Annotated in this window: 38 protein-coding genes and 1 pseudogene; 5 read left to right on the forward strand and 34 right to left on the reverse strand. The window is 49.7% G+C overall.

The annotated features are described in order from the left end of the window. Nucleotides 1–95 precede the first annotated feature (95 nt). From ACFPXP_RS15450 to ACFPXP_RS15460, 3 genes and pseudogenes are all read right to left on the reverse strand, one after another. A pseudogene (locus tag ACFPXP_RS15450) lies at nt 96–989 on the reverse strand (ABC transporter substrate-binding protein); the annotation flags it as partial. Nucleotides 990–1,086: 97 nt separating this feature from the next. After that, nucleotides 1,087–1,908 (reverse strand): carbohydrate ABC transporter permease, encoded by an 822-nt coding sequence (locus ACFPXP_RS15455; protein WP_379895224.1) that lies wholly within the window; start codon nt 1,906–1,908, stop codon nt 1,087–1,089. Continuing rightward, nucleotides 1,905–2,858 (reverse strand): carbohydrate ABC transporter permease, encoded by a 954-nt coding sequence (locus ACFPXP_RS15460; RefSeq protein WP_379895225.1) that lies wholly within the window; start codon nt 2,856–2,858, stop codon nt 1,905–1,907. The genes ACFPXP_RS15455 and ACFPXP_RS15460 overlap by 4 nt, the downstream gene beginning before the upstream one ends. 167 nt (nt 2,859–3,025) lie before the next feature. On the opposite strand from ACFPXP_RS15460, the gene ACFPXP_RS15465 reads away from it, so the two are divergent. After that, nucleotides 3,026–3,160 (forward strand): hypothetical protein, encoded by a 135-nt coding sequence (locus tag ACFPXP_RS15465; RefSeq protein ID WP_379895226.1) that lies wholly within the window; start codon nt 3,026–3,028, stop codon nt 3,158–3,160. Between the two features lie 29 nt (nt 3,161–3,189). Here the strand turns inward: ACFPXP_RS15465 and ACFPXP_RS15470 are convergent, their stop codons facing one another. From ACFPXP_RS15470 to ACFPXP_RS15500, 7 genes are all read right to left on the reverse strand, one after another. Then, entirely contained in the window at nt 3,190–3,510 is a 321-nt protein-coding gene (locus ACFPXP_RS15470; protein ID WP_379895227.1) for an L-rhamnose mutarotase, read from the reverse strand. Between the two features lie 30 nt (nt 3,511–3,540). Beyond that, a complete protein-coding gene (locus ACFPXP_RS15475) occupies nt 3,541–4,383 on the reverse strand; it encodes a carbohydrate ABC transporter permease (RefSeq protein WP_379895228.1) in 843 nt (280 codons plus the stop codon). After that, nucleotides 4,384–5,283: a carbohydrate ABC transporter permease gene (locus ACFPXP_RS15480; protein ID WP_379895229.1), complete on the reverse strand. Its 900-nt coding sequence runs from the start codon at nt 5,281–5,283 to the stop codon at nt 4,384–4,386. Between the two features lie 148 nt (nt 5,284–5,431). Beyond that, on the reverse strand, nt 5,432–6,745 hold the full coding sequence (locus ACFPXP_RS15485) for an ABC transporter substrate-binding protein (protein ID WP_379895230.1): 1,314 nt from the start codon (nt 6,743–6,745) through the stop codon (nt 5,432–5,434). Nucleotides 6,746–6,862: 117 nt separating this feature from the next. Beyond that, entirely contained in the window at nt 6,863–8,425 is a 1,563-nt protein-coding gene (locus ACFPXP_RS15490) for a response regulator transcription factor (protein ID WP_379895231.1), read from the reverse strand. Continuing rightward, entirely contained in the window at nt 8,400–10,169 is a 1,770-nt protein-coding gene (locus tag ACFPXP_RS15495) for a cache domain-containing sensor histidine kinase (protein ID WP_379895232.1), read from the reverse strand. Before ACFPXP_RS15495 ends, ACFPXP_RS15490 begins: the two co-directional genes overlap by 26 nt. Before the next feature lie 66 nt (nt 10,170–10,235). Beyond that, nucleotides 10,236–10,892, reverse strand: a complete 657-nt coding sequence (locus tag ACFPXP_RS15500) for a hypothetical protein (protein ID WP_379895233.1) — start codon at nt 10,890–10,892, stop codon at nt 10,236–10,238. A gap of 332 nt (nt 10,893–11,224) precedes the next feature. On the opposite strand from ACFPXP_RS15500, the gene ACFPXP_RS15505 reads away from it, so the two are divergent. Beyond that, nucleotides 11,225–12,967 (forward strand): stalk domain-containing protein, encoded by a 1,743-nt coding sequence (locus ACFPXP_RS15505; RefSeq protein ID WP_379895234.1) that lies wholly within the window; start codon nt 11,225–11,227, stop codon nt 12,965–12,967. A gap of 110 nt (nt 12,968–13,077) precedes the next feature. Here the strand turns inward: ACFPXP_RS15505 and ACFPXP_RS15510 are convergent, their stop codons facing one another. Then, nucleotides 13,078–13,503 carry an NUDIX hydrolase gene (locus ACFPXP_RS15510; protein WP_379895260.1) on the reverse strand — a complete coding sequence of 142 codons (426 nt, stop codon included), beginning with the start codon at nt 13,501–13,503 and terminating at the stop codon, nt 13,078–13,080. 249 nt (nt 13,504–13,752) lie between these two features. Here ACFPXP_RS15510 and ACFPXP_RS15515 point away from each other — a divergent pair, with 249 nt between their 5' ends. Next, the gene (locus ACFPXP_RS15515) at nt 13,753–15,237 is read left to right on the forward strand and encodes an N-acyl-D-glucosamine 2-epimerase (RefSeq protein WP_379895235.1); all 1,485 of its coding nucleotides are present in this window, start codon (nt 13,753–13,755) and stop codon (nt 15,235–15,237) included. Nucleotides 15,238–15,323: 86 nt separating this feature from the next. Here ACFPXP_RS15515 and ACFPXP_RS15520 read toward each other — a convergent pair whose 3' ends face one another. The 6 genes from ACFPXP_RS15520 to ACFPXP_RS15545 form a co-directional block, all read right to left on the reverse strand. Further along, nucleotides 15,324–16,166 carry a hypothetical protein gene (locus ACFPXP_RS15520; RefSeq protein WP_379895236.1) on the reverse strand — a complete coding sequence of 281 codons (843 nt, stop codon included), beginning with the start codon at nt 16,164–16,166 and terminating at the stop codon, nt 15,324–15,326. Continuing rightward, a complete protein-coding gene (locus ACFPXP_RS15525) occupies nt 16,163–17,242 on the reverse strand; it encodes a Gfo/Idh/MocA family protein (RefSeq protein WP_379895237.1) in 1,080 nt (359 codons plus the stop codon). The genes ACFPXP_RS15520 and ACFPXP_RS15525 overlap by 4 nt, the downstream gene beginning before the upstream one ends. Nucleotides 17,243–17,258: 16 nt before the next feature. Then, the gene (locus tag ACFPXP_RS15530) at nt 17,259–18,146 is read right to left on the reverse strand and encodes a carbohydrate ABC transporter permease (protein WP_379895261.1); all 888 of its coding nucleotides are present in this window, start codon (nt 18,144–18,146) and stop codon (nt 17,259–17,261) included. 7 nt (nt 18,147–18,153) lie between these two features. Continuing rightward, entirely contained in the window at nt 18,154–19,110 is a 957-nt protein-coding gene (locus tag ACFPXP_RS15535; RefSeq protein ID WP_379895238.1) for a carbohydrate ABC transporter permease, read from the reverse strand. 68 nt (nt 19,111–19,178) lie between these two features. After that, on the reverse strand, nt 19,179–20,486 hold the full coding sequence (locus tag ACFPXP_RS15540) for an ABC transporter substrate-binding protein (protein WP_379895239.1): 1,308 nt from the start codon (nt 20,484–20,486) through the stop codon (nt 19,179–19,181). Between the two features lie 249 nt (nt 20,487–20,735). After that, complete coding sequence (locus ACFPXP_RS15545) at nt 20,736–21,653, reverse strand: NAD(P)-dependent oxidoreductase (RefSeq protein WP_379895240.1); 918 nt, start codon at nt 21,651–21,653, stop codon at nt 20,736–20,738. A 210-nt stretch (nt 21,654–21,863) separates the two neighbouring features. Between ACFPXP_RS15545 and ACFPXP_RS15550 the strand changes: the two genes are divergently transcribed. Next, nucleotides 21,864–23,474, forward strand: coding sequence for a PucR family transcriptional regulator (locus ACFPXP_RS15550; protein ID WP_379895241.1), 1,611 nt, complete (start codon nt 21,864–21,866; stop codon nt 23,472–23,474). 16 nt (nt 23,475–23,490) lie between these two features. Here the strand turns inward: ACFPXP_RS15550 and ACFPXP_RS15555 are convergent, their stop codons facing one another. From ACFPXP_RS15555 to ACFPXP_RS15600, 10 genes are all read right to left on the reverse strand, one after another. Continuing rightward, nucleotides 23,491–23,706 (reverse strand): hypothetical protein, encoded by a 216-nt coding sequence (locus ACFPXP_RS15555; RefSeq protein ID WP_379895242.1) that lies wholly within the window; start codon nt 23,704–23,706, stop codon nt 23,491–23,493. Between the two features lie 103 nt (nt 23,707–23,809). Continuing rightward, entirely contained in the window at nt 23,810–25,108 is a 1,299-nt protein-coding gene (gene preA, locus ACFPXP_RS15560) for an NAD-dependent dihydropyrimidine dehydrogenase subunit PreA (RefSeq protein WP_379895243.1), read from the reverse strand. 17 nt (nt 25,109–25,125) lie between these two features. Next, entirely contained in the window at nt 25,126–26,472 is a 1,347-nt protein-coding gene (locus ACFPXP_RS15565) for an NAD(P)-dependent oxidoreductase (RefSeq protein ID WP_379895244.1), read from the reverse strand. Nucleotides 26,473–26,529: 57 nt separating this feature from the next. Next, nucleotides 26,530–27,411: a nitrilase-related carbon-nitrogen hydrolase gene (locus ACFPXP_RS15570; protein ID WP_379895245.1), complete on the reverse strand. Its 882-nt coding sequence runs from the start codon at nt 27,409–27,411 to the stop codon at nt 26,530–26,532. A gap of 36 nt (nt 27,412–27,447) precedes the next feature. Further along, nucleotides 27,448–28,860 carry an aspartate aminotransferase family protein gene (locus ACFPXP_RS15575; RefSeq protein WP_379895246.1) on the reverse strand — a complete coding sequence of 471 codons (1,413 nt, stop codon included), beginning with the start codon at nt 28,858–28,860 and terminating at the stop codon, nt 27,448–27,450. 92 nt (nt 28,861–28,952) lie between these two features. After that, on the reverse strand, nt 28,953–30,035 hold the full coding sequence (locus ACFPXP_RS15580; protein ID WP_379895247.1) for an ABC transporter substrate-binding protein: 1,083 nt from the start codon (nt 30,033–30,035) through the stop codon (nt 28,953–28,955). A 124-nt stretch (nt 30,036–30,159) separates the two neighbouring features. Then, nucleotides 30,160–31,023, reverse strand: coding sequence for an ABC transporter permease (locus ACFPXP_RS15585; RefSeq protein ID WP_379895248.1), 864 nt, complete (start codon nt 31,021–31,023; stop codon nt 30,160–30,162). Next, a complete protein-coding gene (locus ACFPXP_RS15590; RefSeq protein WP_379895249.1) occupies nt 31,024–31,836 on the reverse strand; it encodes an ABC transporter permease in 813 nt (270 codons plus the stop codon). Nucleotides 31,837–31,841: 5 nt separating this feature from the next. Beyond that, entirely contained in the window at nt 31,842–32,627 is a 786-nt protein-coding gene (locus ACFPXP_RS15595; protein WP_379895250.1) for an ABC transporter ATP-binding protein, read from the reverse strand. A 325-nt stretch (nt 32,628–32,952) separates the two neighbouring features. Next, a complete protein-coding gene (locus ACFPXP_RS15600; protein WP_379895251.1) occupies nt 32,953–35,235 on the reverse strand; it encodes a glycoside hydrolase family 3 C-terminal domain-containing protein in 2,283 nt (760 codons plus the stop codon). Nucleotides 35,236–35,405: 170 nt separating this feature from the next. Here ACFPXP_RS15600 and ACFPXP_RS15605 point away from each other — a divergent pair, with 170 nt between their 5' ends. Continuing rightward, on the forward strand, nt 35,406–36,650 hold the full coding sequence (locus tag ACFPXP_RS15605; RefSeq protein ID WP_379895252.1) for a helix-turn-helix domain-containing protein: 1,245 nt from the start codon (nt 35,406–35,408) through the stop codon (nt 36,648–36,650). A gap of 38 nt (nt 36,651–36,688) precedes the next feature. Here ACFPXP_RS15605 and ACFPXP_RS15610 read toward each other — a convergent pair whose 3' ends face one another. The 7 genes from ACFPXP_RS15610 to ACFPXP_RS15640 all read right to left on the reverse strand — a co-directional run bounded on the left by ACFPXP_RS15610 (nt 36,689) and on the right by ACFPXP_RS15640 (nt 56,172). Then, nucleotides 36,689–38,278, reverse strand: a complete 1,590-nt coding sequence (locus ACFPXP_RS15610) for an amidase (RefSeq protein ID WP_379895253.1) — start codon at nt 38,276–38,278, stop codon at nt 36,689–36,691. 306 nt (nt 38,279–38,584) lie between these two features. Further along, a complete protein-coding gene (locus ACFPXP_RS15615; RefSeq protein ID WP_379895254.1) occupies nt 38,585–39,547 on the reverse strand; it encodes an aldolase catalytic domain-containing protein in 963 nt (320 codons plus the stop codon). A 150-nt stretch (nt 39,548–39,697) separates the two neighbouring features. Continuing rightward, nucleotides 39,698–43,132: a glycoside hydrolase family 2 TIM barrel-domain containing protein gene (locus ACFPXP_RS15620; RefSeq protein ID WP_379895255.1), complete on the reverse strand. Its 3,435-nt coding sequence runs from the start codon at nt 43,130–43,132 to the stop codon at nt 39,698–39,700. 307 nt (nt 43,133–43,439) lie between these two features. Continuing rightward, nucleotides 43,440–47,567 (reverse strand): cadherin-like beta sandwich domain-containing protein, encoded by a 4,128-nt coding sequence (locus tag ACFPXP_RS15625; protein ID WP_379895256.1) that lies wholly within the window; start codon nt 47,565–47,567, stop codon nt 43,440–43,442. 327 nt (nt 47,568–47,894) lie between these two features. After that, the gene (locus ACFPXP_RS15630; protein ID WP_379895257.1) at nt 47,895–53,063 is read right to left on the reverse strand and encodes a rhamnogalacturonan lyase family protein; all 5,169 of its coding nucleotides are present in this window, start codon (nt 53,061–53,063) and stop codon (nt 47,895–47,897) included. Between the two features lie 226 nt (nt 53,064–53,289). Beyond that, nucleotides 53,290–54,363, reverse strand: coding sequence for a glycosyl hydrolase family 18 protein (locus ACFPXP_RS15635; RefSeq protein ID WP_379895258.1), 1,074 nt, complete (start codon nt 54,361–54,363; stop codon nt 53,290–53,292). Nucleotides 54,364–54,393: 30 nt separating this feature from the next. Beyond that, nucleotides 54,394–56,172 carry a polysaccharide deacetylase family protein gene (locus tag ACFPXP_RS15640; RefSeq protein WP_379895259.1) on the reverse strand — a complete coding sequence of 593 codons (1,779 nt, stop codon included), beginning with the start codon at nt 56,170–56,172 and terminating at the stop codon, nt 54,394–54,396. Nucleotides 56,173–56,327 lie beyond the last annotated feature (155 nt).

Below are 56,327 nucleotides of genomic sequence, written 5' to 3' on the forward strand. Positions count from 1 at the left end.
ACCAAAAAAAGCTGCGTACCTGTTCCGACAGCGGTTATTAGCAGTATTGGAGTTTAGTACTGGAATGAAACATAGCCCCTAGCTTTCATGCCGGGGATGTGGCGTAAAGCCATGATTGTTTTTGTATCGTCCGTTTTTCTGCCTACATTCAATGCGATCTTCTGATCGACCATGCCCTTCCACCAGTTCAGCGTTTTGATCCCAGCCTCGGTGTTCACCAGCGAAGCGGTCGCAGGTTCTGTACGACCGTTACCGTTATTCACGTATTCTGCGCCTTGATTCGCAAAGAACTGCTCCATAAACCATCCGTAAATGGCGAATGAAGCCCCATACTTGCCGTCCTTCGTCAACGCCTTGGCTGCTTCCTCTACTTCTTCGAAGGTCGTCGGCGGATTTTCTGGATCCAGTCCTGCTTCCCTGAACATATCCTTGTTGTAATACAAGATCGGATTCGAAGTATTGAACGGCATCGAATACAGCCGATCGTCAAACGTATAATAGCCTAATATATTTTCTTCTAAATCTGATATATCATAGTTTTCAGCGTCAATAAATTTTTGAATCGGCGTAATATTGCCGGAATCAATCATATAGCGGCTTCCGATCTCATACACCTGCATCAGGGCCGGTGCTTGATCCGTACCCTGCGAAGACTTCAGCTTATTCAGACTTTCATCATAACTGCCTTGAAAAATCGCTTCTACCACATAATCATCCTGCGAAGCATTAAAATCAGCAACAAGCTTGTCAACAGCTTTTCCGAGTTCATTGCCCATGGCATGCCACCAAATGACCTTCACCGGCTCGTCGTTTGTGTCGTTCTGTGTATTTTGCGTATTCTCCGTATTCTCGCCTGCAGCTTGTGCCCCCGTCGTATTCGCATGGTTCCCATTGCTGCTATTGCCGCCATTGTTTCCGCATGCCGCCGCAAATACCGTAAGCAGCAGCAAGACGACAAGGATGAACTTAGGTTGCGACCTTCTTTTCATCGTCTGTTTCCTCTCCCTTTCATGGTTCGTATAGTTTTATAGCAACCCGGGCGAAAAAAGCACTGCCTTCACACCCCGGTGATGCCCGTTCCTGAGTCTAGCCCTTAACGGCGCCAGCTGTGATTCCCCGCACGAGCTGCTTCAATCCAAGCAAGAGCAGCAGCAATGACGGAAGTAGAATAAGCGCCACTCCAGCCAGCACAAGGTTCCAAGACATGAATTCCTCCCACTGCAGCATGCTGATTCCAATCTGTACCGTGCGCATCGTCTCCGAATTCGTAATGAGCAGCGGCCATAAATAGCTGTTCCATGTGTTCAAAAACACATAGACGGCAAGTGTCGCCAGCGCAGGGCGCGCCAGCGGCAGTACAATCCACAGAAAGCTGCGGGCATGTCCGCATCCGTCCATTCTAGCTGCCTCGAACAATTCCTTAGGAATTTGCATAAAATATTGCCTCAGTAAGAACACCCCGAAGGCTGCCGCAAAGAACGGAACCGTTAAACCCTGATAGCTGTCCGTCCATCCCCATGCACGTACAGTCAAATAATTCGGGATAATCGTCACTTCCCAAGGGACCATCATCGTGGACAAGAAAATAGCAAACCAAACATTTCTCCCAACGAAGCTTATGTAGGTGAAGGCATAAGCCGCCATACTCGCCGTAATAAGCTGCCCAGCCATCACGATTGTCGAAACGATAAAGCTGTTCATTATGAAAGCGGCGATTGGCACCGTATCCACGACATCCGATATGTTGCCGAAATACATACTGCCCGGCCACAGCTTCGGCGGATACAATGCAGCTTCTTCTGGCGTCATGAAGGAGGATAAAAATACATAAATGATCGGATAGAGTACGATGAGCGCCATCACTATAAGAATGAAATAGAGAGGGATGAAGCGTATCGATTTGCTCATTGATAATGCACCTTCTTTTCCAGCACTTTGAACTGCAGCATCGTCAAAATGAGAATGATCGCGAATAAAACGAGTGCCTGTGCGCTCCCTTCGCCGAACCGATAGTTGACGAACGCATCCTGATAAATTTGGTATACGACGACATTGGTCATATTCATCGGGCCGCCCTTGGTCATGATGTGGATTTGAGCGAACGTCTGAAACGCACCGATCACAGAAACAACGAGCACGAAGAAAAGCGTCGGCGACAACAGCGGCAGCAGCAAACTCCAGAAGCTCCTTACGGGCCCTGCACCATCGATTTTGGCGCTGTCATAAATATCCTGAGGAATGCTTTGAAAGCCGCTGAGCAGTACGATGTAGTTAAACCCCAAATTCATCCAAACCGTGACGATTGAAACCGAGATCAGCGCCCATGCAGGATCAGACAACCAAAATACAGGGTCTATCCCGACTTTGGATAAGAAATAATTCAGCATTCCTGTCGTAGGGTGAAACAGCTGCGTCCAAATCACCGCCCCCGTACCTGCGGAAATGGCGATCGGCAGCGAGAAGATGAACTGAAACATGCTCATCCCCTTCAGCTTATGGTGTGTGAAGGCCGCGAGGATCAGCGCCCAGACGATCGCTGCGGGTACGGTGTAAAGTACAAACTGCATCGTCACCTTCAAATTGTTTAAAAACTTGTCCGTCGTAAACAATTGGGTAAAATTATCGAGTCCGACCCAGCCGGCAACTCTGCCCTGCGGATCTGTCATATGAAAGCTTAAATAGATTGATTGAAACAGCGGGTAGAATAAGAAGATACTAAAGATGACGAGGCATGGAAGCAAAAACAAATAACCGGTCATATTCTCTTTCCAATGAAACGATTTTGCACGTGCGGCTTTATTCTTCCCCGCTTCAGAAGACCATCTCTTCGGTACGGTGAGTTCATTCGGCCTTGTCATATGGCACCTCCCTGAGCATTGACCCGTTCAGTATAAAGGGAAAATATGAGGTGTATGTAAATGTTTGTAAATTATAGGTTAAAAAAAAATGAAGATTATATAAACTGCCATTAAAATAGAGCCCTTCAGCAAGGGCTCCAAGCATTGCACTATAAAGCAGGTTTCTCTTGATCAGACATCCAAACGGCGAAGATAAAGCGGATCTTAAAGCTCCATCACGATCCGATGCGGTTCGCCCAAAAAATGGTTTCATTCAAAATAAAAAAGCGGATACCTCCGATTTCGAAGATATCCGCCTTTAATCTAGGAAATAATTATATGTCGGTAAAAATTACTTCTGTCCCGCAACGAATCGATACATTTCTGGAATGACCTTGCTCGTGCTGCCGTTCTCCCAAAGCTTCAGCATATCCGCCATATACTCCTGCCACCTTTGATCGGCCGGATGACTGGCAATTCGGGACATCGCTTCTTCGAAGTTGTCGACCTCCATGTACGCGAACAATGTTCCTTCGTGAAAAAAGATATGGTACCGATGAATGCCAACCTCAGCGAACAGCTGTTCAAGCTCAGGATCCACCTGCTGATGCCTGCGCCAATACTCTTCTTTCTGAGCGGGATCAATGCTTAAAACGAATGCAACATGTTCCATAATAGATGCCTCCCTCTTTTTCCATCTCCATTATCCTTTCAACCCGCTTGTGCTAATTCCTTCCACAATATATTTCTGGAAGAAGAAAAACACTACAAACACCGGTAAAAGGGTCACAATCGACATCGCGAACATTGCTCCCCAATTGGATACCGTTTCGTTATCAAGGAACATTTTGAGCGCCATAGAGACCGGATATTTCCCTGGACTGTTCAAATACATCACCGGACCAAGCAGGTTTTCCCATCCCCAATAGAAGGAGAAAATCGAGGCCGTTGCGATGGCGGGAGCAATCAATGGAACGATCACTCGGTAAAACAACCGAAATTTGCCGCATCCGTCAATCGTCGCCGCTTCATCCAGCTCCTGCGGGATCGTGCGGATAAACTGAATCATAAGAAATATAAAGAACGCATGGCCAAAATAGCTTGGTACGACCAAAGGCTTAATCGAATTCAGCCAGCCGAGCTCGGAGAACAGGATGTACTGCGGAATCATGACGACCTCAAAAGGCAGCATTAACGTCAGCATCATAATCGCAAACCAAAACCCCTTGCCGAAAAACTGCAGCCGGGCAAAGCCGAAGGCAATCAGCGCGGAGGAAATGACATGTCCAACGGTCGACAATGCGACGATGACGAGTGAATTTTTAATAAAAACGAGAAAAGAATATCCTCCGATCCCTTCCCAGCCCTGCTTGTAATTATCCCAAATCCAAGTCTCCGGGATGAGCGAATCGGCTGTAACGAAGATCGTCTCGCTCGGCTTGAATGAACTCATCAGCAGCCAGATGACGGGATACAGCATCAGAAATGCGAAGCCTGCCAAAAATAGATGATACAGTGTACGTTTGACATACCGTTTCGTCGTCATTTAGCGGTCTCCTTTCGACTCATAATGCACCCAGAAACGGGAAGTGAGGAATAAAATCGCGGTCAAGATCGCGATAACAATCAGCATCGTCCAAGCCATTGCAGACGCGTAGCCCATCCGGAAATATTCAAAGCCTTGCTTGAACAGATACAGCGAGTAAAGCAGTGTCCCGCCGAGCGGATCGCCCGTTCCCTTGGAAATAATGAACGCGGGCACGAAGGTCATGAAGGCCGCGATCGTCTGCATAATCGTATTGAACAAAATAACCGGACTCAGCATCGGCAGGGTAATCTTGAAAAATTTCTGAACACCGTTTGCCCCGTCTACACTGGCCGCCTCATAATAGCTCGCCGGAATATTTTTTAATCCTGCTAGGAAAATGAGCATGGACGAGCCGAACTGCCATACCGATAAAAAAATGAGCATCCATAGTGCAGCCAGCGGGTCCCCGAACCAGCGCACGCTTTCCAGCCCAAGAAACGTGAGCAGCAGATTAATGATTCCTTCATCGCCAAAAATATTACGCCACATGATGCCTACAGCTACACTTCCGCCGATAATCGAAGGAAGATAGTACAGCGTCCGGTACAAGCCGATGGCACGGGAAGCGGTATTGAGCAGCATCGCCACGAATAAAGCGAACGCAAGACGCAGCGGCACCCCTGCGAATACGTAGATGAAGGTGACTTTGACGGACTGCCAGTAATTGCTGTCATTTAGAAACATTTCTTTGTAATTATCGATTCCAACCCAATCCGGTGATGTAAACATATCGTATCTTGTAAAAGACAAATAGAGTGAATAGGCCACGGGGATCAAAGTAAACAACAGAAAACCAACGATGAACGGGCTAATAAACGCATACCCGGTTAAATGCCTTCGCAACACTCTCGCTTTCATCGCTCCAACTCCCATTAAGGCATGATTTCCAAGCTCGTATTACAGTGCAGCCGGATGATCTCATATACAGTGAGACCATTCCGGCTGCCTTCTATCACTTCTTGTATCAAAATGAATTCCAATTTCCTGGTATTCCTGCTGCCCCGTGTTACTTATTGCGGGATAAGATATTATTCGCGTCTTTGCGGAACTTCGCAGCCGCATCCTCCGCGGAAATTTGCTCGTAATCCATTTGCTCCACCAAGTCTCCCAGCAGCGTCATGATTTCAGCTGCACCAACAGGATCCGGCGGATCCATCTGGCTGCTGTTTTGCTCAACCCAAGAGACATAATCAAATACCTGTACCTGCTGCTCCGACAGCAGCGGCTTGAGCGCTTCCTTCACCACGTTGGATCCAGGAACGCCGCGCTCTCCTAAGATCAATTTGTTCGCTTCCACATCATTCACGAAGAAGTTGATGAATTTCGCCGCTTCCTCTTTATGCTTGGAATTTTCGGAAACAGAAAAATACATGCTTGGTTTCAGGAACATGCCTTCTTTCAATCCCGGACCCGGCATCGGCTGCATCGCAAACGGGCGGTCGGCTACGGACTGCAGGCCGACGAATTGATTCGACCACTGCCAAATGCCAATCGCATTGCCCTTCACCACGGGATCATCCTCAATGCCCTTCACCTGTGCTACGTAATCTGGAGATGGTATCGCCCCTTCCTTCACCAGCTCCGTAAGCGGCTGGAAGAAGTCGATAAACAACCTGTCATCTTCATATCCGAGAGAAGTTCCGTCTGCGGCATAAAGCGTGCTGCCTTTCGTACGCAGGTAGTAAGCAAAGAACACTTCCGGTCTCATTCTCGTATCCATATAAACGCCCGCGTCCTTCGCTTTTCCAGCCAATTCATAATAATCGTCCCATGTCCAATCCTCCGGGATACTCTCAACGCCTGTCTTCTTCAGCAGCTCCGGATCATAGTGGAAACCGATCGCGTTCACACCGAGATTAAATCCGTACAGCTTATCGCCTAGTTTGCCGCCGGATACAACCGTATCGCTAATATCGCTGATGTCAATTTCTTTATTCAGATAAGGTGTCAAGTCTGCCAGCTGTCCTCGTCCACCGTATTGGGATATATACGAGAGATCCATCTGAATGATGTCCGGAAGCTCGTTCGCGGATGCTTGCGGCGCGAGCCGCTTCCAATAATCGTCCCAGCTTGCATATTCGGGTTCAATTTTGACATGCGGATTTTGTTCCTCATACATCTCAATAACCTTCAACGTATAGTCATGCCGCGGCTGACTTCCCCACCAAGCAATTCGCAGCGTGATTTCTTCCGGTTCACCAGAACCTTCCCCTCCATTATTTCCGTTGCTGCCTGATGCGATGTTATTCTCATTGCCTCCGCATGCAGCCAGTGACAATATGAGCGTTAGAGCTAACAACAAGATCCATGCTTTCTTCATTGAACACCCTCCCCTTTTTTACGCACCATTGTGATGCATCTGACATCATTTTAGAAATTTAAGCGCTTTCTTAAAAGGTAAATAACCGTTCCTTTTGTATAAAAAATAGAGGTTCCGTTACGGAGACCTCAAAAATTCTGTCGGTGAGCATCCCGTATATTTCTTAAAAACCTTGCTGAAATATTGCGGATTGCCTTCGAATCCTAGCCGATCTGCAATTTCAAACACCTTCAACTCCTGCTGCTTCATGAGCTCCACCGCGTGCTCCATCCGCAGTTTCATGACATACCCTGAGAACTTTTCACCCGTTTCCTTTTTGAACAGCTTGCCGAGATAATCCTCGTTCATGTACAGCATTTCACTTGCGACCCAGTGAAGGGAAAGTCTTGGATTGCCAAGGTTGCTGTGAATGATATCCAGCACTTTCTGAATAATGGAGGAATGCCTGCGTTTGTTTTGCTGATAATGACTCATGGTGATGCGTTCCGCTGCGGAAACGATAAAATCTCGCAGAGCCTGCAGCGTGTCCATTTGCTCCATCCGTGCGACTTCGTGCAGATCCTTCTGAATCGATTCCGAACCGCTTTGACGAATGATCGAGAGATACAGCTGAATCAAATACGACTTCGCCACGGTCGTCTCCAATCTCCACTCACTGAGAACATCAAATATATGCCGGAGCTCCTCTTCCACATCGTGCCATCTTCCGGCTTTGATCAGCAGTACAATCTTATCCTCATCGAACGGGAAGGTGATGGTTTCATTAGACGCAGGCTGCATCGGGTCCCCAATATCCTTTTTCGTAATCAGACCCCCTTCCCCCAAATAAAATCGATGATGAAGACATTCCAGCGTTTCCCGGTACATTCGACGGGCATGTGTTATGTTTCCCGCTTCACTAAGAGCGATGGTTGTTTCAATATGGTAAAATCCGGCGAACGTCTTTCGGATTTGTTCAATATGATGGAAAAGCAGCTCCGGCTCATACGCGTCTTTAATCAAAATCAGTACATGCTGACCAATCGTTGTACTTAAAAGCAGAATATCCTTCCCTAAAATATCCTCGGCAATATTTTGCAGTGCGAACATATGCTCATATTGGGTCGCTCCTTCCAGCTGAAACAGCATCAGGCGAACTTCCCCTTGATCCGCCGACAAGCCGAACAGCCGTCTGTAATTCTCCCAATCCCTTACGCCATATGTTTTGTTCGTGACCAGTTCCTTCAAAAACTGCTGCTTGGCATGCGGAAGCACCTTGTTCAGTTCCTGTTGTAAATGGCGGAGGAAATCCTTTCGGTTTTCCCGCTGCTTCAGGTCGAGGATCACTTCTCGCAGCACCTTTTGGATCGCCTGCTCACTGCAGGGCTTCAACAAATAGTGCTTGACTCCGAAGCGCATCGCTTGTCTCGCATAGTCAAATTCATTGAAGCCGGACAGAAGTATACATTCGATGCTTTCGTCATGCTCCTTGCATTTCTCTACGAGCTGGAGACCATCCATTCCAGGCATTCGAATATCTGTGATCACGATATCCGGCGTATGCTCACATATCCAATCCATCGCTTCGATCCCGTTGCGCGCTGTTCCGCTCAGCTCTGCACCTTCCGAAGCCCAATCCACCATACGGGAGATGCCCTCTAATATCATTCGTTCATCATCCACCAACAGCACTTTGTACATGTCCGATTCCCCTTTCGTACGGCAGCCTGATCTGCACCTGAGTTCCTTTGAATCTTTCGCTTTCAATATAAATGCCATATTCGTCGCCAAAGAGCATCTGTATGCGTTCCTGGATGTTGCGCAGGCCAATCCCCGTTCCTCTGGGTGCCGCATCGCCTTTGCGAAGCTTTTCTAAAAAAGCGTGCTCCATTCCGGGACCGTCATCGGACACTGTCACAAGCAGCTGATTCTGATGGACCACCGCCGAGATGCGAATCTCACAGCCATGAATTTGCTGTTCCACGCCGTAGCGAATCGCATTTTCCACCAGCGGCTGGAGCGTCATCTTCGGGATGGTACAGCTGTACAGTTCCGTAGGAATATCGTTATGAAAATTCAGCCTTTCCTCGAATCGGTATTTCTGAATCGTAATATAGCTGTCCAGAATTTTCAGCTCGTGCTCGAGCGAAACGATCGGTTCCTGAAAGCTGATCGAGTTGCGAAGCAGGTAGCCTAAACATTCCGCCATACGGGCTGTCTGCAGCTCGCCGCTCATTTTCGATGTCCAATGAATGGAATCGAGCGTATTATATAAGAAATGCGGATTGATCTGCGCCTGCAGCGCCTTGAATTCTGAGTCCTTCATGACGAGCTGGGATTCGTAATTTTCTTTGATCAGCTCATTGATCCGCTGCAGCATCATACGGAAGTTGCGATGCATCTGCCCAGATTCATCCATCGGCAGCCGCCGATCCTCCTCTTCCTCTTCTTCGGAATATTGAAAATTTCCAAGCTGAACCTTTTTCATTTTCATATTCAACCGTTCGATCGGGATCGTAATGCTCCGGGCAAAACGAAAGGCAATAAACATCACGATGATAAAAGATGCCGCCAATACCCCAAGCACCGCATTTCTTACAAGCACTATCGTTTGAAACAAATTGTCATAGGGAGTCAGAATCATATAAGTCCATTCCGTATGACCGGAGGGAGCATAAGTAACAAAATATCGGTCGCCTTCTATTTTTACGATTTGGTAGCCTTCGGAATGTTCCAAATTCATCCTCAGCGGCTTGGACGAAATCTTCTCGTCATGCGGATACAGCTGCTGCTCGCCATTCCAAATGAGAAAGCTCCCCCCTTCTTTCATCCCTCTGGAATAATCCGAGAAAATTTCCTCTAGATCCAGCCGTATCGTCAGCGTGCCGAGCCGCTCCAGCTCCAAATTCTCATAAGACCGGACGGCTCTGGCGGCAATTAATGCGCGGTCTGATCCATCCGGAAAGACCCAGCGGTTCCCTCCTTCCTCCAGCGAGGCCTCTGCCTTGATTTGCTCCATGCGCTCGCGCGAGATCTCGATCTGCTGATTCCCGATCGCAGATTCATTACCATGAACGTCGAACATATGCGCAGATAAAATATACTTATCCGTGCCCGCAATTTCGATCATTCTCTCCTTTAGGTTGGCACGCAACACGAATTGCTGATAAAGAGAAACGCTTTTTTGAATTTGCATCAAATACGATTGCACCATGGGGTCGGTGCTGATTCGGTAAGACAGCCGTTCCATCTTTCTAAGCTCATTTTCGATCCCGTTGGAGGATACGTTAAGGGCTTGGGCCGACTGCCTGTAGAACTCTTCGTTGTACACTTTAAAGGCATATTGAAGAATGGCGAGGCAGCCTCCACTGAATGCCAGCAAAACAAACGAAATAAGAATGAACAATTTGTGCTTGATTCGCAAATTCCGGTAAAGCGCTTTCATTTAATTCTGCACTTCCCTCCTATGGTTTCAATCAACGCCACAGCTTCCATTCCACTAGATTGTATCTTATTTGCTTCTTCCTGCCGTTCTCTTCTTATAGCACAGCCAAGTTTTGGCCAAAGACTCATGGTCCTCGTGCGTCGATATTTTATCGATAAAGAAAAAGTCTTCCGGGTGTATCTGAATTCTGCCTATCGGCTTCACCGGCACTGAACTCACCCATTCATCGAAACGAAGCTTGCCTTTTCCTGCCATAGTAAAAGACGCCTTCGGCAAAATATAGAGCATCCCGCACGTCCATGGACTGCTTCTCATCGTCGACGGGTTCAACGAATAAAAGTGATATCTCTTCTTCTTATGCACGAGGCAGCCGTTGCGAAAGCTTCCTTGAACCTTGGCACGATCGAGTACAGCATAGAACATCGGCCAAATCGGGTCCGTCGTGGCAAATACGGATTTCGTCCACTGCCCGTTATACAGCGTCTGCTCACGCGGTTCAAATCGTTCAATATCTATATGATTGGAGCCGTGAAACACGACGTCCAGCTGATGTGACAGGTAATGGAGAAAATGATGCTTTGGATAACGAAGCGTGGCGGTTATCGGCTTATGAGGATAAAGCCGCATGTGGTTCAACAGATTCTCAAAATACTGCTCCTGCTCAATATCCATTTCCACCGACGGAGAACGATAAAACAGCTTTTGCATCATGTAAGAAAGCATGAACCGTCGAACCTCCTCAATGAGCAATCTAGCAATGCCTTGTTACTAGATTTTAATGAATGGCATCATCCTGAAGCAAGAATATTATATCATAATCACCTCATATCCCCCTCATTTCATTTTCCTGCTCCCCAAAACGAAAGCAGCAGGCCTTTTGATTGATCACATGCATCCGAGGTACGACAAGGACATAGTGCATTCGGACCTTGCTGACTCCGTCGATATCTGTCGATTTAACAAGGAAATCTGAACCTATTAGCATCTTCACTTTCAAATTGTCTAGTTCCTATAATGAAATTTGGTTCACATATGACTAGGGGAGGGGAATTTATTTGAGAACGAATCGAAGCAGATGGATGAAAGCAGTATGGCTGGGTATCCTCGCGTTCATTTTAACGCTTGGCAGCTTTGCACCAACCGCCGAGGCTGCTGGACAAATGGAAATTATCAGCTCAGAGCACGAACTCGTAGACGGAAAAATGAAAGTCACCGTCGATGTACATAACGCAGGATCAGGTCAAAAAGGCGGTGTCGCCGTTGTTGGTCACGACGAGCAGGGTAATCCGATTGAGGTAAAAACGAACTACGATTATCTTACCAGCAACGAGACCGCCGTGTTCGAGGTATTTCTAGACAGCGGGGCGCTTGTCAAATCGGTTGAGGTGATCCCGACAGGAAATCAAAGCAAAATCTCCTTATTAGCCTTCGGAAGCCGAATGAGCGGCGGCTACCTTGAAGTGACTGGAGCTGTCGAAAACGGCGGGGCTGGGGAAGTTATCGGCTTGGTTGCTTCCGGATACGACAAGAACGGGAAACTGATTGAAGTTCGTGGCGCTGACAATTATTTAACATCCAATGAGCCCGGCACCTTCACTGTTCAGCTCAAGCATGCCGATCTGATCGATTCCGTACAAGTAGAGGTGACGGGTAACGCAAGCCATTTCGAGCTGATAAACTATGGAAGCGTTCTGAAGGATGGCGTACTCGAAGCCACTGCGAGTGTAGAAAACGGGGGCTCAGGACAAAATGTCGGAGTGGTGTTCGAAGGCTATGACAAGAACGGCGTCTTAATCGAGACCACATCGGCTGACCAATATTTAACCGGACATGAGGTAGGCAACTATGAAGTCACTTTTGATGCCGGGGCTCACATCGCGTCCGTCAAGGCTTTTGCCGCAGGCGACTCGATCGATCTGAAGCTGCTGTCCCACGGTTCCCGCATTCAGGATGGAAAGCGGATTGTCACCGCAGCCGTTGAGAACGGTTCTTCAGGCCAGACGGTCAGTGTCATTGTACACGGCTACGATGCCAAGGGACAATTAATTGAAGTGAGCGGCGGCTCCGGCTACTTCGTGGGCAAGGAAATCAGCACTTTCGAGACGGTGCTGAACGCCGGCTCGCAGGTCAAGTTTGTTCGTGTATACACGGAAGGTACAGAAGGCTACGCCAAGGGTTGGGGCTACGGCATATACCAAAAGGACGGTAGAAAAGTAATTACCGGTGCATTGACGAACGGAAACAAAGGCCAAAAGGTCACCGTTAAAATCGTGCCTTACAACTCGAAAGGCCAGCAAATGACAGTTCATACGGATGATGCATATTTCACGAGCGGTGAAGCGGGTATATATGAATTCATACTTACATCTGGAACAGCCCGAGCTTCCGTAGTGATTTACAATGAAGATGGCAGCCGCGTACCGATAGCCAGCTTCTCTGCCATTAACGTAGAAATCGATGGCGTTCTGCAGCAGTACGAGCAGCCGCCCGTGAATCACAACGGCAACATCTTGGTGCCGATGCGTGCCATCTTCGAAGCACTGGGCAGTGAAATCAAGTGGGATCAAGCGACGCAAACCGTCACTTCTGAGAAAGACGGCACTGTGGTGGTGCTGAGGATTGGTTCCAAGCAAGCGACGATGAGTGGCCAGAATGTTACATTGAACGCCGCACCTGCCGTCGTTAACCAAACGACGATGGTGCCGATCCGCTTCGTCAGCGAGGCGCTTGGCGCGGATGTAAAATGGGACAGCAGCACGCAAACGGTCATTATACAAACGACACCTGCTTCAGAGTAAAACAAACGATCCATTATCTTAATACATTCGTCAAAAAGGGAGCTTCCACGGCGATCATGATCCGATGGAGCTCCCTTTGCAATCGAGATCATCCTTCTAAAATCGATTGATTATACCGTCCCTTCATCGAAATAAATAATCTCCATTTTGCTGCGGACGATGCCGCTGATCCCTTCCTTATAGTACGGCATCCACTGATCTGCCTGCTGAAGGTCGACCCAGCGGATTTCTCCGATCTCATCCGGTCGGAAAATCTTCTCCTCTCCCCCAACGATCTCTGCCCTAAACGTCATAAACAGGGCATGTTCCTTGCTGCGCTCAAGGAAAGCCTCATTCACCGAAACAATGCCGTGTACTCTTACATCCAGTCCGGTTTCTTCCTTCGCTTCACGGATCATCGCCTTCTCCAGTGTTTCCCCTGCTTCCACGGCGCCTCCTGGCAGTGTCCAAGTTTCGTTGTCCTTATTGTTCACCATAAGGACGCGAGTTTTCGACTCATCTGTAATTAAGGCGTAAACAACATCCACTCTCTTCAGTTTTTTTCATCCTCTCTAAGCTCTAGGCTCGGCCAATTTGATAATGATGTCTACTTATCATGTTCAAGCATCGATGTGCAATCTACTGAATATTCTTCCATTCTAGCTTGAATCCCAATGCCTCTCAATAGAAATAAATTCGCTGCCTCCCGCTTGTCTCCATACATAATTCACTGCTCGTTCACATAGATTTAACCAATATCCTGTAACTGCCAAAATGATAGGGTCCACTATAAAGGAGGAGTGTTTATGCGTTCGACACGATTACCGCTGAGCGGCTCGCTGCACAAAATGGCTGTACTGTTCCTCGTGGCATCTCTGTTCATCGCCATTCCAGTCCTACATACCGATGCGAAGGAGGGTATCCCTTACGGGAAACGAAAAGAAGCAGCCCTGCAAGGCCCGACCATCCAGATTGATCCGGGTTTTCTGTACTATCAAGATCGATCGGTTGAATCCATTGCTGACGAAATGGTACAGAATGGATACCGATCGGTTCGCTATTTCGTCGTGAACGAAAACAACGTGAACCGCGAGCTTGTTGAAGCATTCCAAGAACGTGGGCTGGCCGTATGGGCGCTCGTGCTCGGCAATGGCTCATACTCCGTCCAAGGATTCCCTGAGGAATGGCCGCAGTGGCAGATGGAGCTGCTGACACCGGTGAATGATGGTTATTACCGCTTTTCTCCGCATAATGAAAACTATGTAAAATGGAAGAAGCAAAAATTAGCTGAAATCGTCTCCGAAATCCCCTTCGATGGCATCGAGATCGCCGAGCCTTATTTCCCCGAATGGAATGGCATCAGCCGCGGCGTATATGGGGATGTCGGTCCGAATGCGCAGGCTGCATTTGAAGAGCAGTATGGAAAATCAATTCCTAATTTCACAGATCCAAGCGACCCGGATTATTATTTGACGAACAAGGCGCTGTACGAAGATTGGGTTCAGTTTCGGGTGGACACCGTGAACGGATTTTTAGATGAAATCATCAACGGGGAGGGAGGCGTGCGGGATGCGCGAAAAGATATTCTCGTCGCGACCTGGTCTCTTGCGATTGATGCGGGGCCCGATTCTGTAGACGTGCTGCGGGAAATCCAAGGCTTAGATGCAGCTGCGATGATTTCCGCGGTAGAACCGGATATTCATTTCCTCCAGACGCATTGGCCGGATTGGATGAAATCTCAAGACGCGCTTCCGCCGCAGTACATTCACAGCTACCAGAACTTCGTTGATCAAATTAGGGCCGTTCATCCTGACCTTCCGTTAGGCGTTCAAGCCGATATCGGTTCAGGACTCTATATGGTGAAGGATCGTGACTGGTATGAATCATTGGGTGAAGCAGCACTAGGTATGGGCTTCAGCACGTGGACGGCGTATGAGTACCATCTCGGAAAATATATCTATGATGAAGCGCCCAGACCTGTCACCGTGACACGGCCCGATCACGATACGGCGGTCATTTCGTTCCAGAAGCGTGTAGATGAAGCATCCGCCAAGCTTCCAGGGAGCCTCATGATCGTGACAGGGACAGGAGAACAACCCGTCGCTCCGGACGATATTATCGTAGACGGCAATCGAATCATCATCTCTTCGAACGCACTGCCGAAGAAGTCATTCCAGCTGCGCATCGAGCACGTCACCGATACGCCTTCCTATTGGCTGTATAACAAGACAGCGCCAGCCAACAAGGTAGAAGATGGCACAATCGTAACCGTCGGCAAGAAAAACCATTAGACACGGCAGGGCCCGTCCCAAAAATTCATGCAATACACGAAAAAAAGGACTCCCGATTGCGAAGCAAACATCGGAAGTCCTTTTTTCTATGACTTAGGAAGCTCTATCCACGTATACGGTGTTTCCATCGCTTTCAATCCATACTCGATCAACGTTATAATCGCAACCGTATCGGACGGCGGCACCGACGGCTTTCCCGTTTCAAAGAATGCAATTAAATCTTGAATGAACAATTGGAAATAATCCGATTCCGGCTTTACGACCACACTGCTGCCGGATTCATATTTCACTGCTATCTGGAACGGGCACTCCCAGCCGAAATGATGGATGCTCGCCTGCCGTCCATCGGCGAATCCGATCAGCAGCGCAGGTGACCTTGATGTACCGGTATACATCACCCTCGCCGCATCACTCCCCATCAAAGCGATGATCGGTTCGATCTGGTGAATCGAGTAATTTTCATAGCTGCCCGGCCCCCAACTGGCGATCGTCTCAATGCCTTCCCGCTTCAATTCCGCGTACTCTGCGGCATAACGCAGTGCTGACGAGGAATAAAGCGGCGTAGCGCAGCGTTCCGCCCGCTCGAACAGGCGCTCTGCTGTCTTCCGATCCGGTGCGAACGTCTTATCGATGTAAGTCGGCTTCCCCGACTGCAGCGGCAGCTGAGCCAACGCTTCGTGCTGCTCGGGATGGTCAGGAGACAGCACAACGAGCAGATCGCTTTGCTCGACCACCGCCTCAATCGAATCCAGCAGCGCCACTCCCTGTTGCTCACACCATGCCCTGTTGCTCAGGCCTCGATCCGCATCCTTCAATCCGTACGCATAAGAGACGGCCATCTGTCCGCCTGAGGCCTTCCGAATCCATTCCGGGTATTGATTCGCATGCCATTCATCAAGGAAGTAATCGATAAAGCCGATCTTCTTCATTGCCGCGCCTCCTCCTGATCGAATGCGATTTCGGCACCTCGCTCTGAAGAATCATAAATTCCCTGAATGATTTTGGACGACAATATCACCGTATCGATATGCGAAGGCAATTTCTCTCCCGTTTTAATGCACTTCAAAAAGCTGTCAATCTCGTTTTGAAAATGATCGGTGGACTGAAAGGCCGGCGTCGCCTCCAGCAGTGCACCGTGCTTCGCGCTGTACAGCTTGAAGTCCTTCCCGTACTGCAGCCGAATGCCGGCTTGATCACCTAAAAAACCAATGTACATTTCCTCAACCCCGATATTCTGCGCCCAGGCTCCGTTGAGCGTGATCGTCGGTCCTTCGGTCCGAATCATCCCTGTGACAAAATCGTCAACGTCATATGTTCCGTTCAGCTTCGGCGGACCCGCCCACATATTCATGTACGTATACTGCTCCAGCTCTTTTCCCAGCTTGCAGTATGCCTGGCCCGTCACCGTCCTCGGCTGCGGATCCCCGGTACAGTACATTACAATATCCAGAAAATGCACACCCCAATCGATCAAGGCACCGCCTCCGGCTACCGCCTTCGTCGTAAAATCACCGCCAAGGCCCGGAATGGAGCGATGCGCTCGAAAACTGACATACACATGGTATAGCTCCCCGAGCTCTCCCCCATCGATCATGTTCTTGATGACATTGACGGCCGTATTGAAGCGATTGACGACCCCGATATTCAGCACCTTCCCTGTCTCATGCTGTACCTTTTGCATTTCCAGCGCTTCGGCATACGTTCTCGCTGCCGGCTTTTCACAAAGCACATGCTTCCCTGCACGCATCGCATCGATGGCAATCGACGCATGCATGTGGTTCGGGGTGCAGATCGATACCGCCTCCACCTCCGGATCAGCCAGCGCCATGCGGTAATCGGCGATCGCCTCGCCGCATCCGTATTTCTCCGCCGCCTGCTGCGCACGCTCCACTCGGATGTCGCAAAAGTATTTCATCTCTGCTTCTGCATTCGCCAAATAGGCCGGAATATGTGCGCTGTTTGCAATCGTACCGCACCCAATGACTGCCACTTTCGTTTTGACCATCCTTTGGTCCTCCTTCTTATTTAAACCCGGTTAGAGCTGAACCGGATTGCATGAAATATTTTTGTGCGAAGAAATACAACAAAATCATTGGTACCGCCATAATGGTGGCCGCCGCCATAAGCTGCTCCCACTGTGCCCCATGATCCTGCTGGAATCCCTGCAGACCGACGGTAATCGTCCATTTCGCCGAATCGTTCAAATAAATGAGCGGCCCCATAAAATCGACGTAGGACCAAATGAACGAGAAGAGAGCCACTGTCGCGAGCGCCGGCTTAAGCAGCGGCAAAATAATTTGCACATAAATACGCAGTTCCGATGCCCCGTCGATCTTAGCCGCCTCCGAAAGCTCCCTTGGAATGCCCAACAAAAACTGCCGAAGCAGAAAAATAAAGAACGGTGCGCCGAAGAATGCCCCGATCGTCAGCGGCACAATCGTATTGACCCAGCCAAGCTCCGTAAAAATGATATACTGCGGTATGAGCTGCACTTGCGAGGGCAGAATCATCGTCGCCACCACGATCGTGAAGATGATATTCCTTCCTTTCCAAGGAATCCGCGCAATGGAATAAGCGACGAGCGGTGCGGCAAACAGCTGCCCGATAATATTAATGAAGCAAATGATGAACGTATTCAGCATGTAGCGAAAGAACGGAATCGCTTCTACCGCTGCGGAATAATTCGACCATTGGAACTCCCTGGGGAAAATACGCGGCGGCAGTTCAAATATTTCATCCGGTGTTTTCAGTGAAGTTAAAAAAAGCCAAACAAACGGAAATAGAAAAATCACGGCGAAAAAGAGCAGCGCGATGTGCGGCAGTATGCTTGTGCGAAGCTTGTAGTTCAAGCCTCTTCTCGGGCCGGGGGTTCGTGCCGATCCCTTAGAAACCGAGCTGGATGCATCCATATTCATCCTACTCACCTCCATAATAGACCCAGCGAGCGGAGGTCTTAAAGACGATCAGGGTAATCAACAGCACAATGATAAACAAGATCCACGCAAGTGCCGATGCATAGCCCATATTCAGGAAAACGAAAGCTTCTTGATACAGATTGACGGCGTAAAACAACAAGGATTGATCCGGTCCGCCCAGCGAATTACCGCCGGCTACTTTGCCGCCTGCCAATATGTAGGATTCGGTGAATATTTGAAACGCCCCAATGAGACCCATAATGAGCTGAAATAGGATAATGGGCGAGAGCGCTGGAAGTGTAATGTGCCAAAACCGCCGCCAGCTTCCCGCTCCATCGACCTCAGCCGCCTCATAAAACTGTTTCGGCACGCCCTGAAGCGCCGCCAAGAAGATGAGCGCACCCGCACCGGAACCCCAAAGACTCATGAGGATCAGTGACGGCTTCGTAAAGTTCGGGTCCTGCAGCCAAGCTGGATCCGGCAATCCTAATGCGCGAAGCGTCATATTAATAAGGCCGAACTCGGGATTTAGCATCCATGTCCATAACAGTGCGCTGGCTACAATCGGAATCACCGATGGCAAATAAAAAATCGTCCGATAATAATTAATGCCTCTCACCTTGAAATTCAAAAGCAGCGCAATCAGCAGCGAACAAGTCAGCGTAATCGGAACGGAAATGAACGCCATAAAAAAGGTGTTGCCGAACGATTTATAGAAGCTGTCATCCTCGAAAATTTCTTGGTAGTTGTCCAGTCCGACCCATTTCGGCGGATTAAACAGATCATAGTCCGTTAGACTGAAGTACAGCGAACCAAAGAACGGATACACGGTAAAAGCAAGAAACCCGATGATCCAAGGAGATGCAAAAGCTAGACCGATCCAGAAATAGTGCCTCTCCTTCTTGGACCACGCCGTTCGTTTCACGGGCCGCACTGCAGCAGATACGTCAGCTTTCATAAGCTCTCCCTCCTTTGTATGCATTGGATCTAATCCACAGCAGCGGATTAGATCCAACACTTAAAGCCTTATTCCACCAAGGGCTGTATTTCTTCCTTCACTTTTTGCAGTCCTTCCTCAAGGCTTACTTTGCCGCGCAGGATGGCATCATACTGCACTCCGAATTCGGTCATGTATTCATTGGCAAAAGGCGTCGCCGGAAAAGACTGAAGGTTCGGGCTCGACGAATAATCGAGAAACTCCTTGAAGCCCGGAACGTCATTATAGAGCGGGTTACCGAACGCTGACGACCTTGTCGGCAGGTTGCCGAGTGCAGCGGTGAATTCGGCCATCTGTTCCGGCTCAATCAGCCACTTTAAAAACTGCCACGACGCATCCGGATTCTTCACGCCATCCGGAATGTAAAACACGCTGGTCGTCACGTTGCCTGCATTTTTCAATTCCGGATTGCTCTCGTCGTATGGAATCGGGGCAATGCCATAGTTTAAGTCGGGCGCATACTGCTTAATGAACGTCGGCAGCCATTCTCCGTCAATCGTCATCGCATATTTCCCGGAGAAAAATGGATTTTGTGCAGACGCATATTGACCAAGACCTGAGGAGAATCGATCCAAATTATCTGAACCAAATTGGTCCCATATCCCTTTAGCCAACTCGATGGCCGATTTAACACCGGGATGATCCGGAGTCACTTCTTTGGACGCTTCGTCATAAAACGAGCCGCCGTAAGCATACGTAAAGGTATATGCATCCATTCCTGGCCACAAGCCCAAACGCGTCAGACGTCCATCTTCCTCTACGCTCAGCGCCGTGATATACTCCTTCAGTTCACTAATCGTTTCTGGAGGTCCGTCATAGCCGGCTTCCGCCAAAATGTCCTTGTTGTAAAACAGCATCGAAACGTGCATCGCAATAGGCAGAGCGTACGTTACACCATCGGATTGAGAGGAACTCAGTGCGGCCGGTACAAAATCGTTCAAATCGACGCCGTCCCTGCTGATATATTCATCCAACGGCATCATGGCCCCCCGGTCCCCCCAAGGGACAACGTTTTGTCCGAATTGAGACGCGATATCCGGTGGATTGCCGCCTGTAATCGCGGTAAGCTGCTTCTGATAATCGCTCTGTGACAGCCCTTTGACTTGAATGTTTGGGTTTGCCTCATTCCATTTCGCAATCAGCTTCTCCAGCGCCTCCGCTTCCGGACCGGTCCAGCCGTACCAGAAGCTCAGCTCAACCTTTTCCGGCGCATCCCCGCCGTTATTCGAATCCGAATTGGCATTTCCGCCTTCCTGTTCATTATTGTTCGAGCATCCTGCTGCGATCGTGAATATGAGAATACAGACCAGACTCCAGCCAATCACCTTTTTCCTCATGCTCTCACTCCTCCTTCTGCTTGCTCATCTCCGCACCTAACAAGATCCAGACCCCGTTATTTCCGCAAACCACCCCCAACATGCCTTTCATGCTCACCTGCTGCTCTTGTCATATCGTGTGAAGGTTTCTTCCATTTGTCGATGGAATTCCCTCTGTTATCATGTGTATGAGCACCACATCTGGGTTATATGTCATCGTTAAAAAAATTTTAAAAATAAAAAAGGGGGCTATCCCCCTTTCTTACAGAGCTATATAGCTTCCACCGGACTTTTCTTTTCCGCTAAATCCACATCCACCACATCCTGATACAGCTTCGCAATGACTGAAAAATCAAGCTCCGCATTCCCCCCGCTTGCTCCTTCTGCCATTCGGAGAAGCTGCTTCGTTAACGCTCCTAGAAAGAGCGGCGTACCGGTCGAATGACCGAGCTGCATCGCTAAATCCACATCCTTCTGCATCAGCCGCAGAGTAAATCCCGGTGTGTATGCGCCTTGCAGTATGGTACGCGGTATCCAGTCCGCAAGGATTCGATTGCAGCCGGTCGATTGCAGTACAATTTCCCGGATCAGCTCGGCATCCGCACCTGCCTTGGCCCCCATGGCCAACACTTCTGCATTCGCAGTCATGATCATTGCCGCCAGCAAATTATTGCACAGCTTAATCACCTGTCCGGTGCCCACAGGACCGGTGTAGAAGATGTTCTCTCCGACAATGCTTAAGATGGGCAAATACCGCTCGTAAACCTGCCGCTGTCCACCAGCCATAACCGCCAGCGTTCCGGAGGCCGCTTTGGCCGTCCCTCCGCTTACAGGAGCATCCAGCACGTCAATCCCTTTTTCACCCAGCCTTTCGGCAACAGACTGGATCCCTTCGGGCGAGACGGTGCTCATATTAAGGAACAAGCTGCCTGATCGCAGCGCTTCAGACAAACCCTGATGAAACAACAGGTCTTCGATTTCCGGCAAATTCGGAAGCATGCAGAACACGATATCCGCATCGGTGCCCGCTTGAACCAGATCTTCAATCCGTGCTGCGCCTTCTGACACGAGTCGGTCTACCGGTTCAGCATTTCGATGCTGCAGCACAGCTATTTCATGGCCGGCACGAAGATACAGCCTCGCCATCGATTCACCCATCAAGCCCGGACCAAGCACTACGATCTTCATAGAACCTCGCTCCTCTTTACAACTGAATTATTGATAACATGCTTGTCATCTCGTATGAACAAAAAAAGTTGTAGCCACAGGACAAATTGATGTAATAAAATATAACAAACAACTTTGATTTTTCGTCTGAACGGACCTTAATATTGCTTTTTACTTCGTTTTTTATAAAATTACGATATTTTCGGCAATACATAAGGGAGGTTTTATGACATGGAAGGCAATGATCCCATCAAACTTCATGAGCTGTTATCCCGGCCCTATTTTCAAGATGCTGAAATTATTGCTAGTCAAAAGGCATTAGAACGACCCGTTAAATGGGTCCACATTATGGAAGTGGCCAAAGTGGGCCAGCTTCTTAACGGCTGTGAGCTCATCTTGTCAACCGGCATCGGCTGGCATGATGAGGAAGAAACGAGCTTGGCTTTTTTGCGGGAGCTGATTGAAAACGACGCAGCCGGACTTTGCATTGAGCTTGGCATCTATACTGAAAGACCCTCCGGACGCATGACGGAGCTCGCACTTCAGCATGACTTCCCACTCATTTTATTTCATAAAGAAGTGAAGTACGTCGATATCACCCGAGACCTCCATACGTATTTCATTAATCGCCACCATCTGATGGTGACCAGTCTGGATCAATTAACCGACGAGTTCAACCGTATACTGTTAAGCGGCAAAGGACTCACTTCCCTGCTCCGCCTACTCCATGATAAAACGAAAAAACAAATCTCCTTTATTCCTATAGACAATACAGCTATTTTCATCCCTCCCCTGCCGAAGGAGGTTCAAAAGAACAAGCTCGCGCACCTACAGCTTCTAAAATCTCAGGATTATGGCGGGAACTCGAAAACATGTGCGGTCCGCCCCATCGACGTCATGAACCAAACGTGCGCGGATTTGGTCATGGAGGGCGAGCATGATTTGAATGAATTTGACATTCTTGCACTGGATCGATGCGCTACGGCGGTCGCCCAAGAGTGGATGCGTACAATGTACTTGGAGGAGCGAAAAAGGTATAAGGAAAACGGTTGGGTGAAAGAATGGTTGGACGGAAAGCTGAAGGAGAGCGAGATACGCGAGTTTTTTCCATCGCATCGCCCAGACGCCAGCATTGGCCTCTTCTCGGTATGCGTATTCGAAATCGACCGAAAAACACTGCGATCTCCCGAATTTGAGACACTCCTCATCCAACGGATGATCGTTGCCCGATCCCTCTTTGAACGAATCGGAATCGTGATCATCCCCACCTTGAGTCAGCAGCATCTTATCTTCGTGCTTGCCCATCTGAAGGAGGGAAACCGATGGATTGAGATGGTGCGCCGTACGATCGGCAAGCTCCAAAAAACAGACAAATCCGGTGGAACGGCTATTTTTTCCGGCATCAAAGGAGTCGGCACGGCCGAAGCTGAGATGACCCAACTGCACAGGAGCTACGTTACGGCCCTGGAAGCCATCCATATTCAGAAAACTGTCGGTACACTGCCAACCCCTTTCTACAATGAGCTTCATGTCTACAGACTCATATCAAGCCTTGAAAAATCAGGCCAGCTATACGCACTGGTACAGGATTATTTAGGCTCTCTTCTTCCATACGACCGAGAAAAAAACACCCAGCTGTTAAAAACATTAAAGGTGTATTTGCAATTATCGTGCGCAAAGCAGGAAACCGCCAAAGAACTATTTATCGTCCGCCAAACGCTGTACCATCGTTTAAATAAAATCAGTGAGCTGATGGGTGACGATTTCACGAGTCCTGAGAAACGACTTATGATTGAGCTGGCTTTATTCGCCTATGAATATCTCTACGGTCCGATTACTTAAAAAGGGATGGTCCGGGCTACCGCAGCTGCGCGATGCAGACGGCACCTAAATATTTGCGTGCGTCGGCGGTCGACAGCCGGATTTCAAGCGGCTCTTCCTCGCCTTTCGTCGGTATAAAGCGGACCCAGTCCCCATCAAGCTGTTCCATAATGCGATCCACCTGAAAGCCCGATGAGATCAACGTATCGATGATTTTCTTTTCTTCCATATAATTTTCATGCCATGCCGACATACAGCATCTCCCCTTTCATCCACAAACAGTTCTGTGTTGTTTTGTCGATCGCGGATGGCTCCATCCACCCGCGATCGACCATTTCAAATCCGTTCGTTCTGCACTATCCGACCTCTTTTTGAACTTCCGACCGGCTTCCTTCATTCAGCATGGTGAGCGCCTTCTGCCGCTGATTCCAGGTCATCGGCGGTTGTCCCGATTCCGCCTCTACCATATCGATCGCACCTTCCACTGGACACACAATCGAGCACAAATTGCAGCCAACGCAGTCCTCTTCCCTTACTTTCAAATACGGCTTTCCATTCTCATCGGTCCGCTGTTCAATGCATTGATGCGAGGTATCTTCGCAAGCGATATGGCATTTGTTGCAGTTTATGCATTGCTCCGGGTTAATTCTCGCGACGACCTGATAATTCAGATCGAGATCCCCCCAATTTTGATATTTCTCTACAGATCTGCCGATGAGTTCGGTCACGCTCGATACACCTTTTTCCTCCAGATAGTTGTTCAGCCCATCGATCATATCCTCGACGATCCGAAATCCGTGATGCATCGCAGCCGTACAGACTTGTACGCCGGTCGCCCCCATCAGCATGAATTCGGCCGCATCCTTCCATGTCGACACACCGCCGATGCCGGAAATGGGAATGTTAATTTCCGGGTGGCGAGCGCATTCAGCCAGCATATGCAGTGCAATCGGTTTGACCGCTGGTCCGCAATATCCGCCGTGAGCTCCCATCCCGCCGACATGAGGGACAGTATTCCATGAATCGAGATCGACGCCCATTAAGCTGTTGATCGTGTTAATCAATGACAGCGCATCCGCTCCGCCTTGTACAGCGGCAACGGCCGTTGCCGTAATGTCGGTAATATTCGGCGTAAGCTTCACGATCACGGGGGTCCGTGCCACTTCCTTGACCCAAAACGTCTGCTGCTCAACGAGTGAAGGAACTTGACCGGATGCCGCACCCATGCCTCGTTCCGCCATGCCGTGCGGGCATCCGAAATTCAGCTCCAGTCCGTCCGCACCGGCATCCTCAGCACGTTTCACAATTTCATGCCAAGCCTCGCGCTTCGGCTCAACCATCAACGAAATGACCAGTGCATGATCCGGAAATCTCTTCTTCGTTTCATAGATCTCCTTTAAATTCACCTCTACCGGGCGATCTGAAATCAATTCAATATTGTTAAATCCGACAACCCGCTGTCCTCCGTAGTGGAGCGCCGCAAAGCGAGAGCTCGTATTAATGACCGGGCTGCCTAACGTCTTCCATACCGCGCCGCCCCATCCGGCCTCGAACGCGCGCTGCACCTGATATCCGGTATTGGTCGGCGGAGCTGAAGCAAGCCAGAACGGATTCGGTGCTTGAATTCCAGCTAAATTAATTCGCAAATCAGCCATTCTTGCCCCTCTCCTTTCTAGGCCGTCTCAACGGCTTGATGATTCATGCGGCGATGAATGGCATACGCCGCCAGCTTTCCTTGCTGTGCCGCGCTGACCACCGTCGCTTCCCCTTGGCCGGATCCGAAGATGCAGTCACCTGCGGCAAATATGTTCTCGCGGGACGTTTCATAGGTTTCCAAGTCCACTTTGACTATTCCCCGTTCGTGCTCAATCCCCAGCGCTTCAATTAATGACAAGTGCCGTGTTTGGCCAATCGCCGTCACGACCGCGTCTACCTCCATTAGAAACTCTGATCCCTCGATGGGCACGGGTACGGATCGTCCGTCCGGTCCCGGCTCAGAAAGCCGCATTCGAATGCACTCGAGATGTGTTACTTTTCCTGAAGCATCTCCGATGATCCGATTTGGTGATGTTAACCAGCGAAACTCCACCCCTTCCTCCTTCGCAAACCGGTACTCAAAATCGTATGCCGTCATCTCCGCCGCTGTACGGCGGTAAACGATTTTCACTTGCTCGGCACCCAGCCTGATGGAGCATGTCGCCGCATCGATCGCTGTATTGCCGGCACCAATAACCGCCACCCTGGCACCCGAGAATTGCGATGGAAAATCGCCTTCTTTCGTGCCCTCGATCAATTCGATCGCATCATAAACGCCGCTTAAGTGCTCGCCTTCAATTCCCAAGCTTGGAACCTTCCCCATGCCGACTGCAAGCAGCACCGCATCGTATTCGCTAAGCAGCGTCTCCTTTGATATATTTTCCCCGACCTTGACGCCGGTACGAATCTCTACCCCCATCTGGCGTACCTGCTCAACTTCCCACATGGATACTTCTTGGGGCAGGCGGAACGAAACGATACCGTACGTATTTAATCCTCCTGCCTTGTCCCTCGCTTCGAATATTGTGACACCATACCCGAGCCTCGCCAGCTCCCGCGCAGCCGATAGTCCGGCAGGACCTCCGCCAATGACCGCTACCTTCCGTCCGTTGAACGGTCCTGGAGCGAATAACAGCTCGCCGCTTTTTTGCGCCGCATCGGTCGCGAATCGCTGCAGCATCCCGATGGCAATCGGCTTCGATGCTTCATTCAATACGCAGGCTCCTTCACACAGTTGCTCTGTCGGGCAAACCCGTGCACAGGACGCGCCCACCGGATTTGCCTCCATAATGACTTTGGACGATCCTTTGAGGTTTCCCGTCGCGATTTTCCGAATGAATGACGGTACATCAATTCCGGTAGGGCAAGCGTTGATGCATGGCGCATCGTAACAGTACAGACAGCGGTTCGCTTCCTCCTCGGCCTCCTTCGGCTTTAGTCCTGGATGAATTTCAGAAAATGCTTGTCGCAGTGCTTCCTTCATCGCTTATCCTCCTCCCTCTATCGCATATCCTGCTGAAGTACATTGCCGCATTCCATATTACAGGCTGCATAGCGCCTCATACGTCTCCGGCCTGCGATCACGATAAAACTGCCACACTTCACGGACTTCGCGAATGAGCGATTTGTTCATCTCGCCGACCACGACCTCGTCTTGATCACGGCTCCCCACAGCAACCATATTTCCTCTCGGGTCAACGAGGTACGACTGGCCGTAGAACTCTCCCATATTCCATGGCGCTTCATAGCCGACCCGATTAATCGCCCCGACATAATAGCCGTTGGCTACCGCGTGCGCCGGCTGCTCCAGCTTCCATAAGTACTCCGAGGTCCCAGCCACCGTCGCCGAAGGATTGAATACAATCTCCGCTCCGCTGAGGCCGAGCATACGTGCACCCTCGGGAAAATGCCGATCGTAGCAAATGTACACGCCGACCTTCGCAAATGCCGTATCAAATACCGGATACCCCAGATTCCCCGGCTTAAAATAATATTTCTCCCAAAATCCGTATCCCTCGCCGCCTGCCTCCACATGCGGAATATGGTGTTTCCTGTATTGACCTAGCGTCTTTCCGTCCGCATCGATCACGACCGCCGTATTATAATAGTTCGCAATTCCCTCGCGTTCATAAATCGGCAAAATCAGGACAATACCCAATTCTCTGGCCAGCTCTTGAAACAGCTTCACGGTCGAACTGCTCGAAATTTCTTCCGCGGCTTCGTACCATTTTGGTTTTTGTTCTGCGCAAAAATAAGGCCCGTAGAAAATTTCCTGAAAAGAAACGATCTGTGCTCCTCGACTCTTCGCTTCCTGCAAAAGGGCGACATGCTTTTCAATCGCTTTCGATTTATGCAGCGCAACCGGCTCGCTGCCATCCACTTCATGCTTCGCTTGAACGAGTGCGATTTTAACAGTATCCATATTGTTCCCCTCCTCTATATATCGCGCTGAAATGACTTACTCCCGCCATCCGTTCGTTAAGCCGACCTCTTTACCGTCATAAAGCGGCAGCATACTCAGTGCAATCGCCAACGTGCTGACCATCCAATCCACTTCCTCGAATGCGGCGACAAAGGGCGGGGCCAGCGTCAGCACATTCGCATAACCCGGCGTCGTATCCCCGTTTTTACCTATCAGCAATCCCCTCTGCTTGCAGGCCGTCATCACTTTGGCTATCAGGTCGGAGCTTGCTGGCTTCTTCGTTTCTTTGTCCTCCACCAGCTCGATACCTGCGGCAAAACCGAAGGTGCGAATATCCCCAACGTAAGGGTGAGAAGCCAAGCTCATTAACCTGTCCCTTAGTCTGCGCCCTAACTCGCTTGCATGATCCACCAACCGCTCCCGCTCTATGATCTCCAAGTTTTTGTTCGCGACGGCACAGGACACCGGATTCCCCCCGAAGGTATTAATATGCCGAAAGTGGTCTAAACCGCCTGACAGCCGAAACGCATCATACAAATCCTCACGTACCGCGGTCGCCGAGAGCGGACTGTATGCGCTGGTCAGTCCCTTGGCCATCGTTACGATATCCGGCTGTACCCCGAAGTTGTGGTGGCCGAATCGCCTTCCGCTCCGGCCATAACCGCAAATAACCTCGTCAACGATCAAAAGTGCGCCATGCTTGTCACAAATCTCCTTGACCCGCTTCATGTAATCCTGCGGGGGCACGATCATCCCCCCGCCGGTAATGACTGGCTCTAGGATGACACCTGCTACCGTTTGCGCTCCTTCCCACTCCATGACTTGGTCGTATATTTCCGCACATTCCATACGGCAGCTGTCCTTGTTCTGTCCAAATGGACAGCGGTAGCAATAAGGTGGTGGAACGTGCAGGAATCCCGTCCCCAGCGGCTCATACCTCATCTTGCGCTGCGCTTGGCCCGTCGCAGCCAAAGCGCCCATAGAGCTGCCGTGATACGCTCGATGACGGGAAATGAATTTATGCCTCTCCGGCTGACCGATTTGATTAAAATACTGTCTGGCGATTTTAAATGCGGCTTCGTTGGCTTCTGAGCCGGAATTGGAGAACAAAATACGATATCCGCCGCCCAGCCATTCACTGATCCTCTCGGCCAGCTCGATTCCGGGAATATGCGCTTGCGTCATCGGCACATATGCTACGTTATCCATCTGTTCGGCAGCGGCCTTGGCCATTTCTTTGCGGCCGTAACCGATGTTCACGCACCATAATCCCGAAATGGCGTCATAATAACGATTTCCGTCCATATCCGTCAGCCAGCATCCTTCTCCAGAGACGATAATCATCGGACCTTCATTATGCGGTGACATATGATGCCACACATATTTCCTATCCTTCTCCAGCATACGCTGCTTGGAGTGTCCCTGCGTGGCGGCTTCCTTCGCACTCACGAAAATGCACCTCCATTTCCAACAAGTCTAATGACGGACGCCTCTTCGCTTAGATGGACTAGTCGCTCTATCTCTTGTCGTTCTCAAAACGCTTAATCTCTTGCCATTTCCACAATTTCATTCGTAAATGCTGTGCTCAGTTCCGGCTCGTTCTGAATGACATTAAACTGCAATGCGATATCCGCTGTTTGCTTGAACATCGCCTCATCGGTCCAACCCAAGTTGTTCAAATCAAAGCCTTCAGGCGCGACGAGCTTCGCGACCTCCGTCATCATCTTCAGCTGATGATCCCTTGAGGTGCTTCCTTCCTCCACCGACTTCATGACAATATCCACCGCTTGTTCGGGATCGGCAATCGCATCCTTCCATCCCTTCAAAGAAGCACGCAGGAATTTGGCAGCCGTCTCTTTGTTGCCCGAAAGCCAGTCGGAGTTGGCAAACAAATTATCTTCCAGCATGGCCACCCCTTCAGCATTCATGTCGATGACATTCAAATCGCTTTCTGCAATCCCTTCGCTCAGCACCACTTGGAACTCGTTGTACGTCATGGCTGATGCGGCATCCAGCTCGCCAGCCAAGAACTGGTCCATCGTAAAGCCCTGCTTCACGAACTCCAAATCCTTCGTAGAATCGAGACCATACTTATCGAACAGCGCCAGCACCTCAAATTCATTGCCACCCATCCAGTTACCTACTTTTCTACCCTTCAAATCTGCTCCTGAAGTGATGCCAGACTCCTTCTTCGAGACGAGCACGAGACCGCTCTCCTGATAGATTTGAGCAATTTGGGTAAGCGGGAGTCCTTGTTCCTGATGAGCAAGCAAGCTCGCCACCCAATCTACGCCGATATGCGCCGCGCCACTGGCCACCTGCTGTTCTGGTACGATATCCGGACCTCCCGGCAGTATTTCGACCTCCAACCCTTCTTCGGCGTAATATCCTTTCTCCTGTGCCACGAAATAACCGGCAAACTGCGCCTGGGGCACCCATTTCAACTGCAGCTTCACCTCAACAGTTTCGGAAGCTCCTGCCGCACCGTCCCCCCCTCCATTCGCCGATGGCTGCGATCCCGAGTCGTTCGAGCTGCCATTATTCCCCCCGCATGCCGCAAGCATTGAAACCATGAGAAGTACAGCAACCGCGGTCAGTATGCTTCGTTTTCCCTTATTTCTCATCTGTTTTCTCCCTCCACCTTTTCACGTTTTCGTTCACATCCTGCACGTGGCAAAAATAATATCATGAAGATTCGGAAGGTATTTGGGTACGGATTCCTTCCTTATCGGATGTGCTGTCTTCGGTTTAAGTGCGCTGGGACGAATGCCAGCGGATGCACCATTTCTCCAACCGTTCTATGATGAAATAGAATATGACTCCGGCAACGGCAGCAAGCACGATGCAGGACCAGCCTAACGGCATCTTAGCCACTTTAATCGAGTTGGATAGCAGGTATCCGAGCCCTCTCGAGGAATAGAAGAACTCACCTACAATGGCACCGATCATGCTCGACGTCGCATTGATTTTCAAGGCGGTGAAAACATACGGCAGACTTCCGGCGACTCTTAAGTAACGAAATACCTCGAGCTTCTTCGCTGCATAGGAATGCATTAAGTCCATCGCGAGCGGATCGACCGCGTTCATGCCTTTGTGAGCATTGATCGCCATAGCGGCCATCGTTGTCACGGTGACAATGGCAATGCGCGAGCCCATTCCATCGCTGAACCAAAGATTCATAATGGGAGCCAGCGCGACGATCGGCACCGCATTCAAGGAAGCAACGATCAGCACGCTGGCTGACCCCCATTTCGGCCACGCTGCGGCGAGCAAGGCGACCACAAATCCAATCGATGAGCCCAGCAGCATGCCGAGCACCGCTTCAGTTAGAGTATAGCCGGTGTAGGACAAGAGCAGGTCGACATGATCCCGGATGGCCTTGGCGATGTCTGAGGGCAGAGGCAGCTGATATGTCCTCAACTGGAACAGTCGGTGGAATACTTCGAATTCCCATAAAGCGAGAAAACATAATCCTGCTATCACGGGCAGCCCCACGGCCGTAAAACGTCTGCGCTTCCGGCGCGATCTCTTGGATATCCTCATCTCTCGAGGTACAGCTTTAATCCCTTCGGTTCGTACCTCTTGCAGCTCCGTTCCTGAAACGCCAACCATCTATCCATCGCCTCCTTTGTTTCGAAACTCAGGCTGCCAAGGCGCAGCGATTCGTTCCACTGCACTGATCAACACATAACAGAAAATCCCTAAAAAGGCTCCAACGACGACCGTGGACCAAAACATATAAACATGTGACGGTCCGTAATACAGATTGCGCAGCATAATGACGCCTATCCCTCTGCTCGCTCCCATCAGCTCGACGAGAATCGCCCCGGTTACGGCCAGTGGAGCAGCGATTTTCAGCCCGCTGAACAGACCCGGCAGCGACGCAGGAAAGCGAAGCTTCCAATAGATGGTCCTCCCCCCGGCTGCATATGAATGCATCAGCTCCAATGAAGCCGGAGATACACTGCGCAATCCTCTCAGCATGTTTAGAGATACAGGAAAAAAGGTGATATAAGCTGAAATCAAAATTCTCGCCGTCTCTTCATCACGCACAATGCCGTAGACAATCGGCGCAAGTCCAAGGACGGGAACCATCTGCGAAGCGACTGCATAGGGGAATGCCAGCTGTTCCACCCACTTGGATAGACTCATCAATATCGCGAGCAGCGAACCTGCAGCGGCTCCAAGCAAAAAGCCGTATGCCGCATTCATGAAGGTGACCCACCCTTCTTTCGCTAATGTCCCTCCGTAAGTCGTAAAGGTCGCAGCGATTTCATGAATATACGGAAGCTTCGACTGAGCTAGGGGGATCTGCCTCACCTCCAGCAAATACCAGGAGGCTCCTTCCCACACAAGCAAAATCCCCAGCACCCAAACGACAATGGGCAGTAAACGTTCGCGCAAGAATACTCCTGACTCCTTCATCGCCGTTACACTCCTTCAAAACTGCCGCGAATTTGCGCAATAAGACGGAAAAATGTTTCACTTTGACGCATCTCCTTCGTTCTCGGTCTTGGCATCGATATGTCAACGACCGCCGACAGTCGTCCGGGATGCGGAGAAAGAACAAACACTCGATCCGATAGAAAGATCGCCTCTGGAATGCTGTGTGTTACGAACACGACGGTGTTCTTCACTTGACTCCAGATCGCAAGCAATTCCTCATTGAGCCTTTCTCTTGAAAATTCATCTAAAGCGGAGAACGGTTCGTCCATTAGAAGAATTTCAGGCTCCATCGCAAGCGCACGGGCAATCGCCACACGCTGCTGCATCCCGCCGCTAAGCTGCCAAGGATAGCGGCTTGCCGCATGCTCTAAACCGACTAACGACAATAATTCCATCGCCCGATGGCGACGCTCTGATTTCTTCACCCCCATCATTTCAAGAGGGAGCGTAACGTTCTCACGTACTTTTCGCCAATCATACAGGACCGGGTTTTGAAAAACGATGCCGTATTTTTGCGCGAGTCTCGCCTCTCTAGCTGTCCCGCCTGCCACCTGTACACTGCCGCTTGTCGGTTGTATCAAATCTGCAATAATGCGCAGCAGCGTCGTTTTTCCACACCCTGACGGACCTAGAAGAGAAACAAATTCCCCTTGACGAATGTTCATCGTCACTTCTTGAAGGGCCAGCACCTCGGAAGCATCCGTGCGGTATTTCATGGTTACCCGATCTATATCGATTTCCGGTAAGATCGTCGCCATCGTATTCTCCATGCCTTCCACTCCCCTTCCTTTGATTCTGTTTTAACGCCGATATATATTTGTTATCTTATGTGACATTATACTTAGTAAAACACCACAATCCATTAGACACTATGTGAAATCGGACCAAATTGGATTATACAATGCGTCTTAAATCATAAATTTATGTAATATTTCATGACATGTATAGTTATGCAATTACTTCATCCTCATCTACCATCCACTTCCTTCAGCCCGAATTCATAGAAAAAAAAGCGGCAATGGATGCATCCACCCATTACCGCTTTGTTGTCATTAGCGTTTATCTCTTATCAGTTCGGTTACGCTTTCTCCTTGCTTACCCTTCTAATACCTTGTTCAATTGCTCGATAAACTCATTCAGCATGTGCTCGGTGAATTGATCAGGGTTGAAGGAAGACATCGCCCGCAATGGCATATATTTCATCATCGCTTCAAACATGCCGGCTGCATCCGAGTCCTCATCGATGCTGGCGAACGGACTTCCTTCATTCGCTTTGGCCAGCATCTCCTTCACGATTGGCGCAAGGAGCGGTTCTGCCATTAAATCTCCGAACGTTGTATTCCGGTGAACTCTCTTCTTAATGCGAACGGAGGATTTTACGTTCACCGTATCCTGCAGAACAATATCCTTGGACGAGCGTCCAATCATCACTTCAAATTGTCCTGTCTCCACATGCCAATCCTTCAGATCCACGTTGTAGTAGGCGAAAGCTCTTTTGTCCAGCACCATCGTTACCGTCTTTTCCTCGCCCGGCTGAAGATCGACCTTTTCAAAGCCTTTCAGTTCTTTCTCAGGTCGAATGACTTCGCTCTTCACGTCCCGTACATAGAGCTGAACAATCTCTTTGCCCGCCATCTTGCCTGTATTTTTAACCTTCACCGATACTTCGACGGTCTCTGTATCTTGAATCTCCTTTTTGCTCACTTGGAGGTTGGAATATTCAAAGGTGGTATAGCTTAATCCAAAACCGAACGGGAACAACGGCTCGATGTTTTTCATGTCATAATAGCGATAGCCGATAAAAATACCTTCGCGGTACTCCACCCGATCCCCTTCACCTGGGAAGTTCAGATGAGACGGATTGTGACGAACATCCTGCGGGAATGTCTCCGCCAGCTTGCCGCTTGGATTGACATCCCCAAACAGTAAATCGGCAATCGCTCCGCCTAACGCCTGCCCGCCTAGATACGCTTCCAGCAGACCTTTCACTCGTCCCAGCCACGGCATAACTACCGGAGCCCCGTTGCTCAGCACGACAACCAGATTCGGCTGCACTTCGGATACCGCTTCGATCAAGGCTTGATGGTTCGCTGGAATATTTAAATGCTCGCGGTCATACCCCTCCGATTCGTAGCGGTCTGGAAGTCCGACGAAAAGCACCGCAACATCCGCTTGAGCTGCAGCCTCCTTGGCTTCCGCAATCAACTGCTCATCGATGTCGTCGCTCTTTAATTCATACCCCTGCGCATAAGTCACATTCGCGCCAGGCGCCGACGTGCGGATTTCCTCTAGAATGTTCTCCAGCTTCGTCGGATTGATATGGGAGCTTCCGCCTCCTTGATAACGAGGCTTCTCCGCAAACTGCCCAATCACGGCGATGCTCCCCTCTTTTTTCAGCGGCAGAATCCCATCTTCATTTTTCAATAGCACCATGCTTTCTCTGGCGACTTCACGGGCCAACTGATGGTGCGCTTCCTTGTCATAGCCGGCATCTTGCTTTTTGTGGTCCACCGCTTTGAAAATGATATTCAGCACGCGCTCAACTGCACGATTCAGTGTGTCCTCAGAAAGGGTGCCGTTCTTCACCGCCTCCACGATCTTTCTGTCGCCCTGCCCTTTACTGGATGGCATCTCTAACTCCAGACCAGCTTTTAAGCCGTCCACACGTTCATTGACGGCTCCCCAGTCGGAAACGACAAAACCCGCAAAGCCCCATTCGTCTCTTAAAATATCCGATAAAAGCTTCTTATTCTCTGCAGTGTATTCACCGTTGATTTTATTGTACGAGCACATGACTGTCCAAGGCTGCGACTTCTTCACCGCGTTTTCAAAGCTGGCAAGATATATTTCACGGAGCGTTCTTTCGTCCACGATGGCATCCACGCTCATTCTGCGATGCTCCTGGTTATTCGCGGCAAAGTGCTTTAACGAAGTTCCAACCCCCTGGCTCTGAACACCTTGAATATGATGTGCCGCCATTTCGGAAGAAAGATAAGGATCTTCGGAGAAATATTCGAAGTTTCGTCCGCACAGCGGCGAACGCTTCATATTCGCTCCAGGTCCCAGCAGGACAGCCACGTCTTCGGCCTGACATTCCTCGCCTAAAGCAGCTCCCATTTTTTCAATGAGATCCCGATTCCATGAGCTGGCAACCCCGGCTGCGGAAGGAAAACAAGTCGCCTTCACACTGTCGTAAATCCCCAAATGATCGGCCCCTTCTGCCTGTTTGCGAAGTCCGTGAGGGCCGTCCGTTACCATGATTGATGGGATACCCAATCTTTCTATGCCTTTTAAATGCCAGAAGTCCAAGCCTGAGCACAAGCCTGCTTTCTCCTCTAATGTCATTTGATCGATCAATTGACGTATATCTCTTGCCATCTTGAAATCCTCCTCGTTTGTATAAAATGATCCCGTTATGATACCGCTTTCTAAGCTTATTATATGCCTTCTATGATCACGATTATGGTATTTATTATTTCTTTTTGGTATTATTTTTACATATCCTGAAAAGGCATTCAAACCGGTGTTCCATCTGAGGAGGAACTGCAATGAACCATGAGCTGCAAGCACTGTGCAGTCATATATCGGAATCGTTCCATCTTCCCGTATTTCTGCTGGACACGAAAGGAAAGCCGCTCTTAGAGCTCACCTCCAGCTATACGATCAATCCGTTGTATCTCCATCATAAAGATCGGTTATTCCGTTCAAGCTCCTTGCATATCAATACGTCATTAGACTTCCCGATTGTGGCAACCACTCCTTTCTATGAGAACTTTATATGTATTCATATACACGAGGATGGCATCTATCGGGGTACGCTCTTGCTCGGTCCGTCCACGACCTATCCGCTGTCGGATCGGGAAATTGCCGGACTGCTCAGCGACTATCCTCAGCATACCGATCGAACAGGTTTTATTCGGTATTATCATTCTTTACCCGTGATAAAAAAAGAGCAGCTGATCCATATGGGAATCCTCGTCCACTACATGGTGAATCACACGTTATGGTCGTATGATCAGGTCTTGGAAAAAAATAAGGAGCTGAAGCGAAGCCCTATTCATATCGAGCCTCCCGAAATTGAGGTCTCTAAGCGGCTTCAGAAGGTGGTATTTCACCATGATCCATTAGTGGAGAAACGGCTGCTTAACCATATTAAAGAAGGAAGAGTCGATGAGGTGCGGAAATCGTTCGGTGCGATCCCGGAAGAAGAGTTCGGTGTGTTATCGAAATCCAGTTTTCTTCGTTCCCGCAAAAATATCGCGATTTCCGCCATTACGATCGCGACCAGGTCCGCCATGGAAGGAGGGCTCCATCCAGAAATTGCATATACGCTCAGCGATGTATTCATTCAGCAGGTGGAGGAAGTGCATCAGATCAACGATATCAATCATCTGGTGGAGGAAGCAATGTGCGCGTTTGCCGAGAAAGTATTGGGGGCAAAAGAGGAAAGCAGCTCCAGGATCGTTACGGTCTGTAAAAATTACATTTTCAAGCATCTATACGACAGCATCTCATTGAACGACTTAGCAGACCACACCAAGCTAAATCCAAGCTATTTGTCCAAGCTGTTCAAAAAGGAAACAGGCATTACGATGACCGAGTACATCCAGAAGGTGCGGATCGATGAGGCCAAAAACTTGCTTTCGCTCACTCAAACCCCGATATCGGAGATATCCTCATGGATGCATTTTACCGACCAAAGCTATTTCACGAAAATTTTCAAAAAGCACGTTGGGGTAACACCCAAGCGATTTCGAGAGAAGAATCATCGAACAATTGGACGACTGACATAACAAACAGCGGGAATAATGCCTTCCCGCTGTTCTCTATATTATGGTTCAGCCACTAGCCTCGGCGCCTTGCGGTACTGAGTCGCCTGCTCGTAATCGTATGCCATGCCCAGCAGCTCCGCCTCGCTCCACATTTTTCCTACGAAGGCGATAGAGAATGGAGAACCGCTTTCGTAGTATCCCGCAGGAACGTTGACCTGAGGAATCCCTGCAATATTGATTTCAGATACCGTCGTCGCTCCGATATTGTCTTCGCTGTCCAATAGCGGCGTTTCTTTATACATTTGAGGGAATACGAGCGCATCTAAATCGTGCTTTTCCATCACTTCGTTAATGTATTCAAGATATTGGGTGCGAACCTCTACGAAATTAGTCAAATCGGCAACAGAATCAGGGTCTGGCATCTCACCGTCATATCGATCTAATACCGAAGGATTTTCTCCCGTCATCTCCAGCATTTCCTCAACCGAGTTGAATGCGGCGCTCTGCCCAAGTCGTTCTAAATAATCTTCCATATCATAGATGATCGATTCGATTCCGACGCCTCCAGCGGACTTCACATATTCAGCGAAACCGGTTCCGGCGAATGGATCGGGAACGACTACGGCACCCTGTGCTTCCAATTCCTCGATGGCCCGATCATAAAGCTGCTGTGTCTCCACTGTGAGTTCTTGATCCCTCCAACCGGGTCCGTACAATCCGATGCGCTTGCCTTTAAGAGCCTGCTTATTCAGCTTGGATGTGTATCCGCCCTTCGGTATGTTGCCGATGGATGCAACGGTCTTCGGATCTTCATGACTGTAGCCGGCAATGACATCCAGCATAACAGCAGCATCGTATACCGTTCTCGCATGCGGCCCAATGACATCACGCGTACTACCGGCTAGTGGAACGACTCCAGCGTTCGGCACAAGACCGAAGGTCGGTTTAATCCCGACAAGTGCTTGTGCGGCTGCTGGGTTTTGGATGGAACCACCTGTTTCCTCAGCAATACCAAGCACGGCCATATTCCCTGATACCGCCGTAGCGGTACCACTGCTGCTAGCTCCTGGCACAAGCTTCTTGTCGACCGCATTATACGTATCTCCGTCCCAGCTCGTTGTTGCCCGAGTACCGGAGGAACTAAAAGCCGGTATATTCGTTCTCCCCAAAATAATCGCATCCGCTTCTTTCAATCTGGCGACCACAGGCGCATCCCTCTCCGGTATGAGCTCGATGCCGCCCTTCTCCTTGCTCAGCGGCTCCCAGCCCATTGTCGACGGAAATCCCGCCATATCCACCGCTTCTTTAATCACGATCGGGATGCCCGCCAGTTCCCCAAGCGATTCACCTGCTGCACGCCGGCGATCGATTTCTCGTGCTTCCTCCAGAGCGTTCGGATTCATCATGGTAAATGCGTTATAGCTCGGTTCATACTCTGTAATTCGATCCAAGTAAGCCTGCACGACTTCCTCCGCCGTATATTCTCCACTTGCATATCCTGCCTGCAGCTCCTCCACTGTAATCTCTTCGAATGAAAATGCTTCTTCGGCGGATGCTTTCGGCAGAGCCGGTACCGATAACGCTAAAATCAAGGCAAGTATAATGGCTGTACTGCGTTTAATCATAAAAGAAAAAACAACGTCTCTCATGGCGAAAAACTCCTCTCCCTATCATAGGTTTTCACGATGTAGTAAAATCGCACATCAGTATTACAAACTCCACCCCTTTCATAACACTTAACCTATTCATATGAGAGCACTATTTTGTTTATGTTAGTTTATATATTAGTTATTGGTATTAAACCTAACATAGATATAACATAATGAGTGGTATATTTACAAATTAAAAAGGCATAAACCCGGTGCAATACCGAGCTCATGCCTCGTCTAACCCATTTAACTCTCTATTCACTTGGAGTCACTTTATAAATCAGAGAGCGGCTCTCTAACTTCTATTTACTTCTTCGCTTGGGGAGAAACCTCCGGCAGCGTTAATTGATCGTAGAAATCGACGTACTTATCTTTGTCCGCGCTGCCACGAAGAGCCATCGCTGTGCGCGGGTGCTCATCCAATGTGCCGGTGATCATGTAAGGAATGTTGTAGCCCCATTCCCAATTTTCCCGCATTTCCACCATGAAGCGTTCGATGATATCCAGCACCGGACGAAGCTTATATTTCGGATTTTTCAAATTCGCAACGAGCAGCTCCGTGTTGCAGTTGCCCGCCGCCCGGCCCATGCCGTAAACGGAGGAATCCAAATAAGCGACTCCCTTCTCCGCGGCAAGAAGCGTGTTCGAGAACGCCAGCTGCATATTGTTGTGCGCATGAATGCCCAGCTTCTTATTCGGCAGCAGCTTCTTGAATTTCTCAATGAAATATTCAATTTCCGAATTGTTCAAGCTGCCGAAGGAATCGACGATGTACACGACATCGACCGGACAATCTTTAATTTGCTCCAGCGCTTCCGTCAGCTCGTTCTCCATGACATTAGACAGCGCCATAATGTTAAGCGTCGTTTCATATCCCCGTTCATGGAAAATTTCCACGAGTCGGATCGCCTTATCCACATCTCTTGCGTAGCAAGCGACCCGGATAAGATCCAGCATGCTTTCGCTGCGCGGAAGAATGTCATTCTCATCCACACGTCCGATATCCACTAATGCAGAAAGCTTCGTATTCAGCTTCTGCGGAATCACCTTCTTCAGAAAATCGTCGTTCAAAAATCTCCAAGGACCCGCTTCGTCGGCACCCTTCAGCAATTTAGGCGAATTCTTATAGCCGATTTCCATATAATCGACGCCAGCTTCGTTCAGGCCTTCATACAAATTGCGAACGAACTCCTCGCTGAAATCCCAATTGTTGACCAGTCCGCCATCACGAATCGTACAATCTAATATTTTGGGTAAATTGTCACTCATGTTTCGCAGTCTCCTCGTTCATGTATCTTGTAATGTATCGTGCCGCATTTTCACTTTCGTGCTTTTACGCTTTTATGTGTTATAGTATTCCGCTTATCTTATCATACAACTTCATTTTTTGTCAAAACGGAATATGATTTAAACGTACCTTCAGCTTTCCTGCTTCTCAAAACGGAACCAGCCAAAATCAAAATTCGACCCTGGCAGGAAGATGAACGTGACCTTCTGCACGCCTGTTACTCGCTCCAGATCAAATACGCGCTCTTCATACCCTTCCGACTGCGTGAATTCGACAAGCTGATTGCTTTCCCCGCCCTCACCAGAGAAACGAATATGGATCGTATTTTTATCGATAGGCGATCTGCCGTAGATGGTCAGCTTCGAAGTGCCTGCCTCCGTAAAGTCCATATGGGAAAACTCAAGCGACACGTTATTACCGATCCCCTCGACGCTGTGCTCTGTAATAACGAATGTATCTCCATAAATTTGATCACTGGCGTTCGCCATATTTTGTTCAAAGGCACGGCTTTGACGATCGAAGGAGAAGCCTTTCATGTGAATTTTGTCCTGGGTTACGAAGTAGAGCGAAGTAATCCCCCGAAGCCGCTTGGACAGACGGTACGTTGCCTCCTGGTAGACGTTCCAAATCGGCTCTTTCTGGTATACGACATCGGCCAGCAGTTCACTGCCCTCTTCACCGGGAACCCCCTCCCAGATTTGAAGCGAATGGCCATCCCCAGACAATGCAAAAATCGGAATCGTGATCGTATCCGAGCCATACGGGCCGAAATCAATCGACTGGAAGCCAACATAGCTTTCGCCGTCTCTGCTTGTCGCTACCCCTCTTTCGTTACCGCTGCCGACATCGCCTTTGCTTTCATCATACAGTCCTCCGGAAATAAATCCGTACGGATCCTTGTAAGCTGTTCCGAGTCCTGTCGCCTTAAATTCCAGCTGGGAGATCAGCTTCGTCTTGTCACTGCCGTTCTTGCTCATGCAGCGAATGCGGAATTCTCCGTCGCCTAATGCTGTAATCTTCGCTGTAAGCCCGTTCGCTTCCACTTTAGCGATATTGGACTCGATGCCCGCATCGTTCACCGCGCTCCATTCCACTTCCTTATAGGTAGTGTTTTCGGGGTACAGCTTCGCGCGGACGGCGATTTCCCGCTTCGTTTCATCCAGCTGCTGGCCTGCTTCACTGACAATTTCCATTTTACGCAGCGGAATTTCGCTGCCTGTGCCCATCACGATCGGCAATTCCTTGTTCTTCATGTTTGCAGAAATGCCTTGAGTCGCTTCCTCCGCCGCAGGCAATGCTTCAAATTCGGCCGTTTCGCTTGCCATACCTTCAGAGGAGACCGTTACTTGAATTTTCCCAGCTCCTAAGGTTGCTCCGATGATCGCCATCAGCTTGCCGTTGAATAGTCTGCGGCTTAAGCCTTTATATTGGTCGTAATCGGTGCTGTCACCATTATCTAGTCCGAGTAAGCGGCCTTCTCCCGACACCTCTACCCGTACTCTGTTGTTTGCATTTTCAACGGGGTTACCCTGCTCGTCTTCCATGCCGATTTCAAGGAAAATTAAATCCATGCCGTTTGCAGTCAGCTGCGTCTTATTAGCCGACAGACGAATTTTCTTCGCGTCGCCAAACGACCTCTTCACATCTGTCGCAATGATATTGCCGTTCTCATCATAGGCAATGGCTTTTAGTTCGCCTTTCGTATAAGGCACCTTCCACCATCCCACAAGCTTCGTGCCCTGCTGATGCTCCGGCTCATGCGTTCCAATCGTTTCACCGTTCAGCTGCAGTTCAATCTTCGGCGCATTGGAGGCGACACGGACGTCGATCATTTGACCTTCGTTGAAATCCCAGTACGGGAAAATGTGCACCATCGGCTGTTTCTTATAATCCGTCCAACCCGCTTGGTAAATGTAATATGAATCTTTGGGGAAGTTCGCGGTATCAATTTGCCCGAAATAAGAGTTCTTCGTATGGTACGGGGTCGGCTCCCCGATATAATCAAATCCGGTCCAAATAAATTGACCGAGGGAGTATGGCGTATCGCGTTCCGCTAAAATGCAAAATTCCGTGGACTTCGCACCCCAGCTTGTCGTGCTGTTCCCCAGAGCAGAGCACTGTTCGTCGTCATCAGCAAGAATCGGCTCCTCGAACGGAAAATGATAAACTCCCCGGCTTTGGACGACAGAGCCTGTCTCACTGCCGTAAATGATCCAATCCGGATGCTCCTCGTGGTGCTTGTCGTAATATTTTTCCGCGTAGTTGTAGCCGGCCAATTTGACAATGTCGGCACACTTCTGCGCGTTCTCCCAAGGCATATAGTTGGAACCAATGGTCACTCGTCCATTCTGCTTCGGATCGTATTTCAGAACTTCGTCCATCAGCATCCGGGTCACTTCCTGCCCTCTCTCGCCCGCATGCGTATCATAAATTTCATTCCCGATACTCCACATGATCAGGCTCGGATGATTCCGATCGCGGGTCACCCAGCTTTTCACATCGATCGGCATCCATTCATGGAAGAAACGTGCATAGTCGTAAGTCGTTTTCGGCCGCTCCCACATATCGAACGCTTCGGAGCAGACGAACATACCCATCTCATCGGCTAAGTCCATGAGTTCCTTCGCAGGCATGTTATGCGCGGTCCGAATGCCGTTGACACCCATCGCTTTTAAAATTTCAAATCTTCTGCGCAGCGCATAAATGTTAAATGCAGCACCCAAAGCACCCAGATCATGATGCTCGCATACGCCGTTGATCTTCACCTTCTTGCCGTTAAGCAGGAAGCCTTGATTCGGATCCAGCACCACGCTGCGGAAGCCAACGTTCGTTGTTACCGTTTCGATCGTCTTCTCTTCCGGGCCGATCTGCAGCTCTGTGACCAGCTGATACAGGTTCGGTTCATCTGGACTCCAAAGCTGGGGATTTTCGACGCTTAGGATTTGCCGGTTCTGTATAGATGTATCCTGATTCACAGCAATTTGCTCCGATACGGCTGCAACCTTCTGCCCCTGAACCAAAAGGGTATGGGACAGTTTCGCGGATTCCGTCAGATTCAACTCGCTGTCGATTTCAACCTGCCATGAGCTTCCGTCCTGCTTCGTCGTAATGTAAAGACCATTCGTCACGAGATGATTGAGATCTCTCGTTTTCAGCCACACATTGCGGTAAATGCCCGCACCTGAGTACCAGCGGCTGTTGGGATGTTGATGCACTACTTTCACGAGGATCTCATTTTCTCCGTCAATCACGGCTTCTGTGATTTCGTGTTCGAATGAGGAATAGCCATATTTCCATTCGCCTACCAGCTGTCCGTTTACATAAACGGATGAATCCATATATACGCCATCAAAGCTGAGCAGAAGCTGCTGCTCCCGCTCTTCCTTCTTATAATTAAACCGCTTGCGGTACCAGCCAATACTGTTCTCATAGAGATCTAAACTATTATAAATCAGCCAATCGTGCGGAAGGTCCACCGGTTCAAAGGAAAGGCCCGCGTGATCTGACACTTCTAAACCGCTCTTGGCAAACTCCCAGCCATCATTAAAAAGCTTCTTTTTGTTCATGCTTGCACTCACTTTCTTTATGTATTTAAAATATGGATCTGCATGATCGATGTTAGCGAAACGTCATAGGTTGACGTGTGGTGCATTTTACCATCAGTGTATCATGGTTGACGTTCAGGATTCCAGTTGTTTGCATGATTCGATCTGTAAAAATGAGAGGAACAAATGGACGTGCATGAATTCAGTGGAGAGTTTAAGCCAGCTTTTATGCCCTTCGCGTAATTATAAAAGGACCGCCCTAAGGCTTTGGGCCCTAGAGCGATCCTTTCTTCGATGCTTTATGAATTCAATCGATCCAGATCTTTGGTCAATCGATCAGATTGGCCTGTTGGAGCAGACGGCGAACGATGGATGCCGCTTCAGCTCTTGTTATAACCTCCATAGGTCGCAATTGTCCGTTCGAGCCGCTCACCAATCCCGATTGCACTGCAGAGGCTACAACTGATGCGGCCCAACCACTCACCTGCTTACCGTCGGTGAACCTATACAGCAGCGATTGCACCTGATCGTCGCTCATATCGATCAAACTACTCGCAACGCTCAACGCCCGCATGATCATCACGATCGCTTCTTCACGGGTAATCGTTGCCGACGGTCGGAAAGTTCCGTCTTCATAGCCGTGAATGATGCCGTACTCCTGTGCCGCAGCAATCGACCCGGCATACCACAGTTCCGTTTCGATGTCATGAAATTCAGCTCTACCCGATAACGTCGGAAGGCCCAACGCTCTGCCAATGATCGCTGCGAATTCCGCTCGCGTCACTGCCGCATCCGGATTGAAGCGGCCCTGCCCAACACCGCTGACCACCATTCGGGAGGCAAGGTCGTGCACATCTTCTCCCGCCCAATGGTTCACCGTATCCGTGTATTGTACGGGGTAAGAAATGAAGGCATAAGTGCTGTTGCTTAAGCTGTGAATGACAGCTAGGTGTTGACCCCCATCAGCAGTGATATACATCGGTACGTGACGAAGCGTCCCGTCCGCTTCCTGAATGACTGCCGTGGTGATCGATTCACGCCCTACTTCTGCCCGAAGCGGAATTTCACGCCGAATGTACCTTCCAAATCGGTTCAATTCTACCGTCTGATCGTGATAAGAAGCTGTCACGCTGAAATCTACTAACGGCGCCACAACCGTAAATCCTCTCCGACTCGCAGTTCGCTCGATCATTTCAAACTGAGTGTCATCACTTCTCGCGATCGTGAACGTCACCGTTAACTGTTCCAGATCGGCTGCTCCGAATTGCGAGATTGCTCTGTTCGAAATCACTTCTTCCGCCGGAATCTTATAGTTTCCGTTTTCCGTATGAATGAATAGTACGATGCGTTTATCGGCCATCATCTTGAGGGCGTTCACCGGCAGCGCAACCGTTACTTCATCTGCGGCTTGTTTTACTATTACGTTTACGACGGCTTCGTCCTCGATGGCTTCAAGAGCTGTATAAAATGCCCCGGCGTCAAAACCGATATGCAGCTTGGTTCGGCCTTCCTCCGTTACCTTCGTGCTCTCTAAAATCTCGTGATAAGAACTACCACCGATCGTCAGTTCCATGACGGACGGAAGCTCCTCTGAAATGTTGTCATTGGGGCTCTCTTCATCTTCTGCCCGCGTTCCTTCATTCGATCCTCCGCCTTCAGACGGTTCTCCGTCCCCGGGCTGTTCCACTGGCGGCGGGGGTTCTGTGGGAGGAGCACTCTGTCTCATGACTTGAATCACATAGACTTTCGTCGTCACTCCATCCTGTGCCGTTACTTCGATCGTGATCGTGTTCTCGCCTTCGGAGAGAGTGATAGGTGACGAAGAGACTCCGCTGGGCCATACGATTCCGTTGACCTTCACGACTGCGCCTGCGTCTTGTGCTGCTGCCGTTACACTGATTTCCGTCATATCATGAGGCACTTCCAGCTGATATTGTGTTCTTGCCGCCTCAAAATCCGGCACCAACGTGCCGCTCGACATCTTGATGTCGATCAAGTCGGCATTGCTGCTAAGCTCCCGCCAAATCAATACCGTGTAATTGGCGGTATCGATCCCATTTTCTGCTGTGACCATGATACTCACAAGATTGCTTCCAAGCGAGAGCGGAACATGAACCGATGAACCGCTCGTCGTCAATACACCGTTGACCGTCAACGTTGCATTTTCGTGATAGACCGAGGCGGTCACGCTGACGAATTCCGTCTCATGGAATACATTGGCTGAGTATGAATAGATTGATGGATGGAAGATGGGCGACATCGCTCCTTCGCTGACGATCAATTGACTAAGCTGAGCGTTGCCCGAAGCTTCCCTTGTCACGTCAATTAGGTAGGTTTGCTTCGTCACTCCGTCCTGTGCCGTCACCTCGATTTCAATGACATTGGAGCCTACTACAAGTGAAATCGGGCTCACCGCAAATTGGCCGTTCACCTTCATGACAATCGTGGCATTCGGATCCTCGGCTTGCGAATATACCAACGTACCATACACGTCGTTCATCACATTTGCAGTATATTGATAGAGATTAGGCTGAAACGTCTCATTTAGCGGAATACCTGCCAAATATAAGGAGCTCATCGAAGCATTGCTTGATGGTGCCCGTGTCACGTCGATTGTGTAGTTCTTGTGTGTCACACCGTCTTCAGCTGTTACTTCCACCTTGATTCGGTTTACGCCTACTTCTAATGATATCGGACCTGTTAGCTCGTTATCGTAGACACGCAGGACTGCCTTTTCATAATATGTCTCTGCCGTTACCGTCATGCGATCGGTAGTATAGGGCACGCTCACGGTATATTCCGATACTTCCGAATGAAAAGCAGGTGAGAGTGTGCCTTCTGATAAATGCAGCTCCCTCAGCCGTGCATCTGGGGATGGATTCACGACTTGGATCACATTAAAAGTCACATCCGCCATATAATCCGCACGGACGGTAACGACCGCCGTGTAAGTTCCCGTGGTTAATCCATTCTTTGCCTTCAAGGTGAACGAAGCTGATGGGTTTGTACCATCCAGTTCCGCGGCGGATGGCTGTGTCACTTCAAAAGCATCCGGATTCGCTCCGTTCAACAACACGGTTACATTGTCCAACACGCCCGTACCCGTTCGTGTAATCGTGACATCTTTCGTCTCCTGCGTACCCGGTACATATCCAGTGGTCAGCTCTGTCAGCGTCTGATTGGCAATCGCTTCGATTGTGTACGAATGTACGACCTGCGTCACTTGGAAAGTGACATCCTCCATATGATCCGCCATTACTGTCACTGTCGCTGTATATGTACCTGCCGCAAGAGCGTCCTTCGCCTTCACCGTGAACGTGGTTTGCGGCGCTGCGCTGTCCAACGTTGTTACCGCCGGCTGCGTTAACTCAAAGGAGTCCGCATTCGTTCCGCTCAAGGTCACCGACACGTTATTCAATGTGCCCGTCCCCGTACGCTTAATCGTGATATTCTTCGTCTCCTGCGTACTAGATTCATAGCCTGCCGCCAGCTCTGTCAGCGTCGTATTCACGATTGGTGCGATGGTGTACGTCGGTGGAGCTTTCCCGATGACCATGTCATTCACATAGCCTGTTGTGACAACCAGCGTTGCAGTGGAACTGCCCTCCTCCAGCCGGTAGATATGGCTTGTATAACTATCCACGAATTCAGCGAAGTATAGATCGCCAGTCAGCGGATCCTTGGTGATGCTGATGATTTCATTTTGTGATGTATAAATGGTTTCCGGCCAATCAAAATTCAGATTTGAAAGGTCGACGGCATAAATGCTTCTGGCATCCGCATAATACAGTTTGCGGTCTGTCTCATCGATAAATTGATCGAACCAATCATTATACTCCATTAGCGTAACAGGTGCGCCTCCGGCTAACGATTGACGGAGAAGCTTTTTACCGAATATATCAAGAAGATATGCATTTCCTTGCTGTTGATCGATCGTCATCGCCGAGAATCCCTGAAAGCCATCCTCCGGTGTAACGTGAATATCCTGTACCGTACCGCCTGATGGGTTTATACTTCTTAGTCTAGCAATTGCTCCCGTATAATTGGGTCCAGTACCCGACAAACCATCTGTAAAATAAAGCTTATCGTTCATCTCATCTAAAAACAGACTATGCATGTATCGATCATTCACATGAATAATCTCTCGATCCGTTCCATCGATCCCGGATCTATATATTTGGTTGTAGGTTTCTCGAACCAAATAATAGATGTATTCACCCTTTTGATCAACGACGATGCCCTCCGGCGCATCCCATGAAAAGCCATGCAGCGTTTCAGGCACTGCCCCATCCTTTAGTTCCAGCTTGTTGACTTTGCCGCTTAGGCTGAAGCCTGTTGTAAAATAGAGCACTGAAGGCTCATTTTCACCTGCTGCGCGAACAGGCTCAAGCCCTTTTCCTACTCCGATCATCACGAAGCTGCATAACAACACAAGTATGAGTTTTATCGCTTTCATCTGTTCCCCTCCATTTATTCAGCTGTACCCTTATTCATTTTGAATATCGCGAAATGCACAGCAACTCCGTCAAAAGACCCAGATGAAAAAACCATTCGCATTTCTCCGTACTCATGTCAGCCTTGCAACATTCTACCGTTAGGCATTTCGTTCTACAATACGATTTTCAAAACTTAGGAAAACCTTTAGATATAGTTGATAAATGTTAATCGTCCTAAAAAACCCCCTCAAGCAGGCAGTCGCATGAATTCATGACACCATGAACTCTTTTCGAACTGTCCACCGTAAGGGGGTAGATTGGCAGCTTATTGCTGCCCTATACTATGTTCACGAAAACAACATGGAATACACACCGTAAAGGAACACGGCTGCTTCGGCCCTCGTTGCAAGGCCCCGCGGGTTCATGCGATCATGGCTGCCTACGATCAGCTGTTTTTGAACGAGTGCTGATACAGCCTGCAGCGCATAATCTGCAATGTCGTCTTGATCTTTGAAACGATCCAGCACTGATTCATCCGGCACACCCAGTTCGTATCCGCTCACTTCAAGCGCTCTCGCTGTCAATACGATCATATCCTGCCTAGTGATTTCCGCCCTAGGATGGAACAGTGCATTCTCATCGCCGTATGAAATCCCCAGCTTCTTCGCAATGCCTACTGCTTCATAATAGTAATCCGTCGGACGAATATCCGCGAAACTGTGATCTGCCTGCGCTTTCAATCCAAGTGCTTTGACGAGCAGAATGAGGAAGTCCGCACGAGAGATTTGGGCCTCTGGACTAAATGTCCCGCTCAGCTCCGACGTCCCTTGAATAATGCCTTTGGATGCAAGCACCTCGATTTCGTGCTTCGCCCATCCATGTGCGCTTAAATCACCGAACGTTTTATGAATGTAAGAAACAGCGAATTTGCTGAAGTGATCTGTTGTGAATACCATCCTGCTGTCATCCGGTACATAACGTCCGTTCGTGATCGGCGTTCGATTCCCTTCCTCATCAATATACTGAATGACGAGGAACTCATCATTCGCTTCTTCGATTTCAGACGGTTCATACGGCAGCGATACCGTGACAGGCGCATTTGCATTACGCCACTCTAGTCTCTCCCCGTTCAGCTCAATGTAGAGTTCAATAGCTTTGCGGTCCTCTGCCTCTTCCGCCGCCGCATCGTTCATGATCAGCTCCATTATGTCGTCAACCTGAAGCTCCAGATGACCCAGCATGTTCGAAGGAAGAACAATTTCTCCTAAGCTGCTGACGAGGATCACTTCGTGATCGGCGGATGAACGTACGGCACTTACCGGCAGCTGAATGCTGATTCGCTCCGCTTCTTCCGTAATCTCGATCCTCACCCGCTTCTTGCCATCTTCACGCTCAGCTGCTTGTTCCAAGGCATTTTGGAGTACGTCCTCATCCAGCTTCACTTCATGCTGCTGGGCTTCATCATTCCATGCGCCCTTCGTTTGAATCACTGTACTTCCATCTTCTCTGACCGAAATTTCCGGTTTTGCAGGACTTGGTATGGTCGGGAAGTAAATCCCTCCTGGCGAGCTCGGACTTCCGGGCTCTTCCGTATCTGGCCCACCAGGCTGCTCTGGATCTGGATTACCCGGTTCCTCCGGATCCGGCCCACCAGGTTGTTCCGGTTCTTCCAGCTCTGGCTTGTTCGTATAGGAGACAAGCGGCGCGTTCAGTTCCCCATGAAGCACCGTCTCCCGAATATCTTCGCCCAGATAGAATCCGATATGCGGCGGCTGGTTGTACGCCGTGTTCTGCCAAGCGATGCCCATCCGATAGACGGTATCATGCATCAGCGTATACAGCCTGTAATCCGTAGGAATCGTCGTACTATAGACGCGCAGCTCCGAGCTGTCCGTCGTCCCCAGCAGCACTTCCTCTCGCCAATCTCCGAGAATATCCGCTTGCAGGGCCGGCGTCGCCTTCGTTCCGTTATTGCTCACGACTCCTTCGAATTCTCTAACCATGTCCGCTTTTCCCGTGCTTTCGTTGTACTTTGAGATCGTAGTTTGATCCAAAAGCTCTTGAAGCAGGTCACCGTCCCAATACAGTGCGAAATTCACAGGCAGAGACGCACTTCGAAAGCTGTCTGCTACGACATGACCCTGTACATTATAGATCGCTCCACCCGTTTCCGGCTGGTCGCCGCCGGTTCCCCAAAACTCATAGCCTGGATGTGAAGTAATATTGGCCGCCAATCCGCGTCCCGTATCCTTAGAAGCGTAGAATGACATCAACGTCTCTCCTGTAGCACCATCGTGATATTCCAGTGAAGCGACTGCGGGCACCTCATGAACTCCAAAGACATGAAGTCCCTCACGATCCGGATCGAAAGCGCCGACATGGAGCGCATCGCCATGCGAGCCTTGCTCACGGCCCATTTCTCCATCCATCATATATAAAATCGTTCCATCCTGATCCAGCGTCAATGAACCCGCAACGATCTCATCGAAGCCGTCATTATCTACGTCTCCGGTAGCCAAGCTGTGATAGCCTAAGCCGCCGCCTCTGCCTTCTTCAGCTGAGTCAAATGTCCACTCCTGAACCAGCTTTCCATCTACAAGGCTGTATGCGGCGAAGGTCGTTCGCTCATAATAGCCTCTGCCATAAATAGCGCTAGGCTTCTCCCCGTCCAGATAAGCAAGCCCCGCGAGAAAACGGTCGGAGCGGTTATGCCACGTATCTCCCCAAGAAGCTACATCTCCGAGCGCGAAGACATAATCGATCGTATCGATCACTTCTCCGGTCTCCCCGTTAAATACGGAAATATACTCGGGTCCGCCGTATACGTGGCCGCTGTCATTCACCCATTTTCCGTCATCATCCGGATTGCCAATGACACTCATCACCTTGCTGCTGTCAAAGACCCCGTCTGTTGTGCCGTATACCGTCGTTGCATCCGCGGTTTTAATAAGGAATTCGCTCTTTCCGTCCCCATCCAAATCCGCGACAATGAATTGGTTGTAGTGAGCGCCGGACGTCAGGTTCAGCCCCATATTCATCCGCCACAGCAGCGTGCCGTCCAGCTTATACGCGTCAAAGATCGTTGGGCCTGTCATCCCTGACTGGGAGCTGTCGATCGCATTGGAGGGATACCATTTCACGATCACCTCGTACTCACCGTCACCATCCAGATCGCCAACGCTGCTGTCATTGATACTGTAAGTGTATTCTCCGGTTGCGGTCGTCCCGTCCTCCGGCTTCTGCATCGGAATAGAAAGGTAATCGTCCTCAAGCGCACTCACATCGTATGTGTCCATCGCCTTCCCGTTCTGCAGCGTCTCGATCGTGTAAGTATCTCCGGAGCTGCCATCAGCATCTAAGAAATTCGTGATATGGAGCGGTTCGACATTCAATTTTTGACTGTTGCGATACAGATTGAAGGTGATGTCCTGATCATATTCATCCGCCAGCAAGCGCCAACTGATGAATATGCCATCCTCCGCTTTGAGGGCAATCGCGCCTCTGTCCAACCATTCCGTCTGTCTTGCCGTCTGCGGCGGAGACAAACGATGATATACATAGATCGTCGCGGTTTTCCCGAGGGTGTTAACAGCGCCGTCCGTATCTGCAAGCGTACCTTTGAACTCGTATACCCCTTGTTCCGCAGCATTCCAAGGCTTGCCGACAGATACCCATTCCGCCACCGGAATCATCGCCTTGCTGTTATCCGCCAAGGTCACAGCGACGTTCTCTGGCAAACCAATCGAATCGATCGCCTGTGAAGCTTCACCCACATAAACCCTATGGTACGGCAGCTGATCTACCGTAACGATCGTATCACCTGAAATTGGCTCTTGGTAAATACCCAAATTATCCAGATACGTCGTCCACGTAATGTTATTGCCGGATGTACGGAGACCGACCAGCTTGATGGATCCGACAGAACCATCGAAGGCGACGCCCCCCATTGTGGACGTGTAACTTTCGGTCTGACCCGTCTGAGGATCCGTGATTTTCAGCTGTGCTTCATTTTGCCCCAAATCCAAATTCACCTCGACCGAATACCATGTATTCATGTCTACGAATCCGGTATTTACGGCCGTTTCAGCTTTACCGCCAACATAATATCGCAGCGGTGCATTCCGCGTATTATTTAAGGTGAAAATCACATGGTTGGAGCTGTCTAGAATCGTCAGCTCTCCTCCGTTCTCATTCGGATGCGAGCCCTTGTCATTCAGTTCTCCCGGATACCAGTCGAACTTAAGCAGAATCTGAAGTCCCTTGACCGCAGGATCCAAGATTTTCGTGGCTACGCGCCCTCCGCTTTGGTTCACCTGGCTGTACTGCAGCTTCGGAGTAAGGTTGCCTTCCAGCTCATCCGTATGAATCGAAAGCGTCGAATTGGCTGTAGTAAAGCCCCAATTTACCGGGACGACAGCCACCATATCACCGAAATCGGTGTAATGCACCGTCTCATATCCTGGAATGACCGGCGCTTTCCCCGCATCTACGATCTCAACCTGGGAGAAGGCTTGAATGTCTAATTCATTCGAAACGTTAGGGATTCCTTCAATATTTAAAATCCCTGTAAAGGTGTACGTTCCGAGCGCAGTCGAATCAAAATCGGCGCTGTCCCAGCTGACGCCCACGCCTTGGACGATCGCATCATTTTCCACCTTCACATCGACCGTGCTTGGGAATAGTGCGATCACTTCTTCTTTGGTCACGTTCAGAGGAAGCTGAATATGTGTACGATAATCTGTTACGATCGAAACTATATTTTTGTCCCCCTGCGCAGGAGCTGGTTCACTGGAAACATAGACGGATACATTGTCTAGTCCCGTCGTGAAATTCAAGGATTGGCCGCTCGCCCGATTGCCGCCTATGGCGATCTCGGCAATGCGGTTCACGTAGTTCAATGCACTGAAGTCGATTCCAGCCGCTTCGAAACGGTTAGCGGGATTTTCCTTATCCTGCATCGTTACAGAAACCGTCTCGGCGTTGAAATCGAATAAAATGTTCGTGGTCAGCCAAGTGCCGCCGTAGGTAACCCCTGTAACCGTCTGCGTCTGAGACAGGTCGATTCCAGTTGTCCCAATGCCATACCGGATTTGCCCTTGCGGTCCGCCTTCCTTCACAAACCGAAAGATCGGAGTGCCGCTCGTATCTCTGAATACAATCTCACTGGAATTGGCCGCGGTTGACACCTCTTCCGGTTTCCAATCGAAGGTGAACAACACCTCCGCAGCATTCGTTGGTTCGTCCAGCGCCTTAACGATGGAACGATTACCGCTTCCAGATCCGCTCGCAGAGAGGTAGGAGTTGCCACCCGCTTCTTCAATCACATCAGCACTAGCTCCTCCGCCGGGAACAAATCCCCAAACGTCTTCATTCTCGAAATCTGTGCTGTCATACAAGATCTTGCCCTCAGAACTTATGCCTTCAGCTCCAGCAAAAGGCACAGACGAGAATAAGAGAATCAGGGCTAAGGAAACAGCACACCACTGCCTTATTCTTCTGCTCTTCACCAATTTCACATCACTCCCTCAATTCATTAGGTATTTCATTATGTACCTCTGAGGTGTCTGTGTAAGCGATTGCAGAGATGATCTACTTTATCCTACACGGGTTCATACCTGCGCGTCTATTCCACTCTTTTGCAACAAAAAAAAGCCTTGTGCACCAAGACTTTTCTCGTTTCACTGTACTTTTTTTGCGCTGCTTCTCTTTTTTTAAATCGGCGCTGACTATAGAACAACGATGTCATTTTACTTCATTTAAATATTGAAGTGTTCCTTGACCCAGCTCCCCCAGCCTCCACAACGCCACCTTGTCAATTCCCTCTTCCTTTAAGGTTTCGATCCACATCTCGAACGTCTCTGCATCTGCATACCAGACGGTATAGCGGTTGCCCGCATCATCGGTATAATCGAAATAAACTGCACCGCTGGCAGGATCTCTTTGCTGGTTCGCTTGGTACTGCTTTGCAAGCTTCTCCCCTTCCAGCTCTGTCACTGCCGTCACCTTGCCTTCCTCCGTCCATGAGAAGCCTCCGGTCGACAGCGCCACATGGATACCGCCTGGGATGTCCTTCACTCTCTGGGCCAGCTTTTTCAGAAATTCCCGATCCGCCTTCGGTCCAGGTCCGCTGTGGTAACCGTACAGGTTATAAGCCATCACGACGTAAGCCGGGCCATCAGGAAGCGTGAAGGACAATTCCTCTAGAGGCGCACTCGGTTCAAACAAAATCCGCAGCTTCTTTCCGTCTGCCTTCAACGCTTGATACAGCTCTGTATAAAAAGCCGTCATGTTCTCCCAATCCGTATCGCCAACCCGTTCATAATCGATTTCAATCCCATCGAAGCCATAGGTGAGCGCAGCATCCACCAAATCCTGAACATGCTGGCGCCTGCTTTGCTCCGTGGCGACCAAGCGGGTCACCAAATCGGTGTCCTTTTGTACGGCTGTACCATCTGCGCGCCATATGTCATTCACGACCGTTAAGTAAACGTCCAGTTCGGGTGATTTCCGTGCACGTTCGAGCAATTCAGGGAGCTCTTCCTTCAGTTCGGGAGTAAAATGAAGCGCATCCCGGTCATTAAAATAGAGCGCGAACAAATGAAGGCCGGATAAGCGATCGGATAGCGCAGTGAAATCATGTATTCCCATATCCAGCTGCCAATCCACCACCCATGCGGATAAAGAAACAGAAGCTTCGGTTGCAGAGGGATCTGAAGATTCAAATGTATAACTGCTCTGTTTCATTTCGCAGGCCAATATGAAGCTAAGCGCTGCAGCGCCCAGCAGCCCCGCCAACCATCTCTGTCTTGTTCTCATGCTTGTCGTCCTCTCCCTGCCGCCCTGCGCTTAGAAAGCATCAATGGCCCAATTCACCAACGAATCCAGCTTCTCTTCTATGTTATTTCTTAATGAAGGAATTCCTGTCAGCCTATTGCTGTACAAGGTCTCCTCCACTTCACCTTGGTCTCCTACCGCTTCCAAAGTCATGCGATCAAAAATCGCGTCATAAATATCATCTTTCAAATTCATCTCGCTGTATTCAGCCTGCAGCGCTACGCCGCCGCTCAGCAGGCTGCCATCTATCGCATGCTGATCCAACCGTTTCTCGTCGTCCACGATAACCGTTAACCGGTCGTCCTGTACGGTGATTTCCAGCTTCCGCGTTTGCTGAATGTTGATCGGATATTCGCCTTCGTCATCATATTCGATTTCGGATCCGGCTGCCGTCTGTTCCCGCGTGTAGACTGAAGCTTTGTCGAAGGCGAGATCTTCCGAGCTCCAATGAACCTCCCCTAGCCGCTGATCATAGATCGTTTCCGGCTGCTCCTGCTGTGCACTCTTCTGCTCCACGATCAGCCGATTATCATGAATGCGTATGCGCACATATGCATCCTGCTTACGGTCATACCTGACATAGAATGACTGCTGCCCCACGACATTGCCGGCAAGCTCTGCCGTCAACCGGATATCCGCCTTATCGTCGCCGCTTTGCTTGAGAATCATCATTCCCGCCTGGCCTGGAGGAGACGTAAGGATGATCCGTTCACCCTTAAACTGCACGGCACCGCTGACCAGCTCCCATTGCTGCGCCTGATCCTCGTCTCCCGCTATAAACTCAGCCTTCTGGCCGGTATCCTTCTGTATTTTCATGAGAAGATGATTCGTAGACCAGTACGGGGCTACCTGTAACCGCGTCAGATTATAGAGACTTTCGTCTCCCGTATTATAAGAGGTGCCTTCGCGATTAAAGTGCATCTGAAACAGCCGCTCGATATTGCGCACATTCGCTTCTTCCACCAGTCGATTCATCCCTCCGTAGAGGGCGTTCGCATGCATGATCATATAGGTGCGGGGCACTTCGCCGAGCGCATCGATGTAATCTTTCTCTAAGAGCTCGTAATCACGGTCGATCCGCTCAGACATCTCCGTTCGATCTTCTACCGGGATCATATTCTCATCACGAATAAAATCCATCAAATAATGGTTGTAATAAGCGATTTTCTCGATATCCTGTTCCTTCTTCATTTCACTGTCATCCATAACATCCATGAAACGGCCTTCAGCATCAAATAAATTAATGTAGGAAAGGCGGTAACCGTTCGTCCCCCATTCCCAATATCCGGTCTTCTGCATTTTCTTCAAGTCCTTGGGACGCAGAAACTTGCGTTCATGATTCTCCATCTTTTCCGCATAAGTCATCATGGTGGCTTTATACGATAGATCCTCCAAGATCGGCTCCGCGTATAAGGCCGAATCGTTTCGTCCGTCCTCGAACGCCAAGAACAGCGCCTTCTCCGGCAGCGGCGTGCCCTCCTGGTAATAATTCAAAATGTCCTGCTGAGAAATCGTGACATAACCTTGATCAGACAGCGTCTGAAGATGCTCTTCCAGCAGTTCCTTGTCCACCAGCTTGGCGCCGCCCGTACGGTTTACTCCGAAATAACTGAGTGCGATGAATCCATCTCTGCTCTGCCATGTCGAACGATCCGGCTCCACGTAAGCCTGTGTATGATAGATCGAGCTGTAGATCCACCATCCTGCCCACAACAGAACGAAAACCTGCAGAACGGTTCTTGTCGCTTTCCAGCGGTTTTTCTGACGTACATTTAGCGGTTTACTCTTCATACCTTTTCACACTTCACTTTTTTTCTTTTATTTAGGGCTTGCTGAACGATTAAAAAATCCAGTAACAGCAAGGGTTTGAGGCATTCTTTGTCGAATTCATATGCAAGGAAATCGTTGAAATACGATGAAAAACCGTGCACATGGAGGATGACGAT

Origin of the sequence: Marinicrinis lubricantis (assembly GCF_042658665.1) — a bacterium.
In the GTDB taxonomy this organism is placed as follows: Bacteria; Bacillota; Bacilli; order Paenibacillales; family KCTC-33676; genus Marinicrinis; species Marinicrinis lubricantis.

Excerpts from the sequence above, each read along its gene's own strand:
- ACFPXP_RS15585 (WP_379895248.1), bottom strand. The coding sequence starts at position 31,023 with ATGGTTGGCGTTTCAGGAACGGAGCTGCAAGAGGTACGAACCGAAGGG.
- ACFPXP_RS15550 (WP_379895241.1), top strand. The coding sequence starts at position 21,864 with ATGGAAGGCAATGATCCCATCAAACTTCATGAGCTGTTATCCCGGCCC.
- ACFPXP_RS15485 (WP_379895230.1), bottom strand. The coding sequence starts at position 6,745 with ATGAAGAAAGCATGGATCTTGTTGTTAGCTCTAACGCTCATATTGTCA.
- ACFPXP_RS15640 (WP_379895259.1), bottom strand. The coding sequence starts at position 56,172 with ATGAAGAGTAAACCGCTAAATGTACGTCAGAAAAACCGCTGGAAAGCG.
- ACFPXP_RS15625 (WP_379895256.1), bottom strand. The coding sequence starts at position 47,567 with ATGAAAGCGATAAAACTCATACTTGTGTTGTTATGCAGCTTCGTGATG.
- ACFPXP_RS15495 (WP_379895232.1), bottom strand. The coding sequence starts at position 10,169 with ATGAAAGCGCTTTACCGGAATTTGCGAATCAAGCACAAATTGTTCATT.
- ACFPXP_RS15620 (WP_379895255.1), bottom strand. The coding sequence starts at position 43,132 with ATGAACAAAAAGAAGCTTTTTAATGATGGCTGGGAGTTTGCCAAGAGC.
- preA (WP_379895243.1), bottom strand. The coding sequence starts at position 25,108 with ATGGCTGATTTGCGAATTAATTTAGCTGGAATTCAAGCACCGAATCCG.
- ACFPXP_RS15490 (WP_379895231.1), bottom strand. The coding sequence starts at position 8,425 with ATGTACAAAGTGCTGTTGGTGGATGATGAACGAATGATATTAGAGGGC.
- ACFPXP_RS15615 (WP_379895254.1), bottom strand. The coding sequence starts at position 39,547 with ATGAGTGACAATTTACCCAAAATATTAGATTGTACGATTCGTGATGGC.
- ACFPXP_RS15500 (WP_379895233.1), bottom strand. The coding sequence starts at position 10,892 with ATGCTTTCTTACATGATGCAAAAGCTGTTTTATCGTTCTCCGTCGGTG.
- ACFPXP_RS15455 (WP_379895224.1), bottom strand. The coding sequence starts at position 1,908 with ATGAGCAAATCGATACGCTTCATCCCTCTCTATTTCATTCTTATAGTG.
- ACFPXP_RS15525 (WP_379895237.1), bottom strand. The coding sequence starts at position 17,242 with ATGGTCAAAACGAAAGTGGCAGTCATTGGGTGCGGTACGATTGCAAAC.
- ACFPXP_RS15565 (WP_379895244.1), bottom strand. The coding sequence starts at position 26,472 with ATGAAGGAAGCACTGCGACAAGCATTTTCTGAAATTCATCCAGGACTA.
- ACFPXP_RS15520 (WP_379895236.1), bottom strand. The coding sequence starts at position 16,166 with ATGAAGAAGATCGGCTTTATCGATTACTTCCTTGATGAATGGCATGCG.
- ACFPXP_RS15535 (WP_379895238.1), bottom strand. The coding sequence starts at position 19,110 with ATGAAAGCTGACGTATCTGCTGCAGTGCGGCCCGTGAAACGAACGGCG.
- ACFPXP_RS15460 (WP_379895225.1), bottom strand. The coding sequence starts at position 2,858 with ATGACAAGGCCGAATGAACTCACCGTACCGAAGAGATGGTCTTCTGAA.
- ACFPXP_RS15570 (WP_379895245.1), bottom strand. The coding sequence starts at position 27,411 with ATGGATACTGTTAAAATCGCACTCGTTCAAGCGAAGCATGAAGTGGAT.
- ACFPXP_RS15480 (WP_379895229.1), bottom strand. The coding sequence starts at position 5,283 with ATGAAAGCGAGAGTGTTGCGAAGGCATTTAACCGGGTATGCGTTTATT.
- ACFPXP_RS15555 (WP_379895242.1), bottom strand. The coding sequence starts at position 23,706 with ATGTCGGCATGGCATGAAAATTATATGGAAGAAAAGAAAATCATCGAT.
- ACFPXP_RS15530 (WP_379895261.1), bottom strand. The coding sequence starts at position 18,146 with ATGGATGCATCCAGCTCGGTTTCTAAGGGATCGGCACGAACCCCCGGC.
- ACFPXP_RS15470 (WP_379895227.1), bottom strand. The coding sequence starts at position 3,510 with ATGGAACATGTTGCATTCGTTTTAAGCATTGATCCCGCTCAGAAAGAA.
- ACFPXP_RS15540 (WP_379895239.1), bottom strand. The coding sequence starts at position 20,486 with ATGAGGAAAAAGGTGATTGGCTGGAGTCTGGTCTGTATTCTCATATTC.
- ACFPXP_RS15475 (WP_379895228.1), bottom strand. The coding sequence starts at position 4,383 with ATGACGACGAAACGGTATGTCAAACGTACACTGTATCATCTATTTTTG.
- ACFPXP_RS15600 (WP_379895251.1), bottom strand. The coding sequence starts at position 35,235 with ATGGCAAGAGATATACGTCAATTGATCGATCAAATGACATTAGAGGAG.
- ACFPXP_RS15635 (WP_379895258.1), bottom strand. The coding sequence starts at position 54,363 with ATGAGAACAAGACAGAGATGGTTGGCGGGGCTGCTGGGCGCTGCAGCG.
- ACFPXP_RS15515 (WP_379895235.1), top strand. The coding sequence starts at position 13,753 with ATGCGTTCGACACGATTACCGCTGAGCGGCTCGCTGCACAAAATGGCT.
- ACFPXP_RS15545 (WP_379895240.1), bottom strand. The coding sequence starts at position 21,653 with ATGAAGATCGTAGTGCTTGGTCCGGGCTTGATGGGTGAATCGATGGCG.
- ACFPXP_RS15605 (WP_379895252.1), top strand. The coding sequence starts at position 35,406 with ATGAACCATGAGCTGCAAGCACTGTGCAGTCATATATCGGAATCGTTC.
- ACFPXP_RS15580 (WP_379895247.1), bottom strand. The coding sequence starts at position 30,035 with ATGAGAAATAAGGGAAAACGAAGCATACTGACCGCGGTTGCTGTACTT.
- ACFPXP_RS15610 (WP_379895253.1), bottom strand. The coding sequence starts at position 38,278 with ATGAGAGACGTTGTTTTTTCTTTTATGATTAAACGCAGTACAGCCATT.
- ACFPXP_RS15590 (WP_379895249.1), bottom strand. The coding sequence starts at position 31,836 with ATGAAGGAGTCAGGAGTATTCTTGCGCGAACGTTTACTGCCCATTGTC.
- ACFPXP_RS15595 (WP_379895250.1), bottom strand. The coding sequence starts at position 32,627 with ATGGAGAATACGATGGCGACGATCTTACCGGAAATCGATATAGATCGG.